Origin of the sequence: Sphingomonas sp. Leaf38, assembly GCF_001421825.1 — a bacterium.
Classification (GTDB): Bacteria; Pseudomonadota; Alphaproteobacteria; order Sphingomonadales; family Sphingomonadaceae; genus Sphingomonas.
In genome coordinates, this window is the sequence record NZ_LMLD01000009.1 from 570,624 (window position 1) to 628,294 (window position 57,671).

47 protein-coding genes and 5 pseudogenes (2 of these 52 cut by a window edge) are annotated in these 57,671 nt (G+C 62.6%); 33 read left to right on the forward strand and 19 right to left on the reverse strand.

Features of this window, described 5'->3' with window-relative positions; genetic code table 11:
- Positions 1-1,370, reverse strand: partial view of an MFS transporter gene (locus tag ASE88_RS04825; protein WP_055876827.1) — the 5' portion only. 127 nt of this gene lie to the left of the window's left edge; only the first 1,370 of its 1,497 coding nucleotides appear in the window; its start codon is at positions 1,368-1,370; the stop codon falls past the left edge of the window.
- 136 nt (positions 1,371-1,506) lie between these two features.
- Between ASE88_RS04825 and ASE88_RS04830 the strand changes: the two genes are divergently transcribed.
- From ASE88_RS04830 to ASE88_RS18775, 7 genes are all read left to right on the forward strand, one after another.
- Complete coding sequence (locus ASE88_RS04830) at positions 1,507-3,795, forward strand: TonB-dependent receptor (protein WP_056475957.1); 2,289 nt, start codon at positions 1,507-1,509, stop codon at positions 3,793-3,795.
- Positions 3,782-4,774: an alpha/beta hydrolase gene (locus ASE88_RS04835; RefSeq protein ID WP_056475960.1), complete on the forward strand. Its 993-nt coding sequence runs from the start codon at positions 3,782-3,784 to the stop codon at positions 4,772-4,774. The genes ASE88_RS04830 and ASE88_RS04835 overlap by 14 nt, the downstream gene beginning before the upstream one ends.
- An 8-nt stretch (positions 4,775-4,782) precedes the next feature.
- A complete protein-coding gene (locus ASE88_RS04840; RefSeq protein ID WP_056476461.1) occupies positions 4,783-5,475 on the forward strand; it encodes a TetR/AcrR family transcriptional regulator in 693 nt (230 codons plus the stop codon).
- Positions 5,476-5,485: 10 nt separating this feature from the next.
- Complete coding sequence (locus ASE88_RS04845) at positions 5,486-6,721, forward strand: glycoside hydrolase family 1 protein (RefSeq protein WP_056475964.1); 1,236 nt, start codon at positions 5,486-5,488, stop codon at positions 6,719-6,721.
- A gap of 68 nt (positions 6,722-6,789) precedes the next feature.
- The gene (locus ASE88_RS04850) at positions 6,790-7,974 is read left to right on the forward strand and encodes a serine hydrolase domain-containing protein (protein ID WP_268795207.1); all 1,185 of its coding nucleotides are present in this window, start codon (positions 6,790-6,792) and stop codon (positions 7,972-7,974) included.
- A 140-nt stretch (positions 7,975-8,114) separates the two neighbouring features.
- Complete coding sequence (locus tag ASE88_RS04855; RefSeq protein WP_056475967.1) at positions 8,115-9,035, forward strand: alpha/beta hydrolase; 921 nt, start codon at positions 8,115-8,117, stop codon at positions 9,033-9,035.
- A gap of 61 nt (positions 9,036-9,096) precedes the next feature.
- Positions 9,097-9,489, forward strand: a complete 393-nt coding sequence (locus tag ASE88_RS18775) for a hypothetical protein (RefSeq protein WP_156356917.1) — start codon at positions 9,097-9,099, stop codon at positions 9,487-9,489.
- A gap of 383 nt (positions 9,490-9,872) precedes the next feature.
- Here ASE88_RS18775 and ASE88_RS04860 read toward each other — a convergent pair whose 3' ends face one another.
- From ASE88_RS04860 to ASE88_RS04865, 3 genes are read right to left on the reverse strand one after another with little or no spacing between them, the layout of a single operon-like run.
- Positions 9,873-10,151 (reverse strand): hypothetical protein, encoded by a 279-nt coding sequence (locus ASE88_RS04860; protein ID WP_056475970.1) that lies wholly within the window; start codon positions 10,149-10,151, stop codon positions 9,873-9,875.
- The gene (locus ASE88_RS19715; RefSeq protein WP_268795091.1) at positions 10,148-10,270 is read right to left on the reverse strand and encodes a hypothetical protein; all 123 of its coding nucleotides are present in this window, start codon (positions 10,268-10,270) and stop codon (positions 10,148-10,150) included. Before ASE88_RS19715 ends, ASE88_RS04860 begins: the two co-directional genes overlap by 4 nt.
- Positions 10,267-10,479 (reverse strand): hypothetical protein, encoded by a 213-nt coding sequence (locus tag ASE88_RS04865; protein WP_156356918.1) that lies wholly within the window; start codon positions 10,477-10,479, stop codon positions 10,267-10,269. The genes ASE88_RS19715 and ASE88_RS04865 overlap by 4 nt, the downstream gene beginning before the upstream one ends.
- A gap of 114 nt (positions 10,480-10,593) precedes the next feature.
- Between ASE88_RS04865 and ASE88_RS04870 the strand changes: the two genes are divergently transcribed.
- The 3 genes from ASE88_RS04870 to ASE88_RS18180 all read left to right on the forward strand — a co-directional run bounded on the left by ASE88_RS04870 (position 10,594) and on the right by ASE88_RS18180 (position 15,030).
- Positions 10,594-12,696 (forward strand): TonB-dependent siderophore receptor, encoded by a 2,103-nt coding sequence (locus tag ASE88_RS04870; RefSeq protein WP_056475973.1) that lies wholly within the window; start codon positions 10,594-10,596, stop codon positions 12,694-12,696.
- A 705-nt stretch (positions 12,697-13,401) separates the two neighbouring features.
- Positions 13,402-13,857, forward strand: coding sequence for a hypothetical protein (locus ASE88_RS04875; RefSeq protein ID WP_156356919.1), 456 nt, complete (start codon positions 13,402-13,404; stop codon positions 13,855-13,857).
- A 207-nt stretch (positions 13,858-14,064) separates the two neighbouring features.
- Positions 14,065-15,030, forward strand: a complete 966-nt coding sequence (locus tag ASE88_RS18180; protein ID WP_162233389.1) for an aspartyl protease family protein — start codon at positions 14,065-14,067, stop codon at positions 15,028-15,030.
- A 1,036-nt stretch (positions 15,031-16,066) separates the two neighbouring features.
- Here ASE88_RS18180 and ASE88_RS18185 read toward each other — a convergent pair.
- Positions 16,067-16,831, reverse strand: a complete 765-nt coding sequence (locus ASE88_RS18185; RefSeq protein WP_082466223.1) for an energy transducer TonB — start codon at positions 16,829-16,831, stop codon at positions 16,067-16,069.
- Between the two features lie 227 nt (positions 16,832-17,058).
- A complete protein-coding gene (locus ASE88_RS18780; RefSeq protein WP_156356921.1) occupies positions 17,059-17,301 on the reverse strand; it encodes a hypothetical protein in 243 nt (80 codons plus the stop codon).
- Between ASE88_RS18780 and ASE88_RS04885 the strand changes: the two genes are divergently transcribed.
- The 14 genes and pseudogenes from ASE88_RS04885 to ASE88_RS04950 form a co-directional block, all read left to right on the forward strand.
- The gene (locus ASE88_RS04885) at positions 17,285-17,863 is read left to right on the forward strand and encodes an ANTAR domain-containing response regulator (protein ID WP_055876699.1); all 579 of its coding nucleotides are present in this window, start codon (positions 17,285-17,287) and stop codon (positions 17,861-17,863) included. The genes ASE88_RS18780 and ASE88_RS04885 overlap by 17 nt on opposite strands.
- Positions 17,863-19,077: a CmpA/NrtA family ABC transporter substrate-binding protein gene (locus tag ASE88_RS04890; protein ID WP_055876703.1), complete on the forward strand. Its 1,215-nt coding sequence runs from the start codon at positions 17,863-17,865 to the stop codon at positions 19,075-19,077. Before ASE88_RS04885 ends, ASE88_RS04890 begins: the two co-directional genes overlap by 1 nt.
- A 296-nt stretch (positions 19,078-19,373) precedes the next feature.
- Positions 19,374-20,756: an MFS transporter gene (locus ASE88_RS04895; RefSeq protein WP_056475983.1), complete on the forward strand. Its 1,383-nt coding sequence runs from the start codon at positions 19,374-19,376 to the stop codon at positions 20,754-20,756.
- 38 nt (positions 20,757-20,794) lie between these two features.
- Positions 20,795-23,296, forward strand: a complete 2,502-nt coding sequence (gene nirB / locus ASE88_RS04900) for a nitrite reductase large subunit NirB (protein WP_056475986.1) — start codon at positions 20,795-20,797, stop codon at positions 23,294-23,296.
- Complete coding sequence (nirD, locus tag ASE88_RS04905) at positions 23,293-23,631, forward strand: nitrite reductase small subunit NirD (RefSeq protein ID WP_175518279.1); 339 nt, start codon at positions 23,293-23,295, stop codon at positions 23,629-23,631. The genes nirB and nirD overlap by 4 nt, the downstream gene beginning before the upstream one ends.
- A gap of 115 nt (positions 23,632-23,746) precedes the next feature.
- Complete coding sequence (locus tag ASE88_RS04910; RefSeq protein ID WP_056475989.1) at positions 23,747-26,341, forward strand: nitrate reductase; 2,595 nt, start codon at positions 23,747-23,749, stop codon at positions 26,339-26,341.
- Positions 26,331-27,149 carry a uroporphyrinogen-III C-methyltransferase gene (cobA, locus tag ASE88_RS04915; RefSeq protein ID WP_056475991.1) on the forward strand — a complete coding sequence of 273 codons (819 nt, stop codon included), beginning with the start codon at positions 26,331-26,333 and terminating at the stop codon, positions 27,147-27,149. Before ASE88_RS04910 ends, cobA begins: the two co-directional genes overlap by 11 nt.
- A 296-nt stretch (positions 27,150-27,445) precedes the next feature.
- Complete coding sequence (locus tag ASE88_RS04920) at positions 27,446-28,063, forward strand: tyrosine-type recombinase/integrase (protein WP_093401111.1); 618 nt, start codon at positions 27,446-27,448, stop codon at positions 28,061-28,063.
- 158 nt (positions 28,064-28,221) lie between these two features.
- The gene (locus tag ASE88_RS04925; RefSeq protein WP_056475994.1) at positions 28,222-28,428 is read left to right on the forward strand and encodes a TOBE domain-containing protein; all 207 of its coding nucleotides are present in this window, start codon (positions 28,222-28,224) and stop codon (positions 28,426-28,428) included.
- 1 nt (position 28,429) lies between these two features.
- A complete protein-coding gene (locus tag ASE88_RS04930) occupies positions 28,430-28,801 on the forward strand; it encodes a winged helix-turn-helix domain-containing protein (protein ID WP_056475997.1) in 372 nt (123 codons plus the stop codon).
- 117 nt (positions 28,802-28,918) lie between these two features.
- Positions 28,919-31,321, forward strand: coding sequence for a TonB-dependent receptor (locus ASE88_RS04935; RefSeq protein WP_056476000.1), 2,403 nt, complete (start codon positions 28,919-28,921; stop codon positions 31,319-31,321).
- Between the two features lie 388 nt (positions 31,322-31,709).
- Complete coding sequence (locus ASE88_RS18190) at positions 31,710-32,258, forward strand: GAF domain-containing protein (protein ID WP_235527823.1); 549 nt, start codon at positions 31,710-31,712, stop codon at positions 32,256-32,258.
- 173 nt (positions 32,259-32,431) lie between these two features.
- Positions 32,432-34,063 (forward strand): annotated as a pseudogene (locus tag ASE88_RS04945) (putative bifunctional diguanylate cyclase/phosphodiesterase); the annotation flags it as partial.
- Between the two features lie 44 nt (positions 34,064-34,107).
- Positions 34,108-34,992 (forward strand): annotated as a pseudogene (locus ASE88_RS04950) (dihydroxy-acid dehydratase); the annotation flags it as partial.
- Positions 34,993-35,733: 741 nt separating this feature from the next.
- Here the strand turns inward: ASE88_RS04950 and ASE88_RS04955 are convergent.
- A complete protein-coding gene (locus tag ASE88_RS04955; RefSeq protein ID WP_056476005.1) occupies positions 35,734-36,639 on the reverse strand; it encodes a LysR family transcriptional regulator in 906 nt (301 codons plus the stop codon).
- Between the two features lie 89 nt (positions 36,640-36,728).
- Here ASE88_RS04955 and ASE88_RS04960 point away from each other — a divergent pair, with 89 nt between their 5' ends.
- Entirely contained in the window at positions 36,729-37,598 is an 870-nt protein-coding gene (locus ASE88_RS04960) for an aldo/keto reductase family oxidoreductase (protein WP_056476008.1), read from the forward strand.
- Positions 37,599-37,679: 81 nt separating this feature from the next.
- Positions 37,680-38,240: pseudogene (locus ASE88_RS04965) on the forward strand (DUF1993 domain-containing protein).
- A 1,190-nt stretch (positions 38,241-39,430) separates the two neighbouring features.
- Here the strand turns inward: ASE88_RS04965 and ASE88_RS19095 are convergent.
- From ASE88_RS19095 to ASE88_RS04980, 4 genes are all read right to left on the reverse strand, one after another.
- Positions 39,431-39,622 (reverse strand): hypothetical protein, encoded by a 192-nt coding sequence (locus ASE88_RS19095; protein WP_162233390.1) that lies wholly within the window; start codon positions 39,620-39,622, stop codon positions 39,431-39,433.
- Positions 39,623-40,084: 462 nt separating this feature from the next.
- Positions 40,085-41,008, reverse strand: coding sequence for an alpha/beta hydrolase (locus ASE88_RS04970; RefSeq protein WP_055876943.1), 924 nt, complete (start codon positions 41,006-41,008; stop codon positions 40,085-40,087).
- Positions 41,009-41,087: 79 nt separating this feature from the next.
- The gene (locus tag ASE88_RS04975) at positions 41,088-41,999 is read right to left on the reverse strand and encodes an alpha/beta hydrolase (RefSeq protein ID WP_162233391.1); all 912 of its coding nucleotides are present in this window, start codon (positions 41,997-41,999) and stop codon (positions 41,088-41,090) included.
- 23 nt (positions 42,000-42,022) lie between these two features.
- Positions 42,023-44,200, reverse strand: coding sequence for a beta-glucosidase family protein (locus ASE88_RS04980; protein WP_414893399.1), 2,178 nt, complete (start codon positions 44,198-44,200; stop codon positions 42,023-42,025).
- Between ASE88_RS04980 and ASE88_RS04985 the strand changes: the two genes are divergently transcribed.
- Positions 44,161-46,716: a TonB-dependent receptor gene (locus tag ASE88_RS04985; RefSeq protein ID WP_082466225.1), complete on the forward strand. Its 2,556-nt coding sequence runs from the start codon at positions 44,161-44,163 to the stop codon at positions 46,714-46,716. The two genes, ASE88_RS04980 and ASE88_RS04985, sit on opposite strands and share 40 nt — an antisense overlap.
- Before the next feature lie 64 nt (positions 46,717-46,780).
- Positions 46,781-47,416 (forward strand): TetR/AcrR family transcriptional regulator, encoded by a 636-nt coding sequence (locus ASE88_RS04990; protein ID WP_055876952.1) that lies wholly within the window; start codon positions 46,781-46,783, stop codon positions 47,414-47,416.
- Between the two features lie 16 nt (positions 47,417-47,432).
- Here the strand turns inward: ASE88_RS04990 and ASE88_RS04995 are convergent, their stop codons facing one another.
- Together ASE88_RS04995 and ASE88_RS05000 are read right to left on the reverse strand one after the other, a co-directional pair.
- Positions 47,433-48,251 (reverse strand): SDR family NAD(P)-dependent oxidoreductase, encoded by an 819-nt coding sequence (locus ASE88_RS04995; RefSeq protein ID WP_200910148.1) that lies wholly within the window; start codon positions 48,249-48,251, stop codon positions 47,433-47,435.
- On the reverse strand, positions 48,248-49,729 hold the full coding sequence (locus tag ASE88_RS05000; protein WP_056476020.1) for a flavin-containing monooxygenase: 1,482 nt from the start codon (positions 49,727-49,729) through the stop codon (positions 48,248-48,250). The genes ASE88_RS04995 and ASE88_RS05000 overlap by 4 nt, the downstream gene beginning before the upstream one ends.
- 74 nt (positions 49,730-49,803) lie before the next feature.
- On the opposite strand from ASE88_RS05000, the gene ASE88_RS05005 reads away from it, so the two are divergent.
- The 3 genes from ASE88_RS05005 to ASE88_RS05015 are packed head-to-tail and all read left to right on the forward strand — an operon-like array spanning position 49,804 to position 51,689.
- Positions 49,804-50,415 carry a TetR/AcrR family transcriptional regulator gene (locus ASE88_RS05005; protein WP_056476023.1) on the forward strand — a complete coding sequence of 204 codons (612 nt, stop codon included), beginning with the start codon at positions 49,804-49,806 and terminating at the stop codon, positions 50,413-50,415.
- 30 nt (positions 50,416-50,445) lie between these two features.
- A complete protein-coding gene (locus ASE88_RS05010) occupies positions 50,446-50,748 on the forward strand; it encodes a hypothetical protein (protein ID WP_235527825.1) in 303 nt (100 codons plus the stop codon).
- Positions 50,749-50,765: 17 nt separating this feature from the next.
- Positions 50,766-51,689 carry an AraC family transcriptional regulator gene (locus tag ASE88_RS05015; RefSeq protein WP_056476026.1) on the forward strand — a complete coding sequence of 308 codons (924 nt, stop codon included), beginning with the start codon at positions 50,766-50,768 and terminating at the stop codon, positions 51,687-51,689.
- Positions 51,690-51,964: 275 nt separating this feature from the next.
- On the opposite strand, the pseudogene ASE88_RS19840 reads toward ASE88_RS05015, so the two are convergent.
- A pseudogene (locus tag ASE88_RS19840) lies at positions 51,965-52,114 on the reverse strand (protein translocase subunit SecF); the annotation flags it as partial.
- A 183-nt stretch (positions 52,115-52,297) separates the two neighbouring features.
- On the opposite strand from ASE88_RS19840, the gene ASE88_RS05020 reads away from it, so the two are divergent.
- The gene (locus ASE88_RS05020) at positions 52,298-53,212 is read left to right on the forward strand and encodes an MBL fold metallo-hydrolase (protein ID WP_056476028.1); all 915 of its coding nucleotides are present in this window, start codon (positions 52,298-52,300) and stop codon (positions 53,210-53,212) included.
- Positions 53,213-53,257: 45 nt separating this feature from the next.
- Entirely contained in the window at positions 53,258-53,635 is a 378-nt protein-coding gene (locus ASE88_RS05025) for a hypothetical protein (protein WP_056476031.1), read from the forward strand.
- Between the two features lie 276 nt (positions 53,636-53,911).
- Here the strand turns inward: ASE88_RS05025 and ASE88_RS19390 are convergent, their stop codons facing one another.
- The 5 genes and pseudogenes from ASE88_RS19390 to ASE88_RS05050 form a co-directional block, all read right to left on the reverse strand.
- Entirely contained in the window at positions 53,912-54,205 is a 294-nt protein-coding gene (locus ASE88_RS19390) for an alpha/beta fold hydrolase (RefSeq protein WP_235527826.1), read from the reverse strand.
- A gap of 295 nt (positions 54,206-54,500) precedes the next feature.
- Positions 54,501-55,115 carry a TetR/AcrR family transcriptional regulator gene (locus ASE88_RS05035; RefSeq protein ID WP_056476034.1) on the reverse strand — a complete coding sequence of 205 codons (615 nt, stop codon included), beginning with the start codon at positions 55,113-55,115 and terminating at the stop codon, positions 54,501-54,503.
- A gap of 291 nt (positions 55,116-55,406) precedes the next feature.
- Positions 55,407-55,670 (reverse strand): annotated as a pseudogene (locus ASE88_RS18205) (IS3 family transposase); the annotation flags it as partial.
- Between the two features lie 295 nt (positions 55,671-55,965).
- Positions 55,966-56,616 carry an MOSC domain-containing protein gene (locus tag ASE88_RS05045; protein WP_082466230.1) on the reverse strand — a complete coding sequence of 217 codons (651 nt, stop codon included), beginning with the start codon at positions 56,614-56,616 and terminating at the stop codon, positions 55,966-55,968.
- 225 nt (positions 56,617-56,841) lie between these two features.
- Positions 56,842-57,671, reverse strand: the final stretch of a protein-coding gene (locus ASE88_RS05050; RefSeq protein WP_056476040.1) for a TonB-dependent receptor. The gene runs 1,549 nt beyond the window's last position; only the last 830 of its 2,379 coding nucleotides appear in the window; the start codon falls outside the window, past its right edge; the stop codon is at positions 56,842-56,844.

A 57,671-nucleotide genomic window follows, 5' to 3' on the forward strand; every position in this document is an offset into this window, starting at 1 on the left:
TTGATGATGCCTATCCACATCACCGTATCGGGCGCCAGATGCACCGCGCCACTGCCGGCACTCCTGAACCCGATCGCCTGTAACGCGATCCCCGACACCAGCGAACCGATCCCGGCGGCGGCCTTGGTCGCGAACGCCCAGCCGGCGAAGTACAAGCCTTCGCGACGCGCGCCGAACAGATGTTCGTGCTCGTCAGCGGCGTCCGCCATCATCGAAGCGAACGCAATCCCTGCCGCCGCCATCAGCACGCCGCCGATCAAGACCGAACCCGAGAGGACGAGGACGAGCGTCTCGCCCTCGAACGGGAACAGCCCGATCAGGCGCAGCGCGGTCGGCAGCGACGTCGAGAGCGCGAGGCCGATCATGCCGATCAGCAGTACCGTACGCTTCTCAATGCGCGCCAGCATCGGCGCGGCGAGTGGCGCACCCAGCAAAAGCCCGCCGAACAGCGACAACGTCACCATCTGCATCTGGCCCGCCGTCATCCCCCAGAAATAGGTGTTGGCGTGGATGCCGAGTGTGCTGTGGATCGCCAGCGAGGTGAACAGTAACAGTGCACCGACGAACAGCGTGCGGAACGACTGGTTGCGAAAGATCTCGCCGACCTCGGCGGCCAGCCGGTGGTGGATGCGTCCCGTATCGACCAGCGGGGGATGCTGGCGATGCTGCATCGACGACAGCGCGCGCATGCCGATCACGGCGCCTATGGCCGCCACCAGGGCCATGCTGAGCGCCAGCGGCAGATAGCCGGACCGGCGCGCCAATCCCCCCGCCCCGCTGAGGAACACGCCGAAGCCGAGCACGATGGCGACCAGCGCGCCGAGCATTGCAAAGCCCCAGCGCCACATCGCGATCGACGACCGCTCCGCATAGTCGTCGCTTAGCTCGGCGCCGACCGCGTTATAGGGCAGCAAAAACAGCGAGATCGAAATCCGCAATCCGATCGACAATGCCGTCAGCCACGCGAACAGCGCAAGCTGGCTCCAGCCCACAGGCAGGGCGAAGATCAGGACGAGGAACAGCGCAGTACCCGGCAGGCCGATCATCATGAACGGCAACCGCCGGCCGAACCGCGACCGCCAACCGTCCGAAAGCGAGCCGATCAGCGGATCGACCACCGCATCCACGACCAGGCCGGCAGCCAGAGCCACACCCGCCAGCGCCGCCGACAGGCCCGCCACGGTCGTCACATAAAAGAACAGGAAGATGCCGACGCCTTGGCTGGCGATGCCGTCGAGCAACGCGCCCGCCGCATAACCGAGCTTCGGCGCCATCGTCAGCGGCGTCATGCCACGGCCTGCGGTGGCAACTGCACCGCGACCGCTGTCCGCCGCCTGGACGGCGTGGTCGTTGCACAACGACTCGTCCATCAACCTCTCCATTTTTATCGTTGGCGGCGATGTAGCACTTATCAATACGATCACAACAAAAAGAATGGACGTTTTGTTTACGACCATGTAGAGAACCGTATATCGGCGGCATTCGATCGTCGAACGGAGGGGAAGCATGGACGCTAGGATTTTCGCTGCCTTGTGCAGCACCGCCTGTCTCACGGCATGGACGCCGGGCCTCGCGCAGACCGTTGCGCCGAACTCGACCGCGGTCGCCGCGCCAGCGGAGGAACAGGCCGAGGCCGGTGACATCGTCGTGACCGCGAACAAGCGCGAAGAGCGGCTAAAGGACGTTCCGATCAGCGTCAGCGTCGTTTCCGGCGACCAGCTCACCCGCCAGAACGTCAACGAGGTCGCCGATCTGACGCGCAGTGCGCCTGCGCTCAATACCGCCGGCCCGTTCGGCGCGCTGAGCATCCGCGGGATCGGCAGCGTCTCGTTCTCGCGCTCGTCGGAAGGGAGCGTCGGCGTAGTCGTCGACAATGTCGCGCTGGCCGGCACCTCGACCAATCCACCATTGCTGTTCGACGTCGCGCGTGTCGAAGTGCTCGAAGGGCCGCAGGGTACGCTGTTCGGGCGGAACTCGTCGGCGGGCGTGCTCAACATCGTCACCAACGCGCCCGACCCGACGCGGCTGGAAGTGATCGCGCATACCGACATCGGCACGCGCGACACCTATGTCGGTCGCGGGGTCGTCAATTTGCCGATCGCCGGGAATGCGGCGTTGCGCGTCGCCGGGTCGTTCGCCCAGGCGCCCCGCAACCAGTATAACCGCTTCGACGACAGCTGGCAGCGGCAACGCAACTACGCCGGCCGCGCGCGCTTCCTGTGGGAACCGACGTCCGACATCACGATCAACCTGATCGGCGATTACAGCAATGCCGACCGCCGTGGCGGAGCGCCCTGGTCGGTGTTCGCCTCGACGCCGGGCAGCCGGTTGACGCAGCGTCTTACTGCGTGCGGGATCACCCTCGGAACCGAGAACCAGCAGGGTTGCATCAATGGCGGCAACCGGGGCTGGACCGAAAGCTACGGCGTATCGAACCAGATCGACATGCGGATCGGCGCGCATACGCTGACCTGGATCAGCGCCTATCGTGCGGTCGAGGGCGAGGTGCCGGCCTATGACGTCGACAGCGTGCCGGTGTACCGGCTGAACCAGACCGGGCCGTCCGACACGCATAATTTCAGTCAGGAATTCCGCCTGACGTCGCCATCCGGCGGCACGCTCGAATATGTCGCCGGGCTATATTACTTCGACAGCGAATTCGACGGCTCGGTCCAGCAGCTCGGGCCGGTCGCCACCGACGTGGGCGTCCCCTTCCCGCTCGGCCAGCGGCTGACGACGCACGCGCAGACCACCAGCGTCGCCGCTTTCGGGCAGGCGACGGTGCGGTTGGCGCCGGCGCTGCGCCTGATCCTCGGCGGCCGGTACGGCAACGAGAGCGTCGCCGCGCGCACCGGCGCGACCCTCGCCACCGGCGCGTTCGCACCAATCGGCAGCCTCTCACCGGTTCGCGGCAAGGCCGACGACGATTATTTCTCGTACCGCGTCGGCGCGCAGTTCGACGTGACCCGCGACGTCATGGTCTACGGCACGTATACGCGGGGCTATAAGGGGCCATCGATCAACGACCAGGCGTCCGGACCAACCATCCCGGTGCTCGTCCGCCCGGAGATTCCGAAGTCCGGCGAGGTCGGGATTAAGGCCTCGGCATTCGGCGGGCGGATGACCGCGAGCCTTGCCGGCTTCTATACCAAGGTCGACGATTTCCAGGCGCAGTTCTTCGACCCGGTCGCTGCCGCCTTCATCTTCGGCAACGCACCGTCGCTGACGACCAAGGGCGTGTCATTCAACCTGTTCGGGCGACCGACTCGTGGCCTCTCGTTCAATCTCGGCGCGGTCTATAACGATGCGCGTTACGGCGACGGCTATCTGGTCGCGTGTGCGCAGCAACAGACCGCGGCGCAGGGCTGCGTGCCGCAGGTCATTGGCGGCGTTGCGCGCGGCGCTGTCGACGATGCCGGTGGCAACCGGCTGGTCGGCACGCCGAAATGGAAGGTCACGGCCAGCGGCGAATACGCCGCCGACCTGTCGTCCACCACGCAGGCCTATGCGCAAGCGGACATGGTTTACACCTCGCGCATTAACTGGGATGCGGCGTTCAACCCGATCCTGCAGAACGCTCCGGTCGCGCTGTTCGGCGGTCGCCTGGGCATGCGGTTCGCCAGCCAGCGCTTCGGCGTCGCGGTGTTCGGGCGCAACCTGTTCGACGTCTATCGCCCGGCGGTCCGGTTCGCGACACCGACCGCCGCGTTGCAGCTCGATCCGCGATCCTATTCGCAGATCAGCGGTACGGATTCGCGCCGCGTCATCGGACTAAGCCTCGATGCCAAGTTCTGAGCCATCCGGTCCCGGTGTTAGCCGCGAGGCTGACGATCCACGCCTGTTCGTCGCCGCATCGGTGTCGCCCGAAGCTGGCGCGATCCTGCGGATGATCGGTGCGATGATCGCCGCAATGCCGCCGCAGCCGATCCCTGTATCGCAGGAGGAGTTCGATGCGGCGGCCTCGCAAGCGGCGGCTTGGGCGGAGACGATGATCGCTGCACCACTCGCGAAACTGTCGCCGACGCTGTCGGCTTGGGACGCAGGCGGCGTCCCGGTGCTGTCGATCACGCCGCAGGACGCGAAGGTGGGTGCGACCTCCCTCGTCTACATCCACGGCGGCGGGTTCGCCACCGGCTCTGCGCAGTCCTCGCGACTGACCGCGACGCTGGCAGCAGCGAGCACCGGACGCGTCGTGCATTCGATCGACTATACCCTGTCCCCCCGCGCCGATCATCGCGCGATCCTGGACGAAATCGTAGCGGCCTGGACCGCGATCATCGACTGGGAAGGCCATGTGCCCGGTCTGTTCGGTGACAGCGCTGGCGGATGCATCGCAGCGGCTGCGACACTGCTCCTGCGTGACCGTGGCGAGACGGTCCCGGCGGCACTCGCATTGCTCTCCCCGGTCGTCGATCTCGCAAGCGAGGGCGACACGAACCAGACCCTGGCGTCGGTCGACTATCTCGATCGAAACCGGTTGGAGATGGGCGTGCGTGGCTATGCCGCGCCCGCCGATTGGAGGTCACCGCTGGCCTCGCCGATCCACGGCGACTTCACCGACTTCCCGCCGACGCTGATTCAGGTCGGCACGCGCGAACTGCTGCTGAGCGACAGCGTCCGGCTGCACCGCGCGTTGCGGGCCGCCGGGCGATCGTCGCGCCTCGAAGTGTTCGAGGGCATGCCGCATGTCTTCCAGCCGCTCCTGGCCGACACTCCCGAGGGCGTTGCGGCCTGGGCCGACATGGCGGCCTTCTGGCAGGAGCATCTGGCATGAGCCACGGCATGCTGGTGCCGCCGCGCCGCCCCGTTAGGGTGCGTCGCATGACCGATCCGAACCCTAACTCTCCGTCTCCGCGCCCGTCTCAGCAGCGCCGTCCGCAGGCCGAACGCAGCGCCGACACGCGCGCCAAGCTGATCCAGGCGGCGATCGTCTGCCTGCACCGCGTCGGGTACAGCGCGACGACGATCACCACCGTCGCCGAGGAAGCCGGCGTCAGCCGCGGTGCGATGACGCACCAGTTTCCCGCCAAGACCGATCTCATGCTCGCCGTCGTTGAGGCCGTCTTCGAAGAGGATGGTGCCCTCTACGACCGCACCACCACGACGATGGACCCGGTCACCTGGCTGCGGGTACTGCCGGATACGATGTGGGAGGTGATGAGCCGTCCTGCGGGTATCGCGGTGATGGAGATCATGCTCGCGTCGCGCTCAGATCCGAGCCTCGGCGAGCCGCTGCGCGCGTTGCAGAGCCGCATCGACCAACAGGCTCATCGCTGGAGCAACGAACGTATCCGCGCCGCCGGTCTGGAGCCGCATCCAGAGGCCGAGGCGGTCCACGAGCTCTACGTCGCCGCAGTGCGCGGGCTCGCGCTCGAGGCCACGTTCATGAACAACACCGACGGCGTGCACCGCTCGCTCAAGGCGCTCTCCGACACGATGCTGCGGCTCTACCCCGCACTCGATCCCAAACCGTAAAGGATTACCGTTGCCCGACAGTCCGCGCCGCCCGATACCCCCGGGCTTTCTCTGGGGATCCGCCATCTCGGCGCACCAGACCGAAGGCAACAACATCAATTCGGACGCTTGGCTGTGCGAGACGGTCAGTCCCACATCCTATGCAGAACCGTCCGGCGACGCCTGCGACAGCTGGGATCGCTACGAGCTGGATTTCGACATTGCCGCCGGCCTCGGCTTCAACTGCCACCGGATCGGCATCGAGTGGTCGCGGATCGAACCCGAGCCCGGCCGCTTCTCGCAGGCAGCACTCGATCACTACCGGCGCGCGCTGGAGGCGCTGCATGCGCGCGGTCTCGCACCGATTGTCACGTTCAATCACTTCACGGTACCGCGCTGGTTCGCAGCACGCGGCGGGTTCGAGGTGGCGGAAGGCGCCGACCATTTTGCGCGCTATGTCGAGAGAACGACCGCCGCGATCGGCGACCTGATCGCCTATGCCATCCCGTTCAACGAGGCGAATATCCAGCGGCTGCTGGTGCTGCTCCGCGGTGGCACGGTGATCGGCCCGACCGCCGACGCCATGCTAGCAGAATGCGCGCGCCTGTCGGGTTCGGAGCGTTTCTCGTCGTTGCTGTTCGCCCCGCTGGCCACCTGTGAGCCGGTCATGCTCGATGCGCAGGCCAAGGCGGCGGCTGCGATGAAGGCGGGACCGGGCAATTTCCCGGTCGGCGTCACGTTGACGATGCAGGACGTCCAGGGCGTTGGCGAAGGCCATCTGGCGGATGCCGTGACCGAGATGCTGTACGGGCCGTGGATCGACGCGGCGAAGGCGGCCGATTTCGTCGGCGTGCAGACCTATACGCGGATACGGGTCAGCGCGCAGGGACAGATCCCCCCAGCCCCCGATGCCGAACTGACCGCGGCCGGGTATGAATTTTATCCGCAGGCGCTCGGCAACACGATCCGTTTCGCGCACGCAAAGATCGGCCGGCCGATTCTGGTGACCGAAAGCGGTATCGCCACGCACGACGACACGCGCCGCATCGCCTTCATCGACGCCGCGCTCGCCGAAGTGCGGCAATGCCTCGACGACGGCATTCCAGTCAGCAGTTATATCTGCTGGTCGCTGCTCGACAATTTCGAATGGACCCGCGGCTATGGCGAGCGCTTCGGCCTCGTCCATGTCGACTACGAGACGTTCGCCCGCACGCCGAAACCCAGCGCGCATCATCTCGCCGCGATCGTGCGCTCCGGGACGATCTGATGGCGGCGGTAGAGATGCCGGTGGTCGGCCCCGAAACTGTCGGCCTATCGCGCGCGCGCGTGATCGCAATGGACGCGGCGATCCAGGCACATATCGATCGGGGCACGATCGCCGGTGCGGTCATGATCGTCGCGCGCCATGGCAAGGTCTGTCACGAAGTGGCGCTGGGAAAGCGCGACATCGCCAGCGATGCGCCAGCCTCCATCGACGACCTGTTCCGTATCTTCTCGATGACCAAGCCCGTAACGGCCGCCGCGATGTTGGTGCTGTGGGACGAGGGTCGCTGGACGCTCGACGATCCGATCGCGCAGCACCTGCCGGAGTTTGCGGACCTCCAGGTTTTCGCCGGGCTGAACCCAGATGGCAGCATGCGCGTCGAACTACCACATCGCGCACCGACCTTGCGCGATCTGTTCACGCATACCGCCGGGTTCAGCTATGGCACCCGGCTGTCCGATCCCGGCGATCCGGTCGACGCTGCCTACCAGGCTGCAGGTGTATGGGACACGGACACGCTGGCCGAGATGATGGCGCGGCTGGCACGGGTTCCGCTAGCGTATCAGCCCGGTACGTCGTGGCGGTACAGTCTCGGCATGGACGTGCAGGGCGCGATGATCGAACGCCTCACTGGCCAAGCCTTCGGCGCGTTTCTCTGCGAGCGCGTATTCGAACCGCTCGGCTTGCGGGATACGGGGTTTCAGACACCGCCAAGCGAGCAACACCGGCTTGCGACGCTTTATCTCAAAGCGCCGGACTCGCCGCTGGCCTGGATCCCGAACCCGATGTTTACCGACGCCACGAGCGAGCCAACGCGATCGCTCGGTGGCGCCGGCCTTGTTTCCACCGCCCGAGATTACGCCCGGTTCGCGGCTATGCTGCTCGGCCGTGGACAGTTGGCGGGTGTCAGGATCGTGTCCGAACGCGCGGTCGCCCTGATGACGCGCAATCACCTGCCGGACACCCTGATCGAGCACGGCTTCGTAATGGGTCACCAGCGCATTGGCCCCGGCCGTGGCTTCGCCCTGAACGGCAGCGTCGTCACCGATCCTGCGCTTGCCGACGTGCCCGTCGGCATCGGCACCTATCAGTGGGACGGGGCGGCAGGAACATGGTTCTGGATCGACCCCGCCAACGACCTGCTCGTCGTCGGTATGACCCAGACTCTGTCCTATACCGCTCCGCCGTTACAGGCGGAAACGCAAGCATTGATACGCGCAGCGCTCGCTGGCCGAGATGTTAAAGACAATGCTTAGGGAGATCTTCTCGTAACTCGAAGATCAAAACATCTCTGAAATGACCAAATTACTCTAACCTGTCAGATACCCCGTGATTCGACAGCAATAAGACAGGATACGTTTTATGCGTTTGCCCATGCTTTGCGCCATTTTTTGCTATGCTTCTTCCGCAAGTTGCGTCCGCGACGACCTATCAACTTACGGGTCCGATCGAACGCCGATATGCCGCGGATGGCCCGTGGGCAACGGCGACCATGGTTACTCGCCCGTGCGACCGCGAAAGCAATGTCTGCGATATTTGGTATCCCAGCGATCTCGGCTCAAACCCGCTGAAGCAGGAAACGACTGGTTTTCACCATCCAGCCATAGTATTTGCAGACGGCACGTCGGACGGGATCACTGCAGACTACGCCGCTTTCTTCCTTCGCCATCTTGCGAGTTGGGGGTTCATCGTCATCCGTTCGCGCGACGGCGCGACCGGACATGGAGACACAGTACTCGATACGGCTAGTTTCCTGCTTGATTTAGCCAAGAATACCGGCAGCATTTTCTACGAAAAGGTCGACGCCGATAACGTCGGTCTCGTCGGTCATTCGCAGGGAGCCGCGACGACGACGCTTCTGTTCTCGCGCAATACGCCGATCTTCAAAACGTACGTACCGATCGAGACGCCAATCCGGCCGTTCTGCGTGATCGTCAAATGCACGATCGATCTGGGTGCGTTGGCGAAGGTAACCCACGGTTCGATTTTCTACATTGGTGGCGATTTGGATGCCGCATCCAGCTTGCCGACGAACCTCGGATATTACGCGCCGACATCGAGTAAGATCGATAAGGTAATGGGCATGATTGCCGGCGGAAGCCATGGCGAGATTCAGGGTAATCCAGGCTGCGAAAGCGTTGGCATACCGCTATACTGCAACATCGGCGCCTATCCGCTGCTCGGCTATCCCACCGCCTGGTTCATGTGGAAATTGCAGAATGCCGCAGACGGACCGGCGGCTTTCGCGGAAAACGGTGAACTTTCCCATGCAGCACCCAACTGGCTTGGCGTACTCAGTAACGTCCGAAACCGATGAGCTACGAGCAGTGACTACATCCTCTCGTCTACTGCCGTTGGGCCTTTTGGTGGCATGCTGCGTGACCGCGCTAACTTTGGCGGCGATGTTTGCCAGGCAAAACCATGCTGATCATCAGACGGATGACAATCTGCGGATCGTAAGCGTGAAAGCACCGGTGGGCCATTCATCACCTGGTAGTTCGTCCAACCGTTATAATAACACCCCAACGGACGAGTCCGATTGGGAGGCAGCTGAACGGAATTCAGTCTTGCGCGCGCTCGCCGTGCCTACTTCAGCGCATATTCGTATCGAAATTGGTTCCGATCCTAAACGGCAATCGCTATGCGGAGAGATGCGGCCGACACAGGACCGACCTTTTCGCCGCTTTATCTACATCAGGACCGCCAAACTTGCGGCATTAGACGATGGCAGTTCAGATTTTGCGGTCACCTATGATCAATTGTGCCATTAATACGCTTTAATTTATTCCGATGACAGCTGCGCTACACGAACCATTTATTCATAGCCTACCTAGCTCACACAGCTTCGTTCTCGCAAAGAATTTGCCAAGATGGGCCTCAAATCCCTTTAGACATCATGACCCAGTTCCGGACGCTCAGCCGAGATTTCGCGCCTCCCAGTTCCGGACATCTGTTCATATCGGCTATACGCGTCGACAAGCGGCGCTTTACAGGAGGAAGTGGAGCAAAGCGGTTGCTCACGCGTCCCGGCGGAACCGCAGCTCGCGATGGGATTGGACATTACTGATTGCGAATGGTGCTGACTGCGAATGCCTGACTCTGGACTGAGAACGGAATGGCCGCTCAAGTCCGCAGCAAGCTGGCTCAGCCGCAGCTAATCTGTTCGGTCCTGAGTTCGCGCAGCAGCACTGGCTGCTGCGGCCCAACCCATAAGCCCGATCCCACCCAGCCACACCATGAAGGCAGCGCTGTCGCCGAGCAACGCGCAGGCGAAGCCGGGAACGCACGCTGCGGCGACCAACATCGCGCGTGGCTGGCTCGCGGCCCGGTCACGGTCGCCGGTGGCGCGCCGCCGCTTCGGATCGCCGATGCACAATAGGATCACCGGAAACGCCGAGAGCAGCAATGCGCCCAGCGCGACAGCGATCGTCATGCCTCGACCGGGTCCAGGATCAGCCCGTATCCCCGCGACGCACGCGGCCACATCGTCCGGCAGTCGCGGACCAGCCATGCGCCACCGATCACGAACGCGAGGTCGAGCGCCGCAATCACCGGCTGGCCGGCGCGATCGCCTCAGCCCAGCCAGGGCCGCCGGCGGCGAACAAGCGCAGCAGCGGCAGCGTGAGCATGACGCCGCCCGTCGCGACCTTGAGCATGGTGGTCAACACGGCGTTGCTGCGCGCCACGGCGCCCGCAAGGATCGCGGCGCCCGCGGCGATAAGGAACGCCGTCATGGTCCAGTAGACCGCCGCGGTCGCCACGAAGGACCGCATAAATGCAGCGAATTAAACTGGCAAGCTTAATGCTATTGATAATCTGTCGCAACGATATAGGAGCGCCCACAATCGAACTGGAACGAGACGAAGGGGCGGAATATGGGGAAGTTGATCGTTGTGGCCGGTATGGCGGGCGTGCTGGCCAGTTCTGCGGCCTGGGCGCAGGATGCGGAGCCGGTAGCGCCGGATAACGAAATCGTGGTGACCGGCACCATCGCCGGCACGAAGACCGAAACCCCGCTGATCGAGCTGCCGCAGCCGCTAACCGTCATCACGGCGGACCAGTATCTGTCGCAGGGCGCGATCAACATCAGCGACACGGTAAAGTACGCCGCCGGCGTCCTCGCCAATCCCTATGGCCGCGATACGCGAGTCGACGGCTTCAACGTGCGCGGCATCAGCGCGCTGCAGTTCCGCGACGGCATGCGCGACATCTTCTCCTATTATGCCAGCATCCCCTCGGACCCGTATAATTTCTCGCGGGTCGAGATCGTACGCGGCCCGGCATCGGTGCTGTTCGGCCAGGGCTCGATCGGCGGTCTCGTCAACCTCGTCTCCAAGACGCCCGAGTTCCGCACCGGCGGCGAGCTGAACCTCGTCTATGGCAGCTATGACCGCAAGGAGGCGCTAGGGGATGTCAACCTGGCGCTCAGCGACACGCTGGCGATCCGTGCGGTCGGCCGCGTGCGCGATTCCGACACCTTCATCGATCATGTTCCCGACGACCGCGTGATGTTCGCGCCGTCGATCCGCTGGCAGCCGACGCCGGATACCGACCTGATCCTGACCGGCCTGTACCAGAAGGACGACACCGGCTCGACCTCGCAGTTCCTGCCGATCGTCGGCACCTTCGCGCCCAATCCCGACAATCCGGGCGGGCGGCTCGATCCCTACACCTTCGTCGGCAAGGCCGGCTGGGACCGCTATGCCGGCCGCTCGCTCCAGGGTGGCGGAACGCTGATCCACCGCTTCTCGGACACTCTTCGTATCAGCCTGAAGGCACGATACATCGACAGTGCCCTCGAATATTTCACCCATTACGCTGACAGCTATACCAACCCGACCAATCCGTTCGCAGTCTACGGCACCGATGGCCGCACCATCGGGCTGTACGCCGAAGCCAGCGATGCGCGAATGAACGTCTTCTCGACCGACAACAACGTCCAGTTCAAATTCAACACCGGCGCGGAGATCGAGCACACGCTGCTGGCTGGTCTCGACTATAGCTGGAACAAGGTCGGCAAGCGGTTCGCGACCACGGCGCTGGAGACGGTCGATCTCTACGACATCGATTATGATGCGCTGCAGACCTACGACCCCGGCGGCCCGTTCGCCTATGATTCGCAGAAGCAGCTCGGCGTCTATCTCCAGGACCAGATCCGCTTCTTCGACCGCGTCTCGGTGATCGTCGGCGCCCGCCGCGACCATGTGACCAACTCCTCGGGCCAGGAGGACAATGCCACCACCTTCCGCGCCGGCATCATCGGCGAGGTCGGCGCCGGCTTCTCGCCCTTCTTCAGCTACACCGAAAGCTTCCTGCCGATCGCCGGCCGGCTGACCGGGCCCGGTGGCGTCCCGACCGCCCCCTTCAAGCCGCAGATGGGCACGCAATATGAGGCCGGGCTGAAGTGGCAGCCCGATCTCCGGACGCTGGTAACCGTGACCGGTTTCAAGATTAAGGAGCGCAACCGCGTCCTCTATCTGGCGAACAACGTAACGACCCAGTCCGGCGAATTGTCCACCAAAGGCGTCGAGTTTGAGGCGAGCCGCGTCCTGCCGGGCAATTTCGAGCTGCTGCTGAACTATGGCTACAGCCAGCTCGATTCCGAGGTAAACACCAGTCTCGACTATATGCCGCGGCACACCGCGTCGATTTGGTCGACAAAGACCTTCGGCGACACCAGCGAACCGCAGCTGAGGCTCGGCGCAGGCGTGGTGTATAGCGGGGAGAGCAAGTCGACCGGGACGCTCGATCCCTACGGTCTGAACGCCGCAATCGCTCCCGGCACGTTGTACACGGTCGTCACCCCGTCGCGCACGACGGTCGACGCGCTCGCGGAGATCAGCTGGGACAAATGGCGCCTGGCGATCAACGCGACCAACCTGCTGGACAACCGTGGTTTTGCCTCCTGCCTCGCGCGTGGCGACTGCTTCATGGCCGCCCCGCGCAACGTTATGGTAACGCTGGGCTTTCGGTTCTAGCGGGCGACGGCTTGGCATCACTGCTCGGCGGCATGGATGCCCGCGTGGCCAACGCCACCCCGGTTGGTTCTTCCTGCGGTAGAACCAACCGGACTACCAGCGCATCACGGTCAATTGGGCCCTGTTGGTTTCAGCTTACCCATCGGTGACTCTAACCGATTTGTACGGAGGACCGCATTCAGGGACGGTCGAGAACGTCGCAAGCGGCCAGTTCGGACCCGTTCTGCCTGTCCGGTTTGTGCCACGCGAACGGAAGAATCTGTCAGGAGCAGCCGTTCGCCGGCTAACGCAGCGATGGCTTGAAGTGGTCGGAAGCCGCCGCGATCGCCAAGACCCATAGTCGGCCATTCCCGCCCTCTCCCCCGCTTCCCAGAATCGGACGTTGACGCCCCTTCCCTCGCTTCCCGACTTTGGACGCTGGTTCATCTTTGCGAATGACCGATGTTGAAGCCCGGCTTTCCGCTCGCGAAGGGAAGGAAAGCGGACCTTCCGCTTTGGGCGCCAGGCCGCAGGAAACCGACCACTGAACGGGTATCTTAGATGCATCAGTCTTTTGCATCGCCGCAGCCCCCGGTCTCCTGCCGTGCTTAGGCTGATGCGAAATCGGTGATTTCTGCATCAGGGCATCGATGGCGATCACTGTTGGCTAAGTGGCATTCGATGATAGTCTCCATGCTTGCTGCGTCACTGCAAAGGGCCTTATCCATGATTGCCGTCCTCACTGCTCTCCTGCTTCCGATCATGCCTCTCGAAGGCTCTGCGAAGTGGGATATTGCGGGAATGACCCCGAGCCGCCCTGCGGTCACTTATTACGAGGAAGGCAAGCCAAGCTTCGTGATGACGTGCAGCGGTACGCAAACCACCGTTCAGGTTAGAGGATTCACAGCCGCGCAAAAATGGCCGCAGCCTGCGATGTCCTTGAAGTTTGGTACCACTACGCGTTCTGCAAATCCCGATCTAAGAATGATCGGAGATCAAACGGCCTTCGAATTCCAGTTTGCGATCAGCGATCCCGTACTGTTGGCACTGAAGAACGGCGCTCCGCTAGTTGCGACGTACAATGGCAAGTCGCGCAGTTTCCCGGTAGCACCTGCCCTATTTCGCCAAGAATTTGCGGATAAGTGTTCCGCCCTCGTCCCGCCGGGAATGCGCGCGAGCTGATAGCGCTCACGATAACCGACGCTGCGTGCGCCATGACATGATACAAAGATTTGAGACGTGCATCGCGACCCTCGCAGTTTGGCCATTTCCGGCGCGCTGCATATCCTGTGATTTTAGCTTTCGTTGAGCGGCGCGATGGTGGCAACCGGGTGTCAGGTCAGATACCAACTTTGTCATCCTGCTGCGCGATGGGGACAAGGAAAAGCGATGTTGATGACCCGTCCTCGTAGCGTGCCGCGGTTTTCACGCTTGGCACTTCTCCTCATACCGGGATTGTTCTTCGCCTTTTCTGCACCGGTTCGTGCCCAAAGCGGTTCTACGACAACTGCCGGAAGTGCAGCCCCGGAAAGACGTTTTGCTCTCACATTTACGTCTGGTGCGTCCTGGTCGCCGTCGTCGATCGAGGTCCATCAAGGGCTTGTTCTGTTCAAGGCCTGGATCAATGGGCGTGATGCGACCGTCCTGCTCGATAATGGCGCAGCCAATACTTTCGTAAATGCGGGATTCATCCGGCGAGCGGGCGGCTCGCCCGGCCAAGATTCCTATTCAGCGCAGACAGGGAGCACTACCCTTCAGGGCTATCCGGTCAAGGACGTCACGTTCGTAGTACCGAACCAAGTTCGCATTGCGGGAACGCTTGTCGCGCTGGACCTTGCACCTTTCTCCAAGATCGTTGGCCGCCCCATCGACGCGGTTCTCGGAGCTGATGTCATGCGTCATCTGGCCGTGATGGTTCGCCCCATCGACAAGACACTTTATCTGGTCCGCACCGGCAAGATGACGCCCAAAAACGGGGCGCGGGCCTCCGTCATCCCGATCATCGAGGGGAACAATGTCGAGGCTGCGATCAACGGCAAGCCGGTCCGGCTCGCGATCGATCTCGGGTCAAACGGAATCATTCAACTATCCCGACAGGCATGGAGCCAAGTCATACCGGCACAGACTGCGACATCCACGCAGCAGGTTAGCGGGGGAGATGGTGTTGTTCAGGCCTTGAAGGCGGTGTCCAATGCATCATTCCAGCTCGGTGCGGTCAGGGCGGATAATGTTACCGTCACAACGGGTGCGACGCTGCCGGTTGAAACGCAGGGGCTGCTTGGCACCGCGTTCTTGTCGAAGTTCAACATCATTCTCGACCTCGGACAGAAAAAGCTGATCCTGCCCCCCCTGTGAACGCTGCCGCTAGATGGTGGCATTCTGATCGCAATATCTGTCGCCGCTTGATGGGCTGGCTTCCTCGGTAGCGAAGCCGTGGAGGAACGCTGTACGCGGGCCGCTGTCCAGCGACCGCCGCCTTCGGGATCGACAACCAACCTACGCTAGCGACCGGCCTGGGGAACGCCGGCCCCCGCTACGTGTGATGCAAAACTTTTGATTTTTGCATCAGGAATGTCCGGGATGGTAAGGAAAGCAGACTGTCCGCTTTGGAGGCAACGCCCCGGGAAACCTGCCATTGAACGGGTATTCCAAATGCATCAGTATTTTGCATCGCCCGAGCGGTTGGCTTCTCTCAGTTTTTGGGCTGATGCGAAATCCGTGAGTTTTGCATCGCGTCGCGGTTGAGGGGTAATTCGTTACGTAGGGTATTCGTCACCAGTCTAGGTGCATACTCAGCGGATCGGCAACGGGGAGACGCGGTGATGATGGCAACGATAATCACGTTCGGAATGGCCCTGATCGCATCCTTGCAGGCACAGGATACGTCAAAGGCGAATTCATCGTTTCAACAGGCAGCGCCTGCCGTCCCCGATAGCAAAACGCCTGTTTTTCCATATCCTGTGTACGTGGTGCCCGTTCAACAGAGGGACGATCGCACGCCTAAGCAGCGTTGCTGGGATAATGAATCCGCTAGGATCGGGGAAACCCTCAGCGACCTCGATCGGCGTGCGATCGATCTGAAATGCAGCCAGCGCTAGCGATTAAACTTGATGCAAAACTTTTGATTTTTGCATCAGGAATGTCCGGGTTGGAAGGAAAGCTGCCCGTCCGTTTTCGGGCGCTTAGACGGCATTAGCGACCCGGTTCGCTCGGGTTCAAATCCGACTATCCTAGAAAAGCGAAAATGCTTGGTAAGTCACCGACTATGAGCGGCTGCAGACTATCTGGTCTTAGGGTTGATTGCGGATGATGAAAGGCAAAGTTCCGTAGTCATCGTAAAAGACAGTATGGCGATCGGCCTGCGATAGTTGCCCCGCGCTGGTGCTACGATCTATGGATGTCGCCAAACGACTGGAACAACTACATAACTGGCGATTGGTTGGCCGGCCGAGTCAACCGGCGGCTTTACGGTGCCTCGTTTGGCGGCTTCGCACGAACCAACATTTAGGCTTTGATCAGCGCTAGCGACGACCTTGCAGTCGGTTATGCCCCCGATTTTATCAGATTTCAACAGAAGCACAACGCGGCCAGAAATGCCCCGATCTCTAGCTTCTTTGGGGTAGTTTTTCGCATCGAATAGTAAGCCGAGGTTGCCGGAGGCTGTTTTTCGCTGAAAATAGATATTTGGATCGACGCCCCATGAGACTAGCTTGTCAGCGGTACAGTTATCGACGGCTTTGATTGCCTCATCGGCGTTCGCAATTTTCAGCATTGGCATATTTACGCCAATCCCGATTGCTTTTGTTGCCGCAATTCGGGTCATCGTGGCTTCGTCCGGAAAGAACTTAATGAGGCGAACTCCGGGTTCGTTCGTCTCGAACGAGCCGTAGTGGACCGATACAGGTTTCGACTCGTCTAGGGTTATTTGGGCTTCTCCAATACCTGCCGGCAGCAGCTTTTTAGAAGCGCGCACTAATAAAAAGGCGGGACGAGTTTGCATTGTGGTCTGAAATCCGACCTGGATCGTGTGATCTTCACTGTAGCCTTGTGCTACCGTACACCCATCATCTTGTGATGACAGGGTCCAAGAGCTCGACGGCTCCAAGGCAGTCGCTGGGGCTTGAGCTGATGCCAAAATTGCAAGCATCCAAAACATGGCTCACCCTTCCTATTACTCGCTGAGCGAGCCTGAACGAACATCTAGTTACTGGCAAGCCCATCGCAATCATCAAGGGCCGTAATTGGGCGAACGTACCCTTCACTTGCTGCGTACGGCCAGACCCATACCCGGACATTCGCGCTACGTCCGCAGCTCCCCAACTTCAGACACTCATTCGTATCTGTGCGGGTAGCTATTTTAGTACGATTTCGACAGAAAAGCGGTCAGTCCACATCCGCTAAGGCAACAGCGATAGCTGACATTAAGTCGTCGCCGCCTTTTCCATAAAGATTGGATTGTGGGAAGGCGGCTACGCCGCCGCAATCGGGAGGCATCGCGCTTAAGCCACCGAACAGTCCGTTACCCCGTTGCGTCAGGACATGCTCGACGACATGGCGATGCGTTCGATGTGCCCTCGCCATGAGGATCGGTGCAGCATAAGACTGCGTGATGAGGATCGCGATCATCGACACGAGCACGACGCGTGCTGCGATCATTTCGGAAGGCCTGCGTGAGGCCGGACTCGACGATATCGTCGTTATCGACGGCATGCTCGGGATGGTCGCGGCTTTGGAGAAGGCAGCGCCCGAAGTAGTGCTGATCAACCTCGAAAATCCAAGTCGCGACGTGCTCGAGGAGTTCTTTGCCGTATCGCGCGCCCTCGCCCGACCGATCGCAATGTTTGTCGACCAGAGCGATGCGGAGTCCACGAACGCAGCGGTCGATGCAGGCGTGTCCGCCTACATTGTCGACGGGCTCGCCAAGCAGCGGATCAAGCCGGTCATCGACCTCGCGATCCGCCGGTTCCAGGCGTTCGCGCGGTTGCAGGCCGAACTGCACGAAGCCCGCAGCGCGCTCGCCGATCGCACCACCGTCGACCGTGCCAAGGCGATCTTGATGAAGCGCCGCGGTATCGACGAGCCGACCGCGTATGGCCTGCTTCGCGCGCAGGCGATGCGATCCAACCGCAGGATCGCCGAGATCGCCGACGCTATCATCACCAGCGACGCGCTCATGGGAGATTTGTGATGGCGCTCGACCGGGTCCGCATCGGTTTCCTGCCGCTGGTCGATGCCGCGCTGCCGATCCTCGCGCGCGAACGCGGCTTCGCGGAGGCCGAGGGGCTGGAGATCGAACTCGTCCGCGACATGACCTGGGCGACGGTGCGAGATCGGCTACTCTACGGCCATACCGATGCCGCACACATGGTCGCACCGCTGGCGATCGCGACAGCGCTCGGGCGTGGGCGGCCGGCGGTGACGATGGCGGTACCGTTCGTGCTGGGGCTCAACGGCAACGCGATCACGCTGTCGTTGCCGCTCGCTGCGCAGGTGATGGATGGGGATGCGCTGGGTGATCCGATCGTGTTGGGTGCGCGGCTTAAGGCGGTCGCGGCCAAGCGCGCAGCGGCCGGGCGGCGGCTGCGGTTTGGCGTAGTGCATCGCTATTCGAGCCATAACTACATGCTGCGCTACTGGCTCGCGGCGGTCGGCATCCGCCCGGATACCGACGTCGAGATCGTTACGACCAGCCCGACCTTCGCCGCCGATGCGCTGGCGGCGGGCGAGGTAGACGGCATCTGCGTCGGCGAGCCTTGGAATGGCGTCGCGGTCGATCGCGGCGTCGGGCGGATCGCGTTGGTAACGGCGCAGGTCTGGCAGCGTGGCGTCGAGAAGGTGCTGGCAATGCGCGCGGCGACGCTGGCCGAGCGTGGCGACGTCGTCCACCGGCTGATCCGGGCGCTGCACGCTGCGGCTGCGCAGTTCATCGATCCGGATACGCTCGAGGAGAATGCGGCGATACTTGCTCGCGCGGAGTATCTTGATGCCCCGGTCGATGCGGTGTCACGGGCGATCGGCGACCGGGTGCGGCTGGTGAAGGACGCGGTGCCGATCCACGTTCCCGATTTCATGTTCCAGTACCGCGAGGCGGCGAACTTCCCGTGGCGCAGTCAGGCGGCATGGCTGTACTCGCAGATGGTGCGGTGGGACGGTACGCCCTTCTCGGCCGAGGAGGCGGACGTCGCGCAAGGTGTGTTCAGGCCAGACATTTATCGCGCTGCGCTGGCCGGGTCGGGCGCGCCTTTGCCGAATGCCAGTTCGAAGCTCGAAGGGGCTATCGGCGCTGACAGCATTGGGGCGGGATCGACGCAGGGGCGGTTGATCCTCGGGCGCGATGCGTTTTTCGATCGGCGGGCGTTCGATCCGGATGATATCGAGGGGTATCTGGCCGGCTTGCCCTGAACTCTCTTCTCCCCTCCCTGGAAGGGAGGGGAGTTTTAGCGGCCAATCGCCCAGCCAAACCCAAATCTGCTGCACCCGCGAAATGACGCTTGCGCGATACGGCCACTTCGGTCATCTTCGCACCGTCCGGCAAGGGAGCCGGACACGAAATCATCGCGAGACCGGTTCCAACGACGGGACCTGACCGCGTAAGGCGATCCACCGATCGTCCATAGGCAACGAAGCCGCTCCGATGCGTCCGCAAGGTCGCCGTCGGGGCGGCTTTTTCTTTGTCCGCCGCAGATGGAGGGCCGACCATGTTGTTCGCATCACCGGGTATCGACACCGCCGCACCCAAGGCTACCAGGATCGACCTGTTCAGCGCCGCCACGCCGCAGATGCGCGCGTTCCACGTCACGTGGCTAGCGTTCTTCGTGTGCTTCTTCGCGTGGTTCGCCGCCGCGCCGTTGATGCCGCTGATCAAGGCCGAGTTCGGCTTGAGCAAGGATCAGATCGCCAACATCAACATCGCCGCGGTCGCGGTGACGATCCTGGTGCGGCTGGTGGTCGGACCGCTCTGCGACCGGTTCGGCCCCCGGCGCACCTATACGTGGCTGCTGCTGCTCGGCACGGTCCCGGTGTTCGGGCTGGCGTTCGCGCAGACCTACGAGACGTTCCTGTTCTTCCGCCTCGCGATCGGCGCGATCGGCGCGTCGTTCGTGATCACGCAATATCATACCAGCGTGATGTTCGCGCCCAACGTCGTCGGCACCGCCAACGCGACCGTCGGCGGCTGGGGCAATGCCGGCGGCGGCGCGGCGCAGAGCCTGATGCCGCTGGTCGTCGCGGCGCTCGTCGGGCTCGGCGTCGAGCACGCGTTCGGCTGGCGTGCGGCGATGTTCGTGCCGGGGCTAGCGATGCTCGCGATGGCGTTGGTCTATGCGCGCTACACGCAGGACACCCCGCAGGGCGACATCGTCGACCTCCGCGCGGCGGGCATCGAACTCGACGGCGGCAAGGCAACGGGCATGGCGATCTTCCGCCGCGCCGCCGCCAATTACCGCACCTGGATGCTGGCTGCGACCTATGGCGCGTGCTTCGGGGTCGAGATCTTCATTCATAATATTGCCGCAAGTTATTACGTCGACCGGTTCGGCCTTTCACTGACCAATGCGGGCCTCGCCGCCGGGATCTTCGGTGGTCTCGCGCTGTTCGCCCGTGCGCTCGGGGGAATCGCCAGCGATCGGATCGCGCTCGTGAAGGGCCTCGATGGCCGCGCGTTGCTGTTGTTCGCGCTGATGCTCGGCGAAGGCGTCGGACTGGTGCTGTTCGGTCATGCCGGCAGCGTCACGCTCGCGATCCTGGCGATGACGATGTTCGGGCTGTTCACGCACATGGCGTGCGGCGCGACCTATGCGCTGGTGCCGTTCATCGACCGCAAGGCGCTGGGCGGTGTCGCCGGGCTGATCGGCGCGGGCGGCAACATCGGCGCGGTCGCGGCGGGGTTCCTCAACAAGGCGTCGGCCACCCCGCAGCAATGTCTCATCGTGCTCGGCTACGTCGTCGCAGGCACCGCGGTCTGCGCGCTCGCCGTCCGCTTCTCCGCCACGCACAAATCGGACGAGCGCGCGCTGCTCGACGCGGCGCTCGACGCACGCCGCACCAGCGACCGCTCGGTCAACGGCGCGCTCCCCGCATGACCCTCCCTTCCCCGGCTCCAACCCGACTGGACGATCTGATGGAACACCAAACCCCCTTCCCCGACACCGCCTTTTCCAAGAGGCGCGAGCACCTCGTCGTGATCGGCAACGGCATGGCCGGCTGTCGCGCGGTCGAGGAACTGATCGCGCGCGATCCGACCCGGTACCGCGTGACGATCTTCGGGGCCGAGCCGCACGTGAACTACAACCGCATCATGCTGTCGCCGGTGCTGGCGGGTGAGAAGACGTTCGAGCAGATCGTCATCAACGATCACGCCTGGTACGCGACCAACACCATAGAGCTGGTGACGAGCGACCCGGTGCAGGCGATCGACCGCGCCGCAAAGACCGTGACCGCACGGTCGGGGCTGACGGTATCGTACGACCGGCTGCTGATCGCGACCGGCTCCGATCCGTTCATCATCCCCGTCCCCGGCAAGAACCTGCCCGGCGTGATCTCGTTCCGCGACATGGCGGACGTCGACCACATGCTGGAGGCTGCGGGCAAGGGTGGAGCGGCGGTCGTCATCGGCGGCGGGCTGCTCGGGCTGGAGGCCGCACACGGGCTCACGCTGCGCGGGATGAGGGTCACGGTGATCCACCTGATGCCGACGCTGATGGAGCGGCAGCTCGACGAGGCGGCGGGGTGGTTGCTTAAGTCGGCGCTGGAATCGCGCGGTCAGGTCATCCTCACCGAGGCGAACACCGCCGAGATCGTCGGCGATACCCACGTCGAGGGCGTGCTGCTGAAAGACGGCACGCTGATCCCCGCGAGCCTCGTCGTCATGGCGGTCGGCATCCGCCCCTCCGTCGCCCTCGCGCGCGACGCCGGGCTGGAGATCGGCCGCGGGATCAAGGTCGACGACCACATGGTCACCAGCGACCCGTCGATCCTCGCGGTCGGCGAATGCGTCGAGCATGACGGTAACGTCTACGGCCTCGTCGCGCCGCTGTGGGACATGTGCCGCGCGCTCGCCGATGGGCTGACCGACAGCCACACCGGCTATCGCGGATCGGTGACCTCGACCAAGTTGAAGGTCGCCGGGCTCGACGTATTCTCGGCGGGCGATTTCTCGGGCGGTGCAGGCGCGGAGGACATCGTCCTGCGCGATGCCTCGCGCGGCATCTACAAGCGCGTCGTGGTCAAGGACGACCGGATCGTCGGCGCAGTGCTGTACGGCGACACGACCGACGGCGGCTGGTATTTCGACCTGCTCAAACGGGCGGAAGACATCGCCCCCATCCGCGACATGCTGATCTTCGGCCAGTCCTTCGCCTCGGGAGGAGGCACTGCGGACCCTAAGGCGGCCGTTGCGGCGCTCTCCGACGATGCGGAGATCTGCGGCTGCAACGGCGTCACCAAGGGCAAGGTCGTGGCGTGCATCGGTGCCGGCAACGCGACGCTCGACGCGGTCCGCGCGACCTGCAAGGCGTCGGCGTCGTGCGGATCTTGCACCGGACTGGTCGAGACGCTGCTCGCGGTCACGCTGGGCGACGAGTATTCGGGCGAACGTTCGGTCAAGACGATGTGCAAATGCACCAGCTTCGGCCACGACGACGTCCGCCGCGAGATCGTCACGCAGGGCATGCGATCGATCCCCGAAGTGATGCAGAAGATGAACTGGTCGACCCCCGACGGATGTTCGTCGTGCCGGCCTGCGCTCAATTACTACCTGCTCTGCGCGTTGCCGGGCGACTACAAGGACGACCAGCAGAGCCGCTACGTCAACGAGCGCGTGCACGCGAACATCCAGAAGGACGGCACCTATTCGGTCGTGCCGCGGATGTGGGGCGGGCTCACCAACCCGCGCGAGCTGCGCGCGATCGCCGACGTCGTCGAGAAATACGATGCGCCGATGGTCAAGGTGACGGGCGGCCAGCGGCTCGATATCTTCGGGATCAAGAAGGAGGACCTGCCCGCGGTCTGGGCCGATCTCAACGCCGCCGGGATGGTCAGCGGACATGCGTACGGCAAGTCGCTGCGCACCGTAAAGACCTGCGTCGGCTCCGACTGGTGCCGGTTCGGGACACAGGACTCGACCGGGCTCGGCGTGAAGGTCGAGCGGATGACCTGGGGCTCGTGGATGCCGCACAAGTTCAAGATCGCGGTCAGCGGTTGCCCGCGAAATTGCGCCGAGGCGACGATCAAGGATTTCGGCGTGGTCTGCGTCGACAGCGGGTATGAGCTGTCGGTCGGCGGCAATGGCGGGATCAAGGTCCGCGCGACCGACTTCCTGTGCAAGGTCGCGACCGAAGACGAGGCGATGCATTACTGCGCCGCGTTCATCCAATTGTACCGCGAGGAAGCGCGCTATCTGGAACGCACCGCACCGTGGATCGAGCGGATCGGCGTGGAATATATCCGCGAACGGATCGCCGACGATCCGGAGGGCCGCGATGCGTTGGCGGCACGGTTCCTGTTCTCGCAGCAGTTCACGCAGGACGATCCGTGGGCGGCCCGCGCGGCGGGCGAGCACCGGGAGCAGCATGCGCCGATGGCGCGCTTCACGCCCATCGATCAGACGAGGGAAATGGCATGATCGGCGAATGGCTCGATATCGGCTGGGTCGACGAGATCCCGGTCCGCGGCAGCCGGACGGTCCAGGTCACCGGCGGCGACGACATCGCGGTGTTCCGCACCGGCGACGGCAAGGTATTCGCGCTGGCCGATCGCTGTCCGCACAAGGGGGGGCGGTTGTCGCAGGGGATCGTGCATGGCGGCGCGGTGGCGTGCCCGCTGCACAACTGGCGGATCGCGCTGGATACGGGCGAGGCGCTGGGCGAGGACAAGGGGTGCACGCCGGTTATTCCGGTGAAGGTGTCGGGGGGTCGCGTGTTGCTCTGCCGCACCTCGACGATGAAAGCCGCCGCGTGATGGCGTTACTGCTCCCTCTCCCCGCTGGGGAGAGGGCCGGGGAGAGGGGTCGGGGCGCGTGCTGCGTTTCCCAACTACCCTTCACCCAACCCTCTCCCCAAAGGGGAGAGGGCTAATGGCGGCCGTTCGCACGACGTGCGCGTATTGCGGTGTCGGCTGCGGTATCCTCGCCACGCCGACCGGCGAGCGGTCCGCCACCATCAAGGGCGACCCCGATCACCCCGCCAACTCAGGCAAGCTCTGTTCGAAGGGCACCCACCTCGGCGAGACGATCGGACTCGAAGGCCGCCTGCTCACCCCGATGATCGGCCATCGCCGCGCCTCCTGGGACAAGGCGCTCGACCTCGTCGCGAAACGCTTCCGCGACACGATCGCGCAGCACGGGCCGGACAGCGTCGCGTTCTACGTTTCGGGGCAACTGCTCACCGAGGACTATTACGTCGCGAACAAGCTGATGAAGGGTTTCATCGGATCGGCCAACATCGACACCAATTCACGGCTCTGCATGGCGAGCGCGGTCGCCGGGCATATGCGCGCGTTCGGCGAGGACATCGTGCCTGCGAGCTACGACGATCTCGACGTCGCAGACCTGATCGTGCTGGTCGGATCGAACACCGCCTGGTGCCATCCGATCGTCTATCAACGCATCCGCGCGCGCTGCGACGCGGGCGCGAAGCTCGTGGTGATCGACCCGCGCCGGACTGAGACCGCGGACGAGGCCGACCTGCACCTCGCGATCCGGCCCGGCACAGACGTCGCGCTGATGAACGGCCTGCTCGCCTGGTGCCGTGACGCGGGCGTGGTCGACTACGACTATCTCGCCGCACATGTAGCAACGCCCGATGCGTTCTGGGACCAGGTCGGCGAGGGCAACGACCTGTGGTCGGTGGCGCGCATCTGTGACGTTCCGCCGCAGGACCTCCGGCACTTCTTCGAACTGTTCGCCGCGACGCCGCGCACCGTGACGATGTTCAGCCAGGGCGTGAACCAGTCGCTGTCGGGCACCGATCAGGTCAACGCGATCACCAACCTGCACCTCGCCACCGGCCGCATCGGCAAGCCGGGTGCGGCCCCCTTCTCGATCACCGGCCAGCCCAATGCGATGGGCGGGCGCGAGGTAGGCGGGCTCGCGTCGAGCCTCGCCGCGCACATGGATTTCGCGCCCGCGAACGTCGCCCGTGCCGCGCGGTTCTGGGCCGCGCCCAACATGGCGACCAAGCCGGGGCTGAAGGCCGTCGACCTGTTCCGCGAACTCGGCAACGGCCGGATCAAGGCGCTGTGGGTGATGGCGACCAACCCCACGGTGTCGATGCCAGACGCGGGCCGTGTGCGCGAGGCGCTGGCCGCCTGCCCGTTCGTCGTCGTATCGGACGTGATCGAGACGACCGACACCTCGGTCCACGCACACGTCCGCCTGCCCGCCGCGGCATGGGGCGAGAAGGACGGCACCGTCACCAATTCCGATCGCACGATCAGCCGCCAGCGTGCGTTCATGGCCGCGCCCGGCGACGCGAAACCGGATTGGTGGATCATCGCTGAAGTTGGGCGGCGAATGGGGTGGAAGACCGCGTTCTCCTATGACCGGCCGGCCGAGATCTGGCGCGAGCATTGCCGGCTATCGGCGTATGAGAACGACGGCACGCGGCTGTTCGCGCTTCCCGGTCATGCCGCCAAGGGCAATGCGGAATACGATGCGATGACGCCGTTCCGTTGGGGCGGCGCACCCTTCGCGGACGGCCGGTTCTCGACTCCCGATGGCCGTGCCCGCCTAGTGCCAGTGGGGCAAAAGCCGGTTGCCGCACAGCTCGCCCGATGGCCGATGACGCTCAACACTGGGCGCTACCGCGACCAGTGGCACACGATGACCCGCACCGGCCTGTCACCCAAGCTCGCGCGCCACCGCGAGGAACCGCTGGTCGAGATTCACCCCGACGACGCGGTGCGACTGGGGATCGTCGATGGCGGTTTAGCGCGCGTAACGACGCCACAGGGCGACAGCGTCTTCCGCGCAAGCGTCGTCGCGACGCAGCGGATCGGCGAGTTGTTCGTGCCGATCCACTGGACCGACCGTACCGCGACCGGCGGCCGTGCCGGGCTGCTTCCCCGCCCACTCGCCGACCCTGTCTCGGGTCAGCCGGGCTTCAAGTCGACCCCGGTCCGGATCGAGGCCGTGGCTACCGAATGGCGCGGCTTCGTCGTCGTGCGCGGCGAACTGGCCAGCCGCCCGGACTGCCTTTGGGCGACGCGGGTCGCGGTACCGGGTGGAACGGCTTGGGACATGGCTGGCAACGGCGACGCCGCCGCACTCGACGCGCTGCTGCCCAAGGGGCAGCGAATCGAGGCCGTCGATGCCGCGCGAGGATCGCGTCGGGTCGCGATATTGGAGGGCAGCAGGCTGACGGCAGCGCTGTTCGTCACCCGCGACGGCACGCTGCCGCCGCGAGACTGGCTCGTCGCGCAACTGAGCGAGGCGGTCGTCGCGCCCACCCTGCTCGCGGGGCGCGCGCCGGGCGTGCAGGTCGACCGTGGCCCGATCGTCTGCGCATGCTTCGACGTCGGGCTGAAGATCATCCTCGCCGCGATCGCCGACCAACATCTCGCCGACGTACCTGCGATCGGGGCTGCGCTGAAGGCCGGCACCAATTGTGGTTCGTGCCGCCCTGCCCTCGCCAAACTCCTCGTCACGCAAGGATCAGCCCATGTCGCATGATTTCCCACCCGGTTCGGTCTGGCTGGTCGGTGCCGGGCCCGGCGATCCCGACCTTCTGACGCGAAAAGCAGAGCGACTGCTCGCCGACGCCGACATAGTCTTCTTCGACGCGCTGGTCGGCCCCGGAATCCTGGCGCTCATACCCCCCGGCACCGAGCAGGTCGGCGTCGGCAAGCGGTCGGGCCGCCATTCGAAGGACCAGGCATCGATCAACGCCCTGCTCGCCACCGCCGCGAAAGCCGGCAAGAGAGTCGTCCGCCTGAAGGGCGGCGATCCCTCGATCTTCGGCCGCTCGACCGAGGAAATGGAGCATCTCGCGGCCAACGGCATAGCGGTGAAGATATGCCCCGGCATCACCGCCGCTAGCGCCGCCGCAGCATCGGGCGGCGCCTCGCTGACGCTCCGTAGCCTCGCCCGCAAACTCACCTTCGTCACCGCGCACGCCCGCGCCGGCGAAGTGCTCGACCTCGACTGGACCGCCCTCGCCGCACCCGATGCCACGCTCGCCATCTACATGGGCCGCGCCGCTGCCGGCGAGATCGCGCGCAACCTGATCGCAGCCGGTCGGGCGCCCGACACAGCGGTGCTGGTCGCGGTCAACGTGTCTCTCCCAAGTGAACGCATCATCCGGGGCCGATTGTCCGCGCTCGCCTTCCTGGTCGATACGATAAGCGACAGCGATCCATCACTGCTGCTGATCGGCGAAGCCGTCGCCGCGGCCCGCGACGAACGTACAGGGTATTCCGGCTTGCTATCGACGGTGGTAGCTCGTGCGGATCAAATCTTGCCCGAGGGCAGTTTGCACTGAGAACTGACGATCTCTCTTGGCGACTGGCACTTCCGGAATTGGGAATCTACCACGAGCCGGCGTAGTACTGCGCTTCTTGCTCGGCAGGCGGTTGGGGTACGTGCTCCCGGCGGGTTGGGTAGCAAATGACCCACTTCCGGCTGCACAGAGACCGCCAGGCGCCGCCCGAAACCGACAGCTCGTTCAGCATCATCGACGGCTGATCAACCACATTTCTAAACCGGCGGTTTACTGCGCATGCGTGTACTGGATTGACCTATCTGGGCCGATGGAGATGATCGATGGGTCACTCGTCAATGGACCCCGCCTTTCACGAACTTCGGCCTTGGAACGAAGGCCGGCTGATTGGTGCGAAGCGGGCGCTGAAACAGCAACAGGTCTGGGCCATTCGCTTCTGGCTCGACCAGCAGAGGAGACTGCGCGACCGAGCGCTGTTCGACTTCGCCATCGACAGCAAGCTCCGCGGCTGTGACGTGGTCAGGGTGCGGATTGGCGATGTAGTTTCCGGCGGGCGCGTCCGTGACCGCGCCGTCGTGGTTCAGCAGAAAACCAAACGACCGGTTCAGTTCGAGATAATGGACACGGCGCGAAAGACGATGCGAGCATGGTTGGAGCGGCGTGGGGGGACACTGAACGACTTCGTTTTCCCGAGCCGCAACGACTACATGGACCACATGAGCACGCGGCAATATGCCCGCCTCGTGCGCGAGTGGGTGGTCGGCATCGGCCTACCGGCGCAGGATTATGGGACGCACTCGCTACGGCGCACGAAAGCGTCGATCATCTACAAGGCGACTGGCAACCTCCGCGCCGTTCAGATCCTTCTCGGCCATGCCAAGATCGACAGCACGGTGCGCTACTTGGGCGTTGACGTGGAGGACGCTTTGGAATTGGCCGAACGCACCGAGGTCTGAGCGGACCCACAATCGGACGCTCATGCCCTTTCCCCGGCTTCCCAACATCGGCCGCTCGTTCATCCCCGCGATATGAACGCACCTTGGCGATCAATGACGGTAGCGGGTACAGGACTGACAACGCGTCGTGGTTGACGCACCTGCATGAGGGACAACCGATGAAGATCAGCGCTCGCAACCAGATTTCCGGCACCATCGTCAGTATCACGCCCGGCGCCGTCAACGGATCAATCAAGGTCGACATTGGCAGCGGGACGATCGTCACGGCCAACATTACCGAAGAGGCAATCAAGGAGTTCGGGCTCGCGGAAGGCGAGACGGTCACGGTTATCGTCAAGGCCAGTGACGTGATGATCGGCAAGTAAGATGAAACTCGGCCAGCTTTGGCTGAAGGTACAGATCGCCTGCGGCGACACGCCAGCCATCGGCCCGGGTAAGGTGGATCTGCTCGAGGCGATCGTCGCCCATGAATCAATCACCGCTGCGGGCCAGGCTCTCGGCATGAGCTATCGCCGCGCCTGGGTGCTTGTCGACGAGATGAACCGGTGCTTTGATCCGCCGCTTGTCGAAACGCTACGCGGCGGTGGGCGGGAGCGTGGTGCGCGGGTGACCCCAACCGGTGCCGAGGTCATCGCCGCCTATCGTGAGATGGAGCAGCACGCCGCTGCGATCAATGAGCAGCCGGCCTATGCACGCCTGCGCTCTTTCCTGCGGCCGCAGCCGCTCCCACCCGCCTGAACAGCTTTACGCGAGGGAGCTCAAATTCTTAAACCGCTCTATATACGAGCGAATACAGGCTCGATATACGCCCGGACATAATGAGCGGGAACGTCCCGCGCGAAGGGGGTTTCATCGATGTTCAAGCGTATCGCAGTGTTGCTCTGTGCTGTCGCAATGCCTGTCTTCGCCACGTCAGCACTTGCGCAGTCGGCGACGGCACCGATCGATACAGCCCAAGGCAAACCTGTTGAGAGCGCGACCGTCGACGGCTTGCCTGACGTCATCGTCACTGCGCGTCGCCGGACTGAAAACGCCCAAACGGTGCCCGCGTCGCTGTCCGTGGTGGGCGGCGACCTGATCGATCAGAGCTATACGGTCAACACGCAGGGCCTGACGACGCTTATCCCGAGCCTCAATTACAGCTCCGCCAATCCCCGCAACACCGCGTTCACCATCCGCGGCCTGGGTTCGAGTGTGGTCGCGGTTAGCCAGGCGAACGACGGGCTGGAGCCAGGCGTCGGCTTCTATGTTGATCAGGTCTATCATGCGCGGCCGGCAACCGCGGCGTTCGACTTCGCTGACATCGAGCAGGTCGAGGAGTTGCGTGGGCCACAAGGCACGCTGTTCGGCAAGAACACGACGGCAGGCGCGCTGAACATCACGACGCGCGCACCGACTTTCACACAGGAAGGCTTTGCCGAACTGTCCTATGGCGAGCGCAATTTCGTGCAGGCGAAAGGATGGGTCTCCGGCCCTATCACCGATACCATCGCCTATCGCATCTCGGGCGTATCGACGCGGCGCGATGGGGTTATCGACAACATTCGCACCGGTCGCGATACCAACACGCTTGGCACGCAGGCGGTACGCGGCCAGTTGCTGTTTAAGCCTGACGACACGATCCAGATGCGGGTGATTGCCGATTTCACCAACTTCCAGGCCTATTGCTGTGGGCAGGTCTATCTGCGCGCCGGGCAAAGTCTCCGCGCTGCAAACCGCCAGTTCGGTGGGCCGGCCGGCCTTGCCGCGCAATTCGGCTATGCACCGGCCAGCACCAATCCGTACGATCGCATCACCGACATCGATGGGCCGCTCGGCGTCGATACGAACGAGGGCGGCGTTAGCGCGATCACCGATTGGAACCTCGGCTTTGCGACCCTGACCTCGGTCAGCGCTTGGCGGTTCTGGAACTGGGATGCGGAGAACGATCGCGACTATACCGGTATCCCCGTCCAGCTATCGCAGCACATTCCCTCGCGACAGGACCAGTATAGTCAGGAACTGCGGCTGGCCTCGAATGGCTCCGGCCCAATCTCCTACGTCGCAGGCCTGTACGGATTTCGACAGAAGCTCGTAGGGCGACCGATCAGCATCTATGGACCGGCCGCGGCGCGTTATCTGATCGGTACGACGACGGGCGCAAACGCTACGCCGGTGCCATCCAACCTGCTCGACGGCTACGGACAGGACGGCCGTACCGATTTACGAAACCTCAGCTACGCCGCGTTCGGCGAGGTCAACTGGCGGCTCGTGCCGACCGTCACCGCCACGCTCGGCCTGCGCTACACGAAGGAGGAAAAGGACGGCTATTACAACACCACCGTCTCCGGCGGTCCCGCGACGACCAACGCCGCGCTCGTTGCCGCGCGGCTCGGCGTACTCCGACCGCAAAGCTACGAGGCGCACGATAGCGACGGCAGCCTGTCGGGGCGCGGCAACATTGCGTGGCAGGCGACCGAGAACACGATGGCCTATGCGAGCTATGCGCGTGGTTTCAAGTCGGGCGGGATCAACATGTCCGGCCTCCCGCTCGACAACGCCAATCGTCCGGTGTTGGCGACCGCCGTGGTACGACCGGAACGCAACGAGACCTATGAGATCGGTGTCAAGAACACGCTGTTCGACCGCCGCCTGATCTTCAATATCGATGGCTTCTACACCAAGGTTCACGACTTCCAGGCGACCGTTGTGGAAAATTCGCTGACCCAGACGGTGCAGCTGCGCGGCTATCTTTCGAACATTCCCGAGGTGACCGTAAAGGGGATCGAGGCGGACATTACCGCAATCCTCCTGCCGGGGCTGAGCGCGCGCACCAGTTTCGCCTATTCGGACGGGAAATACAGCGATTATCCCGCCGGCCCTTGTCCGCTGGAGGTACAGACGGCGGCCACGACGCAGTGCAGCCTCACCGGTCGCCGGCTCGCCTCGCTGCCGCGCTTCGCGCTCACGGCTGGACTAGATTACACACGACCGGTCGGGAGCGGCGAGGCGTTCGTCCATGTCGATAACGCATCGCGCAGCGGCTTTAACGGTGATCCGAGCCTGTCACGCTTCACCTACATCCACGGATATAATCTCACCAACGCCAACATTGGCTATCGCTTCGCCGATGGTCTTGAGGTGATCGTTTGGGCGCGCAATCTGCTCGACGCCGATTACATTCAGAACCTGACAATCCAAGCGGGCAACTCTGGCCTAATTCTCGGTTCCCCTAGCGATCCGCGCACGATCGGGGGAACGGTTCGCTTCCGAATATAGTTACATCCCGGTTTTCTAAAGATTTTCCTAAATCACCAGTCTAAAATAGAAAGCTATAACGCTTCTCTGTTACTGAATGACTGCTTTTTGGCTTCCAACAAACCAAGCTAAGCGTCGGACATTGCGCGAACGTACACCCTCACTTACTGCGTACAGCCAGACCCAGAACCGGACCTTCGCGCCCCTTCCCTCGCTTCCTAACTTCGGACGCTGGTTCATCTTTGCGAATGACCAATTTTTGAAGCCCGGCTATCGACTCGCGAATGTCGTGATGAAGAAGAATGCCGTCATTCCACTCCCTTGGTGATACTGGCGGTAAGCGAACGTTTGTTCAGCACTCTTTGCCGGGTACCAACATTCGAAACGGTTCTTTAATCGTTCGACGGTGATGGTGATCGCCGCCGCGCGCGATGAAGAGAGACGAATGCTGAAGAGCCTATTTAGAGAGCGAATGCGCTCTCACGCCTTTCGCGGCTTAAGCATTCTAGGTTCCGCTCCCGAACCCATATTTGATCGTTTCGTCGCTGCTGCAGCCAACGCATTCGATGCGCCGATCGCGCTCCTGTCCCTGATCCATGACGATCAACAGTGGTTTAAGGCAGGGCACGGCCTCGTCATTGATTGCATTCCGCGCGACAGTGGGTTTTGCAGCTTTGCGCTCGATCGGCCCGAAATACTGGAAACCGCCGACCCTCAGGCCGACCCGCGGTTCGCCAATCTGCCTGTCGTCGCCGGCGAACCTCACATCCGCTACTATATCGGAGCACCGCTTCGTCGAGTAAGCGGAATCGATGTAGGGGCCTTATGCGTCCTCGACACCAAGCGTCGATCGCCCGCATCGGCAGACCAGAAGGCCTATCTGATTGGACTGGCCCGGCAGGCGTCGACGGCGCTTGAAGCGCGATTGGACCTGCTCAAGCGAGGTGCTGCAGCATGATGCGGGTAGCGCTCTGCATAGCGCAGGAGCATGATCTGCGCCTGGTCGGACTAGCCTTGCTGATTTGCTTGATGGGTTCTGCCGCCACCGTTCAGCTCTTTCATCGCGTGAGGGCGGCCGCGGGCTACAGTCGCTTTGGGTGGGTGGTGCTCACCGCGGTCAGCGCAGGTACGATGGTATGGGCGACGCATTTCGTCGCCATGATGGCGTTCCGCACGACTGCGCCAGTGGTTCTGGATCCCATCCTCACCCTGTTTTCGCTTCTCGCAGTGACTTTCCTCGCGGTGCCCGGCTTAGCTCTCGCTGTGCAACGTCGTTCCTGGAGCGGCGCGGCGGGTGGAGGCATCATCGGTGCTGGTATCGCCGTGATGCACTATGTCGGCATGGCGGCATACCGTGTGGACGGTATCGTCACATGGGACTGGCGCTATGTCGTTGCGTCAGTCGTGCTCTCGTGTGGACTAAGCGCTAGCGCATTTCATACTCTCAAGGGCCACAGCCGACTACGTAACTTTAAGGCGATAGGGCTGCTCGCCCTGGCGGTTGCAGTTCTGCATTTCACTGGCATGGCCGCTATGCAGGTTACCGTGTTGCAACTTGGTGAGGGACTGTCAGATCTGACGATGGTCGCGCTCGCCATTACCACAGCGGTAGCGACCTGTATCATCGTCGGCTGCGCAGCGATCAGCGCCCTGATCGACGGTCACACCCAGACCGAATCCTATACCCGGCTGCGCCGGATGGCGATGCACGATGGTCTGACCGATCTGCCGAACCGCATCAGTTTTATCGAGGAGCTCGAGCAGCGTTTTCTGATCAAGGGCGGTTATTCCTGCATGGCCGTGGTCATGATGGACCTATCGCGCTTCAAGGTCGTGAATGATACCTACGGCCATCAGGCGGGCGACCAGTTGCTTGTTGCGCTTGCCGCGCGCCTCACCGCGTTCCTGCAGCCGGGCGAATGTGTTGCACGCCTTGGCGGCGATGAGTTTGCGGCGGTCATTTCATACCAAGGTGCAGGCGACCTGCATGACTTTCTGGGTCGATTACGCGCTGCATGCGACGCACCCTTCGTTTTCGACCGGTTTACTGCAGCGATTTCAGCCAACATCGGCGTCGCGCTCGCCGCGCATGACGGGTTCGACGCCGACGTGCTTCTCGCCAAGGCGGACCTTGCCATGTACCGCGCCAAATCCGCGCATTCCGGCGAACCCTGCTTCTACGATAGTCAGATGGATGACGCGATCCGAGAGCGTCGCGAATTGATCGCTGACCTCAGGATTGCGCTCGATACAGAGGCATTCGAGCTTCACTATCAGGTCCAGGCGGCGCTCCCTTCGGGGGAAATCTCGGGTTACGAGGCATTGGTCCGGTGGAGGCACCCGACCAGGGGGATGGTTCCGCCATCAGAGTTTATCCCGCTGGCGGAAAAGAGTGGGGACATCGTCCCGCTCAGCATCTGGATTTTACGCCAGGCATGCTTTGAGGCCGCCCTGTGGCCCAACAGGCATCCCGTCGCCGTCAATCTTTCGCCGATACACCTTGCCGATCCGCGACTTGTGGACACGGTCTGGTCGGCACTGGAGGACAGCGGCCTGCCGCCCGAGCGGCTGTCGCTTGAGCTGACCGAAAGCGCCATCATCCACGACCGCCGGTTCGCGCTGAGCCAACTCAACGCTCTCAAGGCCATGGGCATTGCCATTGCCCTAGACGACTTTGGCGTGGGGTATTCATCCCTTGACGTTCTTCGGTCTTTTCCCTTCGACCGCATCAAGCTGGACGCGTCTTTCGTGGCTGAGATCGAACGTGACGATCAAGCAGTAGCAATCCTACGCTCGGTTGCGGGGCTATGGAAGACGTTCACCGTGCGGGCGGGATCATGGCGATACTCGGCCAGCTCGAGAAGGCCGGGCTGCTCGACACCTCGCTTCCGACCGTCCACGCGCCGACGCTCGCCGATGCGATCGACCGCTGGGACATCAGTCGCACGCAGAGCGAGAGCGTGCGGGAGTTCTACAAGGCGGCGCCGGGCGGGGTGCGCACCACGGTCGCGTTCAGCACCAGCAACCGCTGGTTGGAGCTCGACCTCGACCGCGGCGCGGGCGTCATCCGTAGCGCCGAAAATCCTTTTTCGAAGGATGGCGGTCTCGCCGTGCTGTTCGGCAATCTCGCGCCCGAAGGCTGCATCGTGAAGACCGCCGGCGTCGACGATTCGATCCTGACCTTCACCGGCACAGCGCGCGTTTATGAAAGCCAGGATGCGGCGGTGGTCGGCATCCTCGGCAAGCAAGTGAGCGAGGGCGACGTGGTGGTGATCCGCTATGAAGGGCCGAAGGGAGGACCCGGCATGCAGGAAATGCTCTACCCGACCAGCTATCTCAAATCGAAAGGCCTCGGCAAAGCCTGCGCGCTGATCACCGATGGGCGCTTCTCGGGCGGTACCTCCGGCCTGTCGATCGGCCATGTCTCGCCCGAGGCCGCCGAGGGCGGACTTATCGCTTTGGTCGTGACCGGCGACCGGATCGTGATCGACATCCCCAACCGCCGAATTCGGCTCGATGTAGGAGATGCCGTGCTCGCCGAGCGCCACGCGGAAATGGCCCAACGCGGCAAGAAGGCGTGGAAACCACTGGGCCGCAAGCGCGCCGTGTCGCTGGCGCTGCGCGCCTATGCCGCATTGACGACAAACGCCGCCCGCGGTGCCGTGCGGGACGTCGGTCAAGTCGAGAAGTAATGACTGCTTGGCAGACAGCGCTCTCAGAACGGTAAATGCCAATCGTAGGCGGCACTGCTGCCGGATCGTTCAATGTAACGGGAAGGGCGGGTTCCGGCAGAAGCGGCCATTCACGCGCGCGCCCGGGAACGGCTTGAGTTGGTCGTGAGCTGCCGCCGCCGAACTGCCGAGGGCAGACCCAGTTGTGGACGTTCGCGGGGTAATTTCCGCTCCCCAACGTCGGCCCTTCGTTCATCGAGGCGGGGCTCATGCCGCACGCGTTTTACTATGCCAGACGGCCAGCCAGATTCTCGAAAAGGATGGTCGAGCGGGAATAGGCGTGCTCGTAGAAGTGGGTTTGCGGAGCCTAAAGGGTGGAAATGTGCCGAACAATGCGCTGCAAGTAACCCTTAGGACTCGTGACGTTCTCCGTGCCGTCTTTCCGCCGAACTTGTGGGAGAGGGTGGAAACGACGCTAATGATCGATTGCGGACCGCCGCAAGTCCATTCTCGAGATCTCGATGGCGAAGCAATGGAGCGCATGTGGCTCGCGACTTTGAAACTATCGGATGCGAGAAGCACCGCGTTCGAGAACGCGGTGCTTCTCGCCCAAATTGATTGGCACGATGTCCTTTTCGGCGCCGGGTTCGGGAACCATTTAGACGCTCATATAAAATGGGCAGCCGTAGGAGCGACCTAATATTTTGCCGGTTCGACGATTGCGAATTCTGCTCATGCGGAATTTTCAAAACTTGAGGTGACCTAGGTTGCACTTGCCTTGATGAAGTCGATAAACGCGCGTAGCGGGGGCGGCACCAGACGACGGTCCGAATAATAGAGAAAAGGACCGGAAAACGGCTGCCACCAGTCCTCCAGTACCGGCTCCAACGCGCCGCTTTCGAGATGCGGGCGCAGCCAATCCTCGAACAGCGAAATGATCCCGACGCCTGCGACTGCGGCGTCGACGGCGAGATCGGTCGCCCCGCCGACCTGCACGATCAACGGCCCGCGCGGTTCGACGCGGACGATCTCGCCGGAGCGCTCGAACTCCCAGGGACTCGTCAGGGCACCGCTCGCGAACCGTCCGAGCACGCACGCATGTTCCAGCAGGCTTCGCGGGTGATCCGGGCGGCCATGTCGATCGAGATAGGATGGCGCGGCGGCAGTCGCCATCCGCTGGACGCGCGGCCCAATGGGCACCGCGATCATGTCCTGTTCGAGCCGCTCGTCATAGCGGATGCCCGCGTCACACCCCGCGGCTAGCACGTCGACGAAACTGTCTTCAGCAACGATTTCCAGCCGGATGCCGGGATTTGTGGCCAAAAAACCTGGCAGTAGCGCGGGCAGCACGAGCCGCGCGGCGCTGACCGGTACGTTCAGTCGCAGCGCCCCCGCCGCACCGTCCCGGAAGCGTCCGACCGCGTCGAGCGCGGCATCGACCTCGCCGAGTGCCGGGGCCAGTCGGTCGATGAGCCCCGCACCGGCCTCGGTTGGCGTGACGCTGCGGGTGGTGCGGTGGAGCAGGCGGACGCCGAGCCGCGTCTCCAGGCGGCGCACGGCTTCGCTCAGCGTCGAGGCGCTGGTGCCGCTCGTCCGCGCCGCGTCGCGAAAGCCGCGCGCTTTTGCGACCGCGAGGAAGGCAGTCAGGTCTCCAAGATCAGCATCCATCGTTCGGTTTTCCGTACAGCCCGTGCGGATAATGCGAGATTATCGCGCGCTTCGGCAACGCCTATCTTGAGGGGGAAGAGGAGAAAGACATGCAGACGATCGAACAGGTAGACAGCTTCCGGCTCGGTGACCGCAACGTGAGGCGGCTCGGCTATGGTGCCATGCAACTTGCCGGACCCGGCGTGTTCGGACCTCCGCGCGACCGAGACGCAGCACTCGCCGTCCTGCGCGAAGCGATTGAAAGCGGTGTCGACCATATCGATACCAGCGACTTCTATGGGCCGCACGTCACCAACCAGATCATCCGCGAAGCGCTCCATCCTTATCGTGACGGGCTGACCATCGTGACGAAAGTGGGCGCGGTTCGTGGCGATGATGGCTCATGGAACCCGGCGCAGGACGCAGCCGCGCTCACGACGGCAGTGCACGACAATCTGCGCAACCTCGCCCTGGACGTGCTGGACGTAGTCAATATGCGCCTGATGGGCGGAGGCAGCGACCATGGGCCGGCGGAAGGTTCGGTCGAGCCACAGTTGACCGCCCTCGCCGCGCTTCGGGCACAGGGACTGATCCGTCATATCGGGTTGAGCAACGCGACGCCCACACAGGTCGAGCAGGCGCGCGACCTCGTCGACATCGTCTGCGTGCAGAACCAGTACAACCTCGCGCACCGCGACGACGATGCGATGATCGATGCGCTGGCGGCGGACGGTATCGCCTATGTGCCCTTCTTCCCCTTGGGCGGCTTCAACCCGATCCAATCGCAGACCTTGTCCGAAGTGGCCGCAAGAATGGACGCGACGCCGATGCAGGTAGCGCTGGCGTGGCTGCTGCGGCGGTCGCCCAACATCCTGCTGATCCCCGGCACGTCGTCGGTGACACACCTTCGCGAGAACCTCGCCGCGGCGGCGCTGGCGCTTCCTGATCAGGAGGTGGCAGCGCTCGACGGCATTGGATGACGAACGCTTGGCTCCCCGCGACTGGCCTGTGTAGACCGAGCGCGGGATCGACCTGCCGACCCGCAAGAAAAGCGAAGCCCCATGACGCTCTCAGATTTTGTCGTCCCCACCTACATCCATATGCTGGGAGCGTTGTCGCAGTAGCTATCCAAGGCCGAAACACAACGGCCGGACGGGAGCGTCGACGCCCTGCTGGCGGCGCGACTCGCACCAGACATGTTCCCTTTGGCGACCCAGGTCCGGTTTGCGTGCCGACAGGCGCAGGAAGGCGTGTTCCGGTTACTCGAGCAGGAGTTTCCGCCCGCGCTGGAGACTCTGCTCGACGAGGGTCGAAACGCTGGCGAGCGGCCGGGTACGCTCGCGGATGCGCAGGCCCGCATTGTGGAAACGATCGCGGTGGTCGAGTCCGCCGCAGTTAAAGGCATCATTACCGAACCTAACGCATCGATCGCCCATGCGCTGCCAAACGGAATGATCCTCGACCTAACGGCGGAGCAATATGCGCGCGACTGGGCGCTGCCGCAGTTCTATTTCCACGTGGTGACCGCATACTCGATCATTCGAGCGCAGGGCATTGACCTGGGAAAGGCAGACTACGCGTCGCATATGTTCGCCTACCTTGGGCAGAACACGACGTCCTGACGCGCGCATCAGAGGCACAATCGCTTGGGCGCGCGATGGGGTCGGTTGCGAGAAGACCCACAAGCAGACGCTCAAGCACCTTTCCTCGCTTCCCAACTTCGGATACTGGTTCGGCTTTGCGAATGACCGATTTTCGAGCTTGGCTATCCGCTCGCGAATATCGTGATGGGGGGAATCGGCCCGACTGCCTGGCCTGACGCAGTTCAGTTAAGCTACGGCGCTACGGATCATTCTTTAACTTGCGCGGCCACGAGGGATCGTAATCTGACGGCTTGAAACGGCGGATTGCTAGCCACAGCCCGATTAGAAGTAGATCGATGGGTAGCATTCGCGGTGAACGCTCGACCCACCATTCAAGGTCGCAATGATGAAAACGGCTAGCGTCAGTATTTTGGCTACTGCCCAAGTAGGCAAATATTCCATCTCTTCGTCTTCACGCTTTGCTGAAACAGGATCCCTCGACCCTTCCGCCAGCACGCTACCTACCGATACGTAAGATTGAATGAACGACCGATTGTAGGAAGATCGCAAGTCGCGCAGAGTGTCTGCAATTCGGGCACTTTGAACTATACGACTAGATCGAAATTTAGTATATTGGCGGCAATGAAGCTACGTCGCACCGTATAACTTCGTTGTTAAAAATCCGTCTTGCCACATAGCCCTTAAGATTGGCTCGCGATCTTCACCGTAGGGGCAATCATCATACTGCAATTTACCGGTACTGGCTGCGGCCGCCCCAGCAGACGTGCTCTTGTATACTCCAGATCGTTATCTCGCATGGCAACCTCCTTATTACAGAAGATCTTGTTGGCAACGCCTTATGAGATATTTTTGATCCCGATCTATAATTTCGCCGAGGTTGTTCGGCTCACGCAAGCTTACTGCGTGCTAGCGTCATCAAGGACATCGCCTATTCTGGAACGGATCGGCATTTGATGTTAATGAAGGTCCTATGACAGGGTATTCATGAGCTATCGCAAATGTCCGCAATGCGGGCGGACTGCCTGGCATAGCGGGTTGGCCCGACCTGTAGGTCGCCGTTCAAGTTCCATATTTTTCATTTCAGATTCGGCCATCCGTATATCAAATCGGAAGCCCAATCATCTGCTTCGTAGATGTGGAGTTAAAAGGTCTACAATCTGGCTGATACAGACTGTAAATTCGTAAAGATCTTTCTCAAGCCCGGTTGCTCAAGCTGTCTCGCCTTCTATGGATAGAGCGTTATTCGCAATTGATATCCAGGCACCTACAACTTTGAGCCCAAGACCATCCGCAATTTCCAATGCCTGCTCGAGCTTGTCCTTTAAAGTCTCTAACGATTCATTCATAATTATCTCTGTATATTTTTGAAGTCGTAGTGCCTGGATCGGCGTCGGGATCATTTAGATTCAGCGCATAACTCGGCGAAGGTTTGATCGAACTCGGCGCCACCGTCAGCTATGGCCCCCATTCTTGCGGTCTTCGCGTAAAAGAAGCGACGGAAGGGCTGCCCCGCCCCAGGCTGTACCTGTCCGCAAACAACCTGATGCCTAGAATTCGAGCCTATCACCTCGCGCAATCGGGCATCCGCCGGCAAGCCAAGCGCGCGCAGTATAACGGTGCGGTCAGAACCCATCCAATCAGACCGTGCTGGGCCTCGGTCGACAAGTCCGGCGGATACGTTGCTGCCTGAGGCATGACCGCCAACTGCCGGGACCGATACCACGCGTACACTATCAGGCTGGAGCCCGACCGGAGGCGGCGAATAAAACACGAATACGGCGACGAGCAGTGCGGCGCAGGTGCCAACAGCCAACATGCCCCACCACAAATGACGCGACCGCGCCATCGTGAGATCATGCATCTTAGGGTCGCTGGATATTGCTAAGGACGCCGAGCCATCCGGGTGCCGCGTTGCTCAGTTCACCGTTTTTAGCGAACGCGGCCGGCCCATCGGCCGTCCCCTGCAACTTCCACATGAACCAAGCGGTGGGATATCCGAGCAAGGGATAAACACCGAGATTGCACGACGCCGGGATACCGCCGCTCGCGCAACCAGGATTGCCTTCGATCTCGGTATGGCCGCCAAGCGCGATCATCCCCATTGCCTTTTCGACCGCATCCGAAGTCGGCTTGTAATAGCCCAGATTAGTCGGCAGGCTTGAGATCACATCGACGTCGCCACCGACATAGAAAATGGAACCACGGGTAACCTTTGAAAGCGCGCCAAGGTCGATCGAACAGTTCGCGACCACGCAGACCGCGCGCAGCGGGGTTTCAATCGGCACGTAGGTCTTGAACGCAGGATCGTTCCGCGAGAACAGCAAAGCCGCGGTCGCCGCACCCTGCGAATGGCCTGCCAGACCGATATTGTCGGGGTCCACCTTCCCGTAGAAGACACTCCCCGGATCGCGGGACTGAGCGAGTAGAAAGTCCTTCGCGTCAGTGACCGTTTCACCCTGCCCCGTCGAGCCGTCGCGCGATCGAATGACAATGAAGCCCCAGCTCGCGAGATGGCGCAGGAAAAAGGCATTCTTCTCCGCCGGGACCGTATCTGCCGTGCCGTTGGCGAAGACAATCACAGGATGCTGAAAGCCGCTGGTCCGTCCCTTGAGCGGGTTGGCGCCAAGGTCAGCCGGATACCAGATGTCGCAAAGATTGCCTTCACGGTCGCAGGCGTGGGTCGAGACGGTTGTCGTCGTGGCCCATGGACCGTCCGCCGCATAATGACGTTCGATCGGCCCCTTGGCCTCGTATGTCGCAGCAGTTGCCGGCTGCATAAGCAGCATCGCGCTTATTGCGCTCAATATTGACCAACGCATCGTTCCGTCTCCTCGAAGAGTAGCGATTAGCTTCCGGCAATTCCTGCTATTTCGTCAGCCAGCCGTGCGCGCCGAACCAGGTAAGCAGCGCTACGCTCCAGCCAGTGCTGGTCGTGCCCGCTTTGCCGTCGAAGCCGAAGCCGTGGCCGCCATGCTCGTAGACGTGCAGTTCGACCGGCCGCCCGGCGCGGCGCCAGCTGTCGGGTAGTCCATAGCCCTGCTTGGAGAACAGCTCGTCGTCGTTGGCCACCGCAACGAACAGCGGTGGCGCACCTGCGGTGACGGTCGTTGGTGCCATCGAGGGATAAATGGCGGCGAACAGGTCAGGCGTGGTGCCAGGTTCTGCGGTCTTTACCAGATCGACTCCCATGATCGCGCCAGCGGAAAAGCCGAGATAGGCGACGCGGCGTGGATCGACGCCCCATTCCCCCGCACGTGCCCGCACCAGCTTCACTGCCGCCTGCGCATCGGCGAGCGCCGGTGCAGGTGCCGGGATCACGGCACCGCCCTTTGCTCCAGCCATTGCGGCAGCTGCGAAGCGCGCCAGCGCGGCCTGTTTGAACGCGTCCAGTGAGACCGGTGTCGCATCGATACGGTATTTGAGAACAAAGGCAGCGATGCCATGATCGGCAAGCCAGCGTGCCGGCTTCATCGCCTCGGCCTCCATCGACTCCATCAGGAAACCGCCGCCAGGCGCGATAATGACCGCAGCCCCCGTCGCCTTTGCCTTGTCGGGCAGCACGGGGAGAAGTGTTGCGGTTGCGACGTTGCGGACCGTGGGGCGACCGGCGAGCGTGAACCAGCTTTCCACCGGCATGTCGGGCACACCGCCAGTGCCCAGTGCAATCGCACCGGTTTGCGGGGGTGTCGCGATCGGTTCGACCGGGATGCCCTGCGCCGTCACCGCCGTGGGGAGGGCAAAGGCAAGGGCAGTGACGAACAGGGTGAAGCGGTTCACGGGCATGCTCCTAGAGTGAATGGTCAGCGCCACTCGCGCGCTGGCAGGCTGACAGTGACGACAGGTCCAAGATCGGTTGCCGAGCGCCCGAGCGCGAAGCCATAGCGTCCTGCCGGCATCGTCCATCGTCCACCTTTGCTGTCGGCAAGTATGCGAGGTTCGATTTGAACCGTGACGTTCGCCGCAGTCCCTGGCTGCACGGCGACCTTGGTAAAGCCAGCGAGCCGCAGTGTGCGTCCTGCAGGTGTCGAGACTAGGTAGAGTTGCGCGACATCGCTACCCGCGCGCGTGCCGGTGTTGCGGATCGTTACCGTCGCCTTTGGCTGCGTGCCCCCAGCGACTTTCATCGGGCCGGACTGGAACTGGGTGTAGCTGAGCCCGAAGCCGAACGGGAACAACGGCGTAGCATTTTTGCGCGCGAACCACCGGTAGCCGACGTCTGCGCCCTCGATATCGTAATCGATCGGATAGCGCGTGCCGGCCGCGGTTCCGGCGGCAAAGTCCCGGTCGATCATCCCGGCGTAGGGCAGCGCCGGGCGTGGCAGCTGGTCGAGCGATGCGGGAAATGTGACGGGCAACCGACCAGATGGATTGCTATCGCCGAACAACGTTGCGGCGATAGCATCGCCACCACGCACGCCGCCATACCACGCCTCCATCACTGCACCTGTGCGATCAAGCCATGGCATCAGGACCGGCCCACCGGTTTCGAGAACGACGATCGTCTTAGGATTAGCGGTGGTCACCGCAGCTATCAGCGCGTCCTGCCCACCCGGCAGCGACAGATCCGGGACGTCTGCGCCTTCGGCCATCCACTGCGTCGCAAAGACGATCGTCACGTCCGCCGTTTTTGCTGCCGCAACAGCCTCCGCCGCATAGCGCCCGTCATGGAATGTCACCTTGGCGTTTGGCGCCAGCGCCCGGATCGCGCCGAGTGGCGCGGTGCCATGATAGGTCTGGTTATTGTATTTCGCGAGCGGCCCCTCGCCTCCCATCGGCAGCGAGACGGACGGGCCACCAAGCGGTTGCACCTGCGTCGATCCGCCGCCCGACAGCACGCCCGCATCAGCGTACCCACCGATCACCGCGATCGAGCGCACGTCCTTCGACAGCGGCAGCAACGCATTGGAGTTCCGCAGCAACACGATCCCTTCGTCGGCAACGCTTCGGGCAACCCCGGCGTTCGCAGCGAAATCAATGTCGGCCCTGACTGGCGGATGCGCGTCGAGCCCAACCGCGTAGATCGAACGCAAGATGCGCCGGTTCATGTCGGCTACCCGCGCGGCATAAGCCGGGTCGCGAGCCGCCGCCTCGGCGAGTGGCACGCCGAAGAAGATCTTCTTGTCGATCTGCGCGCCCGATTGCTGGTCCAGCCCGGCAAGCGCGAAGTCGAGGGCGCCGACCGCACCCCAATCGGACATGACGAAGCCGGGGTAGCGCCAATCCTGCTTCAACACGCGGTTAAGCAGGTAATCGCTGCCGCATGCCGGCGCACCGTTAACGCGATTATAGGCGCACATCACCGAGCCGGGTCGCCCACGGTCGATCGCGATCTCGAAGGCGAGCAGATCGCTCATGCGGAATGCATCGTCGCCAAGTTTACCGTCGACCGCGTGACGCCCTGTCTCCTGTTCATTGAGCGCAAAATGCTTCACCGTCGACAGCACGTGCTGCGACTGGACGCCGTCGATCGCGGCACCGCCGAGAAGCCCCGAATGAAGTGGGTCCTCGCCAAAATATTCAAACGTCCGCCCATTGCGTGGGTCTCGCATCAGATTAATGCCACCACCGAGCAGCACGTTGAACCCTTTTGCGCGCGCCTCGCCCGCAATCATCGCGTTGCCGCGGCGGATCAGGCGCGGGTTCCACGTCGATCCCATTGCGGTCGCCGACGGCAGCGCGGTCGCCCCGTCCTTGCGAAGATTGGCGATGTACGAGACGCCGAGACTCGCATCGGTCTCAACCAGCGCTGGCACGCCGAGCCGGGGGATCCCAGTGACGTAGCCAGCTCCCAATATCGCCTCAGCAGGAATGCGAACGTTAGGGATCAACGGAATCGCCCAAAGGCCATGCGTCAGCACGGTCCGCTCATCACCTTGCATGGCGCGTTCGGTAGCGGTCGCACGCGTATCTGCCGTGGCTGGCCTTGCCATACCGCTCGATGGCCGTTCCTGCGCGAAGGCTGCTGTCACACAGGCCATCAGCACGCCACCAAGCAATACCGACCGATGGGTCATCCTTATCATCACCACTCCCCGACGCAGCAGTTCAGTTTACGTGCGTGCTTGACAGTATGTTTCCAACAGACAATGATCGTTGTCAAGCGGCAGGGACCGCTGGACGGGTGAGGATAACGACGATGCGTGGATTGGCACTGCTGGTGGGCTCGAGCATTCTGGCTTGGGCGGGAACGGCTCAGGCACAGACCGGAACCCCGGTGACACCGAACGGAGCGAGCGAGGCAGCTCAAGCTTCGGACCCTACCGGCACCGAAGGCGACATCGTCGTGACGGCTCAGCGACGGACCGAGAATCTCCGCGACGTGCCGATCGCCATCACCGTCGTGAACGGCCAGTCGCTGCGCGAAACAGGGGCCAATCAGCTTGCCGACATTACCCAGCGTGCGCCTAGTCTGAACTTCACGGCGACGCCTGGTGTGCCGAACTTCGCAATCCGCGGCGTCGGCACCAACTCGTTCGACTACGGCATCGAGTCGGCCGTCGGCATAGCGGTAGACGACGTCAACATCACGCTGCCGCGCTACGTCCCGCTCAACTCGCTCGCCGATGTCGAACGTGTCGAGGTGCTGCGCGGGCCACAAGGGCTGCTGTTCGGCAAGAACACGACTGCAGGCCTCATTTCGATCTCCACCACGAAGCCACAACTCGGTGAGTTCAGCAGCAGCGGTCGGGTCCAGGCGGGCAGCCGTGACCAGGTCCAGACGCAGGCCGTCGTTAACGTACCCATCGGCGACACCGCAGCGTTGCGTGTCGTTGGCGGCTATCAATACCAGAAGCCGTCGACGCAGCTTGTTGGACCAGGTCGTCTTGATCCAGTCCGCCGGTACTTCGGCACGGCCAAGCTGCTGTGGGAACCGACCGACCGGCTTTCGCTGTACGGAATCGTCGATTACCAGAACAATAGCGGGATCGAAGCCTATTCCACGATCCGCAAGTTCGGTGGCAACGATCCGACACCAATCCCCGCCGCCTTCCGACCCTTCGCGCCCGCCAACTTTGTGTTCACGCAGAACAGTGCACTCGGCGTTGTCGCCTCGCCGACCAATAACAAGACTGCGATCGGGAGCACCGACGTGCTCCGCGACGAACATAGCCTCGGGGCGCAATTCTCAGCCAGCTACGATGCAGGGCCGCTGACCGTCACCTCGGTCACGGCGTATCGCAACCTGCGCGCGCGCGCGAATAACGATGTCGATCAGACGCCGGTCGCGTTCTTCGACACGAATATCGCCAACTCGCAATCCCACCAGTTCTCGGAAGAACTACGTGTTGCCAATAATGGCCACGGCTTCGTCGACTACACGGCCGGGCTGTATTTCTTTAAACAGCATATCGACGCGCAAATCCTGCAGGCAGGCACGTTCGGCGTGTTCCCCGCTAGCACGCCGGTCCGACTGTCGCCGGTCAATGGCCAGTCGAACTTCGACTATGGGACGAAGAGCTATGCAGGCTTTGCGCAGCTCACGTTCAACGTGACGCCGTCGCTCCACCTGATCGCAGGCGGCCGGTACACGCGCGACGAGATCGACTCCACGACAACCGTTACTGCCGTCTCGGGCGTCTGCAATCTCGTCACATTCCTGCTGAGTGGCGGACGGCGCTGTGTCGGTACTCTTGCCGCGCCGATCGTCGCCAACCGGAATGCCAACGGATTTTCGGCACGCGGTGGCATCGAATATTCGATAGCACCAACCGCGAACGTCTACGCGACCTATACTCGCGGCTACAAAGGGCCGGCAGTCAGCTCGGCCGCGGGCGTCGCGTTCAATGTCGATCCCGAGAAGGTGGACGCTTATGAGATCGGCGCCAAGTTCGACCTCGCCGACCGCCGAGTCAGCCTCAACCTCGCGGGTTTCATCAACAACTTCCGGGATTTCCAGGCTCAGGTCTTCGACCCCACGCTGAACGGTGGCCTGGGTACCTTCCGAACCGGCAATGCCAGCACGCTGAAGACGCGCGGCGTCGAGGCGGAGGCTGTCGTGCGACCGATGCGTGGTGTCAGCCTGTCGGGCGGTGTTACCTATCTCGACACCGAATATGGCGACTACAACGTGGCCTGCTATTTCGGGCAGACGGCTGCGCAGGGCTGCTCGTTGCCCGGACCCAGCTTCAATGCGGCAGGGTCCCCGCTTGTTGGGGCGTCGAAGTGGACGACCAGCCTTGCCGCCAATGTCGACCAGCCCATTGGCAACGACCTGAAGGTCTTCCTCAACGCAGACTGGCGCTATCGCAGCCGGTTCTACTACGCGATCAACGATCCCAGCACGATCCAGAACGGTTACTCGCTGGTCAACGCGACGATCGGCATCGGCGATATCAGCGACCATGCGCGCTTCAGCGTCTTCGTCCGCAACCTGTTCGATAAGCGCTACGCGGCGGCAATCTATCCGGGCAACTTCTCGGTCGGGCAATATGTCCAGACGTTGCCGGACAATGCCTTCCGGCGGATCGGCGGTGCCTTCGAGTGGCGCTTCTGAACGCAGAACCGCGTGTCGCTTGTCGGCACGCGGTCGATAGGTCAGTAGGGCGGCAGGAGTGACGATGAACGAGACCAAGGTTGTAAGGCGCACGCAGGAACAACGCACTGCAGAAACGCGCGGCGCGCTGTTCGAGGCAGCAGTGCGCGCAATCAGCCGCCTGGGCTACAGTCGCGCAAGTAACGCTGAAATTGCCGACGAAGCCGGCGTCAGCCGCGGTGCAATCACGCATCACTTCACGACCCGGGCCTCATTCATTGCGGAAGTCGTACGATGGGTCTTCCAACAGGAAGTGGTCGCCTACCAGGACTTGCAACGTGAATGGGGCACCGGATCACGCGTATCGGACTGGCCTCAGATCTCGTGGGAGGTGCTTTCGCGACCCTCCGGTGTCGCCGTTCTCGAGATCTTCGTCGCTTCGCGGAGCGATCCCGAGCTTGCCGCGCTGATAAAGCCGGTCCAGGCCGAGATCGAAGAACTGGCGGTGACCGCTTTTCTGGATCGTCTCGGCGCCAAGGTCCGCGATACAACCGCCATCCGGCTGGTTGTCTGGGCGATGCACGGGATGTCGATAGGTCGTGATTTCATCGACGATCCCAACGCGATGCGAGATTCCGTGATTCTACTTTCGAACATGCTTGAGCGCCTCGCGCCCAACGGCACGCTCGAAGAATTGCTGGGCTCCCCTCCCCCATCGTAACGCTCACGGGCAATCATCACCGTCCGCGTCCGAGCAGCCGCCAGTAAGCGACCGGCATGATCCGCTCGATCATCGCGACGATCTTTGCGTCCCGTCCGACCAGCACCCGGGCTCGCCGCTGCTCGATCCCGGTAACAATGATCTCGCCGGCCTGTTCGGGACTGAGCTTCAGCGCCTTCGAAAAGTGCGCCTGCTGCCGCTCGCGTTCTTCGACTCCGACTGCAGCACCGGCGCGTGCGTTGGTGGCGATACCGGTCTTCACACCGCCTGGATGCACCACGGTCACACCAACCGTCGAATGTGCTGCGATCAGTTCGTGGCGCAAAGCCTCGGAAAAGCCGCGTACGGCAAACTTGGCCGCAGCATATGCGCTCTGGCCCGGTGGTGCGATGATTCCGAACAGGCTGGAGAGGTTGACCAGCTGTGCCTGCTCACGCTGCTGTAGCAGCGGCAGGAACGCGCGTGACATGCGGACGACGCCGTGCAGGTTGATGTCCAAGAGCCAGTCGAACTCCGCTTCGGTGAGCTGTGCGAAGGAACCGCTCAGGGCAACACCAGCATTGTTGACGACCACGTCGACGTGTCCGTGGGCTGCGAGAACCACAGCCGGAAAGGCGGCGACAGCATCGCGGTCCGCAACATCGAGCCTGTGACGGGTGACGCGGACACTGTTGCCGATCAGTGCGACGGTTTCGGCCAACCCGTCCTCATTCACGTCGGCCAGCGCGACGTGACAGCCACGCACAGCCAACGATCGCGCGATCGCACGGCCTATCCCGCCCGCTGCCCCAGTCACTACCGCCACCTTGCCGGCAAGCTCCATCCGGGCGCTCATGCTGCGTTCTTTCTGGTCAGACCACGCCGCCCAAAGCGCAGAACACCGTCGTCGATACGACCAGTGCGGAACGCCAATAGGTCGCGGAGGTAGTTCTGCTTCACCCTCCACGGTGCGCTCGCGCCTTGTCGAGGAAGAACGTCTGCCGCCCGCTGCACATACCCGGAGCTCAGGTCGAGGATCGGTTCGTCGCCCGCAGTCGATGGCGGGGCGACCGGCACGACGCTGTCCATCTTGCGCCGATCCATATGATCGAGCAGGCGGCGGACGAACTGCGACGTCAGGTCGCATTTGAGTGTCCAGGACGCGTTGGTGTAGCCGATCGCGAAAGCGAGATTGGGCACACCGTCTAGCATCGCCCCCTTGTAAAGCAGCCGCTTGCCCGGGTCGACGAGGGCGCCATCGACGGTCAGTCGTGCGCCGCCCATGAGCTGCACCTTGAGCCCCGTCGCGGTCACGACGATGTCGGCGGGGATGGCCTCGCCGCTCTTCAACTGAAGACCGTCACGCGTGAACTCCGCGATCTCATCGGTCGCGATCGACGCCCGCCCGTTGCGCAGTACCTTGAACAGATCGCCGTCAGGGACGAGGCACAGCCGCTGGTCCCACGGGTCGTAGCGCGGCGTCAGGTGAGTGGCGATGTCGAAGTCCGGCCCCAGCATCGCGCGCTGCTGTTGCCTAATCTTCTGCTTCAAGACATGTGGTTTGCGCCGCGACACACCGTAGACGAAGATGCCGTAGCCGATATTCTTCCAGCGCACCGCCGCCTCCGCCACCTTGTCAGGCAGCCAGCGGCGCAACGTCTCGGCGCGATCGTCGCGTGACGGTCGCGAGACGATATATGTCGGCGATCGCTGCAGCATCGTAACATGCGCGGCGCCCTGATCGACCATTGCCGGAACCAGCGTCACCGCGGTCGCACCAGAACCCACGACCACGACGTCCTTGCCTGCGACCGAAAGGTCGTCAGGCCAGAATTGCGGGTGGACGACCTGTCCCGCGAACGCGTCCATTCCCGGCCAGGTCGGCGCATGCCCCGCGGCATAATCGTAATAGCCAGAACACAGGAACAGGAAGCGGCAGGTCAGCTGGTTCGCTATGCCATCGACGGTATACGAAACGATCCACAGCGCGTCCGCCGAGGACCAGTCTGCGTTAGTGACGCGATGACGCAGTCGCACCTTGGCGTCGATGTCGAACGCTGCCGCAGTGTCGCGGATATAGTCGCGGATGTCCTCGCCCGCGGCGATCGCTTTCTCACCTCGCCACGGACGGAATGGGAAGCCCAGCGTCGTCATGTCCGAATCCGAGCGAATGCCCGGATAGCGGAACAGATCCCACGTGCCGCCAATCGCATCGCGCCCCTCGAAAATCGCCCAGCTTCGCGTGGCATTGCCAGTCTTCAACCAGAACGCGGCGTCGATCCCCGACAGACCGGCGCCCACCACCAGCACGTCCAGATGCTCCATACCGGTCATGTTCCGCTCCCACCATATTCACGACCTCGAATGACAATGCTTGTTGTCATTGTCAATATCGCTACTCTGCCCTGATGACGGCGACGACAAAACGGTGGACCGGGCAGACGCTGGACGCTCGACGGGCTGAGCGGCGGACAATGCTGATACAGGCGGCCGTGCGCCTGTACGGCTCGCAGGGGTTCCACAGCACGGGCGTGCGCGCGATCTGTCGCGAGGCAGGCCTTACCGAACGCTATTTCTACGAAAATTTTGCACATGGCGAGGCGCTGCTACTCGCCGCGTTCGATCAGGTGATCGCCGCAGTGCTGACGCAGATCGTTGTGGCCGACGATCCCACCCTACCGACTGAAGATCGTACCCGACGGATGCTGGGCGCATATTTCGCGACGCTACGCGCTAATCCCACCACGGCACGCGTGTTCCTTGTTGAAATCGTCGGCGTAGATCCGTTGATCGACGAGGCAATTCGCCGTTCGATGCATGACCTCTCCGAGCCGCTCTTTGCGGCCCTCGATCCTGATGATCGCGGCCCCGTCAAAGTCAATGCGATGCTCCGACGCGGTGTCGAAGGAGGGCTGTTACACATTGCCCTCGCCTGGGGCGCCGAGAACTATAAGTGCCCATTGGAGGAGGTTGTCGCCGCGGCGTGGATACTATGCGTAACGGCACGGCCGAGCGACTAACGTGCGCAGCTGAAAGGCTACGCTTTGACAATGAATGCCGGCACAACCGGCCGAGCGCTTGTCATCACTCTTGGGGGCAATAGTGAAATGCAAATACGGGTAGACGATCCAAAGGCACCATACGTCACGGATCTACTGGACCATCACCTGCGAGAGTTGCAGGGCGTAATGGCCGATCACGCCTTTGCACTTGATGCGTCAGGCCTTTCAGCAGCTAGCGTCACCTTCTGGACGGCATGGAACGACAAAGCCCTGGTCGGGTTCGGAGCGCTCAAGGAACTGGACCGCGCACATGGCGAGCTGAAATCCATGAGGGTGTCTGAAGCGACGTGACCGCTCATGTTCGTCGCATGCACGACACGCTTACAGAACTGCGCGGTATCGTCAGCCGCCATACACCCGGCCGATATCAGTCAAGCGTTTTGCCACGGGTCGCGCTGTACAAGGACGGCGCCGCGCCACAGCCGGTATCAGGCGTCTACCAGCCGATGATGGCGTTGATCCTAAGCGGCGCAAAGGAGATCGCGATCGGCGACCGCCGGCTTCGGTATGATCCGGCCAGCTATTTCATCGCTACAGTCGAACTCCCCGCTTCCGGCTGCGTCAAACTCGATCAGCCAAACGAGCAGTATCTTGCAGTCAGCCTCGACCTCGACAGTGACCAGCTCGCATCCGTTCTCAGCGAGGCGGACGTGCCCTCCCCTACAGCCGAACCCGCGTTTGCAGTGAACCCGGTCACGTCGGAACTGCTCGACGCGTGGCTACGTCTCTTACGGCTCCTCGATACGCCACAGGATATTGCCGTGTTGGCCCCGCTTTGCGAACGAGAGATCCTCTATCGTCTACTTCAGGGGCCGCAGGGGGCAATCGTCCAGCAGATCGCGCGCGCTGACAGCCGGCTTTCGCAGGTACGCCGGGCGATCGTACTGATCCGCGATCAGTTCGATAGGCCGTTGCGCGTTGAGGCGCTGGCCAAAGAGGCCGGCATGAGCCCGGCGTCGTTACACCGGCATTTTCGCACGGCAACGGCGATGAGCCCGCTGCAGTACCAGAAGAGCCTGTGGCTTCAGGAGGCTCGTCGGCTCATCCTGGCCGGCCGCGACGTCGCAGCAGCTGGCTTTGCGGTGGGCTACGAAAGTGCATCCCAGTTCAGCCGGGAGTACGCCCGCCTATTTGGTTCCGCGCCGTCCCGTGATGTAAAAAGCACCAAGGTAGCAGGCGAAAGTAACCGCGCCCTAGCTGCCTCAAACGAAGAGCTTCGTTTGACCCACTAGTCGACGTCAGCCAGCCCTCTCCGCTCCCTTACTTCGGACGCTCGTTCATACACCGGATGGCGAGGGCCCGCTAAAACAAGGTTGCTTGCAAACGATGCCAATTTGGAATGGCGATCCCCCACGAAGGCCACCTTCGCCTCTGATACGAAGATCGCATACCGATGACGTCTCATAGACGCAGTGGCCCGAGAAACCCCTCCTGGACGGCGTCCAAGGGGTTTCTCGGGCTTCACACTGCTCGGAATATTATGCGTTAATTCGAATTCGCGCTCTACCTTTGGACCAACCCATTCGGCGCCATCCTGCAGGCCACCCTTGCGGGGTGTAGGATCGGCCCGCAGCCCCAGCGTAATCAGTAGCGACGAAGACACGTAGATTGACGAGTACGTCCCCACAACGATGCCTGGAGGCATTGCCGCGTGAAACCGCGATCGACAGGGTGATGCTAACGCCGGCAAATTTGTCGATGCTGCTCGGGGGGCGCGATTAGCGGTGGCCAGAGCGGACGCTTACGCCGCGTGCGATAGAAGCAAGAACAATAGTTCCTTTCAGGAGGAACTTTTAATTCTATGGAGACTTTGGCGACTAGGAACCTTCCGGAGACGACGATGCGCCTGGCTTTGACTCTTGCCCTGCTCGCCCTTGTACCGATCACCGCCGGCGCGGCGCCGGGCAAGGTTATCCCGCAGGTATGCTGGATCGAATATTCGGCGACTGACCTGCCCGGCGCGATGGGAGGGCAAGGCATCACCGAAATGAAGGTCTGGCACAGCACCTTTTCGGGTGTGCTGGTTCGCCACCCCAAGGGGGACATCCTGATCGATACCGGGCTAAGTCCCGATGCGCTTGCCGAGGTGAATGAGCTGCCGAAGAACGAGCGCACTTTCGGACAGGGCATCGTCAAGTCGGCAGAAAGCCGGATCTATCCGCCGCAAGCGCTGGCAAAGGCAGGTGAAGGCGGCGCCGATCTCAAGGCTATCCTAATCACCCATGCGCACTATGACCACATGGGCGGCGCGTTGACATTAACGGCGCCGGTGCTCGTCTCGGCCGCGGAGAAGCAGTGGATCAAGGCACAGACCAAGTCGCCCACCATCGTGCCACCGTCTATGGCGGACAGGCTGTCGTCGCGGTTGCAGGGAATCCAATATGATTCCGGCGCGTACATGGGGTTCGCGCAGAGCAAGGATTATTATGGCGATCACAGTGTTGTTGTCGTGCCGCTCCCCGGCCACACGCCGGGATCGCAAGGCGTATTCCTCAATCTGCCTGGGAAGCGCGTGTTCCTGATCGGGGATACGACGGACACACTGGAAGCCGCGTACCGCGGTCTGCCCAAGAGCGACGTCGTGCGCAGCGCAACCGACTTCGTCCCCGAGCTGGCGGATCGGCAGGCAGCGGCGATAGCGCGCTTCCACCGCGCGCATCCCGACATCGCAATTATCCCCGCTCACGACCGGACCGCATACGCGGTCGCGTTCGGGCAGCCCTTCGCCTGCACCGCCGCAGCCCCGCGCCGGTAACCGCTTCACGCGTATCCATAAACTGGAAAGGAACCGACAGTGTCCATGAAAAAATTGCTCACCGGCGCGGCCGTGCTTGCCGCCGCCGCGATCGCCGTGCCCGCCGTGTCGCGCCCGAACCCATCCGCGCCGATCATCGAGGTCGTCACGCTAAAGCTAAAGCCCGAAGTCACGCCCGAGCAGTTCAGCAAGGTCGATCGCGAGGTGCAGGATCAGTACATCGCCAAACGCAGCGGCTTCCTGTCGCGCGAGTCTGCGCCGGGCAGCAATCACGACTGGCTCGTGATCGTACACTGGCGATCGGTCGCCGACGCGGAAGCCTCGATGAAGAACTACGCGACCGCACCTGCATCGACCAAGTTCATGTCGATGATCGTGCCCAACTCGATGGTGATGACCCGGTACAGCCGCACCAACCTGTGATCCCACGACGCAACGCCCCCTCCGTTCTGACGGAGAGCCTCCTCGTCTTGGTGGGCGCGTCGCCAAGCGCTTTCACGGCCGCCGCAATTGTACTTGATACGCTAGGGCATGGCTTTGGCGATCAACTGATTGCCTACGATTTGCTGCCCCGGCTGCCGCAGATCATCCCAACCTGGGGTTGCGACCTGACCAGCGATGCAAAACGCATGTCTGCAGCCCCGTGCTGCCACCGCCCGCGCGCTCAGCGGAGCGCGGCAATCTTGACCGCCCTGGCCTCTACCTGTCCAACTTGCGGCGGAATAGATAGCGAACGCGGGCCGCGATATCTCCATGCCTGGTTTCCAGCGCGAAATGCCCGACGTCGATCGGATGAACCTCCGCGTCCGGAAGATCCCGGCTGAAGGCATAGGCGCCCGAGGGGACGAAAGCAGGATCATGCTGCTCCCAGATGGCGAGCAAGGGCGGTCGATGCCGACGCAGATAGTCCTGGAAGGCCGGGGATAACGCGACATTGGTCCGGTAGTCGATGATAAGGTCGAGCTGAATTTTCTCGGCTCCCAAGCCGGCCATGTAGGCGATATCGAGTTCATAACCATCGGGGGAAGCAGGGCTAGGTCGCCGATGCGATCGCCGCTAGCCGTTTGCGTCGAGTGCTGTCGGGCTGGAACAAGGCGCCCATCTTGGTTCACCTGCCCTTCCCGCCCGAACCTGCCGCAAGGGGTGCGGTAGGGACGCTGATCGACCAGTTCGTCCCGACTTTGAGCGAACGGCTCCGCACCACGCTGCTACGATCGGCCGATCAACACTTGCGTCTGCGCTGGCCCGGCGACGGATCAATGCCGATGCAAGGCCGCTGTCCGCAAAATCATGAATTCACGGCCGCTTTTCTGAGTGCCTCAAAACCGGCTTCGAAAATCGACACCATCGTCGACAGCGCAAGCTCCATCTGGTCGGAGCGGACAATCCCGCCGGACAGGTGGTCGATCCGGCCCGTTTGCGCGGCCGCGTAAGTCAGCGCACCCGTCAGGTGGTTGAAGAACCAGAACAGCGATGCTTCCGGCACATCGGGCGCCAATAACCGCAGGTAGTCGATGAAGCGGCCAACGATCGCGTCGAAATGCTCGTTCATGATCGAAGCGTGTCCAGCGCGAGACGCGTTTACCACCGCTGCGATCTCGGCAAAGTTTCGCCACCCCTTGCCGCGATTAAAGCCGGCATCAAACATCGGGCGGAGGAAAACGGTAAGCACCCCCCTGATGGTGTACTGGCCGTCGCACTCGGCCTCGTACCGGTCCATCGCTGCGTTACGTTCTTCATTTAGGACACCGGCGCGGCGTTCGAACATTTCGATGAACACTGCATCCCGATCGCCGAAATAATAGCGCACCAATGCCGGATCGAGCCCCGCCTTCAGTGCGATGGCCTTGACGGTAACGCCATCGCGACCATGCGCCGCGAACAGTTCTTCGGCCGCGTTCATGATCGCTGCACGGCTAACGTGACGCCTTCGCGCCTGCGGGGTTCTATCCAAGGTCATGCCGGACCATGCCATGAAGCCGGTGCCGGATGATACCGGCTGACTGACCCCTGCTTGTCAAGGTAGTGGGTCAGCGAAACGCATTCGCCAACCTCAGCAACGTCGCAATGACCGCCTGCGGATCAAGCGGCGCTGACGCCGCGCGCAGCCGAGCTTCGCCCCCGGCCACGATTCGGGACGCGGCGGCAAGCACATCGCGGCCTCGGTCCGTAAGCTCGGTGGTCTGCACATGACCGTGAAGGCGTCGACCACGGTCAGCGCTCTTAACTGCCGGCTGTCGAACAGGATGTCCGAGACGAAATCCATCGACCACATCTCGTTCGCCGCCGGTGCCGCAGGTTGGCGTTCGCGGTTGGCAGCGCTGACGTTGCGCCTTGGCGTCTTGAGCCGAAGGCTCAGTCCATCATTCCGATATAGCCGATAGACGCGTTTGTGGTTCACGACCCATCCTTCCCGGCGCACCAGGGTGTAGATCCGGAAATAGCCATAGCGTGCCCGACGACATCGGCCCACTGGTCGCTTCGCTCCTGTCGGACGATGCACGCTGGGTAATGGGCCAGCGCATCGAGGCGTCGGGCGGCATGAGCCTCTGATCTCAACTCCAATCCCCCGATCGAAGCCAGGACCAACTGCCGCTTGAGATCTCTACACTCGACGGCAACAGCACTCCGCTCGGCGGCGACCCCGCGGGACGAATTAATGGGGAACGAATACTATTGGCGTTGGCTTTTCGGCTAATTCCAGTGGCAGGCGGCGCATCCAATATGCGCACCGCAATGCGATCCCACTGCGTTCAGTCGCAAGTGCGCAATCGGTTCTGCGCGAAATCGCGGAGCCCCGGTGCAAGCTCTGGCATCGCTGCGAGCGCGATGATCTCTGCTGACGTCGCCTCATTGCGGTTGATAATAGTGATCAGTCGAGACAGGGGAAAGCTATGCTGTGGCCGAGCAACAAGTTCCACCTCATCACCAGCCGTGAGCTGCCCAGCTTCCAGAACCCGGTAGTACCAACCTGCGCGTCCGGATTTTACCATCGCCTTCGGCAATCGCTTGTCGTGAAAGTGCAAGGCCAGCTTAAAGCAGGGCTGCCTCGGCTGACAGACCTGCAGTAACGCGCTCCCAATTCGATGGACATCGCCCACGAACACGTCGTCCTCGACTAATCCGTCGACCGTCAGGTTCTCGCCGAAACCTCCCGGAACCAGTGCATCAGCATGTTCGGGATACTCTGCCCGCCAAGTCCGATAATGCTGCATGGCATATCCGTAAACGGCCTTGTCTGGTCCTCCATGGACGGTCAGGTCAGCTTGCTCGTCTCCGATAAGGCCCAACTTGGCAACGTCCACCTGATACGGAACTGACTGTTTTACAAAGCCACTCGGCACTGCGTCGGGGCCCAGTGGCGCAATCCGGCCAACCTGCACTGAGTGGATTTTGATTCTCATCGACGCACCCTAGCGCCTGTGCCTGCACGCATCCACCCTCCGACGCGTTCCACCTACAGGGTCATTTAAGGCAATTCAGCGCTTCAGCGACATCCTGGATCGATAAACGTTCTGACCCATAACCGGTCATTCCCGGCCTGCCTGCGACTGCTCTACTCCGGCCGTTCGTTCATATAGGCGGAGAAGCGGTTCCAGATGCCCCCCCCTGTAAGCAGCAACGTCATTTCAAAGCCCAATCGCTAACCGCAGCGTGATCGTCCGCGGACGCACGGGCACGGTCTGCATCGTGCTGCCGAGAGTAAAAGGGTTGCCGAAGCCGAAGCTGTTGCCACGGCTGTCGAGCAGATTGGTGACGTCGACCGACCAGCGCCGTCCGCCCATATCGATCGAGCTACCGGCATCGATCGTCGCATAGCGGCCTGCCGGACGGTCCAGCAACGGATCGAAGCTCAGTCGGGTCCGACCGATATAACGAGCGGCCGCATAGACTTGAGCAGGCAGCCCGCGCACGTCAAAGTTTCGCGAGGCAGCGAGCCTCGCAGATATATCAGGTACTACGGGCAGCCGGCGATCATCGTCATCGACCGTTGCAACCGACGAGGTTGAGGTCAGGCGCGCGCGCTGGAGCGTCATGCCAAAGTCGATTGCGACCGGCGCTAGGTCCAGCCGGCCCCCTAGTTCGAGCCCGTAATTGTTCGCGTTACCTGCATCGACCGTCCCGAGCAGGCCGTCCGCGCCGACGGTATCGCTGCGCAAATGCTCCCAGACCGAGCCGAAGACTGCTCCGTGTAGCGCAACAAGATCTCCGCCCACGCGGATCCGCCACCCCAATTCGAGGCTCTGTAACTCGTCGCCGGGGATGCGGCGATCGGCGATCGGCGCGGTGCGACTGACACCGGCTGGGCGAACAGCACTCGCATAGCGCAGCCACACGAGACCAAGATCGTCACGGTGCCAGCTGAGTGTCGCGCTAGGGGTGACGCCGACCCGCGCGGCGCGTTCGCGGTCGGGGTCTACCTGTTCGAGATGGCTAATGGTCGAAAACGCCCGCAGTC

Coding starts and splice junctions, on each gene's coding strand:
- ASE88_RS04995 (WP_200910148.1), bottom strand. CDS start 48,251: ATGAGCGCCCGGATGGAGCTTGCCGGCAAGGTGGCGGTAGTGACTGGG.
- ASE88_RS04895 (WP_056475983.1), top strand. CDS start 19,374: ATGTTGTTCGCATCACCGGGTATCGACACCGCCGCACCCAAGGCTACC.
- ASE88_RS19390 (WP_235527826.1), bottom strand. CDS start 54,205: ATGGCCGGCTTGGGAGCCGAGAAAATTCAGCTCGACCTTATCATCGAC.
- ASE88_RS05005 (WP_056476023.1), top strand. CDS start 49,804: ATGACGGCGACGACAAAACGGTGGACCGGGCAGACGCTGGACGCTCGA.
- ASE88_RS04850 (WP_268795207.1), top strand. CDS start 6,790: ATGGACGCGGCGATCCAGGCACATATCGATCGGGGCACGATCGCCGGT.
- ASE88_RS04910 (WP_056475989.1), top strand. CDS start 23,747: ATGGCGGCCGTTCGCACGACGTGCGCGTATTGCGGTGTCGGCTGCGGT.
- ASE88_RS18180 (WP_162233389.1), top strand. CDS start 14,065: ATGTTGATGACCCGTCCTCGTAGCGTGCCGCGGTTTTCACGCTTGGCA.
- ASE88_RS04980 (WP_414893399.1), bottom strand. CDS start 44,200: ATGGCCTGTGTGACAGCAGCCTTCGCGCAGGAACGGCCATCGAGCGGT.
- ASE88_RS05010 (WP_235527825.1), top strand. CDS start 50,446: ATGAATGCCGGCACAACCGGCCGAGCGCTTGTCATCACTCTTGGGGGC.
- ASE88_RS18190 (WP_235527823.1), top strand. CDS start 31,710: ATGGTGATCGCCGCCGCGCGCGATGAAGAGAGACGAATGCTGAAGAGC.
- ASE88_RS04885 (WP_055876699.1), top strand. CDS start 17,285: ATGAGGATCGCGATCATCGACACGAGCACGACGCGTGCTGCGATCATT.
- ASE88_RS04855 (WP_056475967.1), top strand. CDS start 8,115: ATGCTTCTTCCGCAAGTTGCGTCCGCGACGACCTATCAACTTACGGGT.
- ASE88_RS04925 (WP_056475994.1), top strand. CDS start 28,222: ATGAAGATCAGCGCTCGCAACCAGATTTCCGGCACCATCGTCAGTATC.
- ASE88_RS05025 (WP_056476031.1), top strand. CDS start 53,258: ATGAAAAAATTGCTCACCGGCGCGGCCGTGCTTGCCGCCGCCGCGATC.
- nirB (WP_056475986.1), top strand. CDS start 20,795: ATGGAACACCAAACCCCCTTCCCCGACACCGCCTTTTCCAAGAGGCGC.
- ASE88_RS18185 (WP_082466223.1), bottom strand. CDS start 16,831: ATGTTTTGGATGCTTGCAATTTTGGCATCAGCTCAAGCCCCAGCGACT.
- ASE88_RS04920 (WP_093401111.1), top strand. CDS start 27,446: ATGGACCCCGCCTTTCACGAACTTCGGCCTTGGAACGAAGGCCGGCTG.
- cobA (WP_056475991.1), top strand. CDS start 26,331: ATGTCGCATGATTTCCCACCCGGTTCGGTCTGGCTGGTCGGTGCCGGG.
- ASE88_RS04860 (WP_056475970.1), bottom strand. CDS start 10,151: ATGACGATCGCTGTCGCGCTGGGCGCATTGCTGCTCTCGGCGTTTCCG.
- ASE88_RS04875 (WP_156356919.1), top strand. CDS start 13,402: ATGATTGCCGTCCTCACTGCTCTCCTGCTTCCGATCATGCCTCTCGAA.
- ASE88_RS04835 (WP_056475960.1), top strand. CDS start 3,782: ATGCCAAGTTCTGAGCCATCCGGTCCCGGTGTTAGCCGCGAGGCTGAC.
- ASE88_RS05020 (WP_056476028.1), top strand. CDS start 52,298: ATGCGCCTGGCTTTGACTCTTGCCCTGCTCGCCCTTGTACCGATCACC.
- ASE88_RS04990 (WP_055876952.1), top strand. CDS start 46,781: ATGAACGAGACCAAGGTTGTAAGGCGCACGCAGGAACAACGCACTGCA.
- ASE88_RS05045 (WP_082466230.1), bottom strand. CDS start 56,616: ATGAGAATCAAAATCCACTCAGTGCAGGTTGGCCGGATTGCGCCACTG.
- ASE88_RS04955 (WP_056476005.1), bottom strand. CDS start 36,639: ATGGATGCTGATCTTGGAGACCTGACTGCCTTCCTCGCGGTCGCAAAA.
- nirD (WP_175518279.1), top strand. CDS start 23,293: ATGATCGGCGAATGGCTCGATATCGGCTGGGTCGACGAGATCCCGGTC.
- ASE88_RS05035 (WP_056476034.1), bottom strand. CDS start 55,115: ATGAACGCGGCCGAAGAACTGTTCGCGGCGCATGGTCGCGATGGCGTT.
- ASE88_RS05000 (WP_056476020.1), bottom strand. CDS start 49,729: ATGACCGGTATGGAGCATCTGGACGTGCTGGTGGTGGGCGCCGGTCTG.
- ASE88_RS04830 (WP_056475957.1), top strand. CDS start 1,507: ATGGACGCTAGGATTTTCGCTGCCTTGTGCAGCACCGCCTGTCTCACG.
- ASE88_RS04960 (WP_056476008.1), top strand. CDS start 36,729: ATGCAGACGATCGAACAGGTAGACAGCTTCCGGCTCGGTGACCGCAAC.
- ASE88_RS18780 (WP_156356921.1), bottom strand. CDS start 17,301: ATGATCGCGATCCTCATCACGCAGTCTTATGCTGCACCGATCCTCATG.
- ASE88_RS04890 (WP_055876703.1), top strand. CDS start 17,863: ATGGCGCTCGACCGGGTCCGCATCGGTTTCCTGCCGCTGGTCGATGCC.
- ASE88_RS04930 (WP_056475997.1), top strand. CDS start 28,430: ATGAAACTCGGCCAGCTTTGGCTGAAGGTACAGATCGCCTGCGGCGAC.
- ASE88_RS04935 (WP_056476000.1), top strand. CDS start 28,919: ATGTTCAAGCGTATCGCAGTGTTGCTCTGTGCTGTCGCAATGCCTGTC.
- ASE88_RS05015 (WP_056476026.1), top strand. CDS start 50,766: ATGCACGACACGCTTACAGAACTGCGCGGTATCGTCAGCCGCCATACA.
- ASE88_RS04970 (WP_055876943.1), bottom strand. CDS start 41,008: ATGCTGCTTATGCAGCCGGCAACTGCTGCGACATACGAGGCCAAGGGG.
- ASE88_RS19095 (WP_162233390.1), bottom strand. CDS start 39,622: ATGATCCCGACGCCGATCCAGGCACTACGACTTCAAAAATATACAGAG.
- ASE88_RS04840 (WP_056476461.1), top strand. CDS start 4,783: ATGCTGGTGCCGCCGCGCCGCCCCGTTAGGGTGCGTCGCATGACCGAT.
- ASE88_RS04985 (WP_082466225.1), top strand. CDS start 44,161: ATGGCCGTTCCTGCGCGAAGGCTGCTGTCACACAGGCCATCAGCACGC.
- ASE88_RS04870 (WP_056475973.1), top strand. CDS start 10,594: ATGGGGAAGTTGATCGTTGTGGCCGGTATGGCGGGCGTGCTGGCCAGT.